This window comes from Nonomuraea sp. NPDC005692, from assembly GCF_040631115.1.
Lineage (GTDB): Bacteria > Actinomycetota > Actinomycetes > Streptosporangiales > Streptosporangiaceae > Nonomuraea.
The window spans coordinates 57,048-114,718 of record NZ_JBEXYU010000033.1; the positions used below are offsets into that span (position 1 = coordinate 57,048).

Here is a 57,671-nt window from a genome sequence, read left to right on the forward strand (position 1 = left end):
CAGGAACGTCGCCCCGGACGGGTAGTCGGGGCACCAGCCGTAGGTGAACAGGTCGGGCGTCTTGGCGGTGTCGCCGACGGTGTCGTAGTAGACCGAGGGATCGACGGGCGTGAGCACGACCTCGACGCCCGCCCGCTTCAGCGACGCCTGCACGGCCTCGCCGAGCGCCTTGTCACCGGTCGAGATCGTCATCCGGACGTTCAGCGTCCTGCCGCCCAGCAGGGCCTTGGCCTTCTCGACGTCCCCGGCCGGCGGAAGGTGGAACACGTCCTGCGGCGTGCCGCCCGACAGGGCCGGCGGCAGGTAGGAGGTGGCGATCGAGGTCATGGCCGGACCGCCGGCGGCGGTCTGGAGTGCCTGCTTGTCCAGGGCGAAGTGCACCGCCTGCCGGGCCTTCAGGTCGTCGAAGGGCGGCTTGGAGGTGTTGAAGCCGATCATGTCGGTGCATCCCGACATGGCGTTGACCAGCCGGGACTTCACGTCCGGCCGAGGCAGGATCTTGGCCAGGCTGGCGGCGCTGACGTCGGTGTAGGCGATCGAGGTGGCGTCCTCGCCCCTGCTCTCGATGAGCCGGTCGTCGATCACGCCCTGCCGCAGGCCCTGCTTGACCACGATGCGGTCGGGCGCGGCCTTGCGCACCGGGTCGGTGGCCGCCGACCAGTGCGGGTTGCGCACCAGGACCATCTCCTTGCCCCGGTCGTAGCGCTCGATCTTGTACGGCCCGGAGGAGAAGGGCCGGTTGTCGTACTGCGCGCCGGTCTCCTTCGCGGCCGGCACCGGCGCGAACGTCGGCAGCGTCACCGTGGAGGAGAACTCGGCGACCGGCCGCTTGAGGCGGAAGACGATGGTCCGGTCGTCGGGGGTCTCGATCGAGTCCAGGTGCCGGCCCTTCAGCGGGCCCTTGTAGCCGTCGGCGCCGGCCAGGTAGAGCTGGGCGTAGTTGGGGCCGCCGGGCAGCTCGGGGGCGAAGGAACGCTCCACGTTGTACTTGATGTCCTTCGCGGTGACGGGGGTGCCGTCCTCGTACTTCACGCCGTCCTTGAGGGTGAAGGTCCACACCTTGCCGCCTTCGGAGGCGGTCCCCAGGTCGGTGGCCAGATCCGGGACGATCTCGTGGCTGCCCGCCTTGAAGGTGGTGAGGGTGCGGTAGAGCAGCCGGATGCCGAAGTCCATCTGGGGCATCGTCCAGTTGCGGGCCGGGTCCAGGTGGGAGAAGTCCTGGTTGGACAGGATCGTCAGGGTCCCGCCCCCGGCCGCCGCGGGCACGGCGGCCTTGCCGCCGCCGCAGGCCGCCACGCCGAGCAGGAGCCCCGCGGTCAGCACGTTACGGAGAGTCACGGATCACTCCAGTGAGGTGAGAGGGCCCGGGCCGGGACCGGCGGGAGAGGGTTCGCCGGCCCCGGCGCCCGGGCGGTCTAGTACTCGGTCTTGACGCTCGCGCCCGAGAAGGTCTGCGCGGCGTGGAGGCTGATGTAGTTGTAACCGGCGGGCGGGTTGTTGATCACCAGGGTCTCGGCGTTGCCCGACGCGGTGGAGCGCTGGGTGTAGGCCGAGGTGGTGGCCCAGGTGGCGGCGTTGTAGTAGAGGTCGGCGTTCCCGGTGCCGCCGGAGGCGGTGATGGTCAGCCTGGCCGTGCCCGCGGGCAGGTAGATGTAGAGGTAGGCGTAGTTGCCCTGGGTGGCCGACAGGTTGCTGCGCTTGCAGTTCTTGTCGAGCTTGCGGGTGTCGGAGGCGGTGCACTCCGGCGTCGAGCCGCCGCCGGTCGACACCGTGACCTGCTTCGACGTCGTCGCGGTGGCGCCGCCGTTGTCGGTGACGGTCAGCGTGACGGTGTACGTGCCCTGCGCCGCGTAGGCGTGCGACGGGTTGGCCGCGGTGGAGGTGGCGCCGTCGCCGAAGTCCCAGCGGCGGGCGGCGATGGTGCCGTCGGAGTCGGTGGAGGTGTCGGTGAAGGCGGCCGTCAGCCCGCTGGCCGTGGAGGTGAAGTTGGCGGTGGGCGCCTGGTTGCCGGTGCCGCCCCCGGAGCACGCCCCGGCCGCGCAGGCGGCGAGCCAGGTGTTCCAGTCGGAGTCGTAGCGGCTGCCGATCGTGCTGGTCAGGAACGACCTGGCGGTGCTCCACGCGCCGGTCCGGTACGAGCCGAGCAGCGTCGCGACGTCGGCCGGGTGCTTCTCGAACATGTAGCGGACGGCCAGGTACCCCCACCGGTAGATGCGGGTGGTGTCATGGTCGTAGGTGGTGTTCCACAGCGTGCTCAGCGCGTACGTCCGCTTGCCCGCCTCGGTGATCGCCGCGTCGTAGACGACCTTGCGGTAGGAGTAGGAGACGTACTCGGCGAAGCCCTCGATCCACCAGATGGTCGGCGTGCTCACCCCGGCGTTGAAGTCGCCGTACATGTCGAACCGGCCGTCGAGGTAGTGGGTGTACTCGTGGTTGAGGTTCCAGATCTGGAAGTCGGGGCGCAGCCACTCGGCCTCGTAGGCGATGAACCTGGGCTGGTTGCCCGCGGCGGCGGGGTTGCCCTCCAGGTACATGCCCCCGTTGTTGGTGTCGATGCCGAACATCGCGCCGGCGTAGGTCTGGTAGTCGGTGCTGGAGTCGAAGACCACCACCTCCAGCGTGGTGTTGTTGTCGCCGGCGACCGGGCCGTTGTCCTTGACCAGGTTGTGGAAGAAGGCGTCCTGGTTGGCCAGGCTGGCGCAGGTGGCGGCGAGCTGGCTCGAGGTGACCTCCTGGGCCCGGATCCTGATGCTGGCGCTGCAGGTGTGGGTGACCGGCAGCACGCTGGCCGCCAGGCGGGCCGCCAGGTCGCAGGTGCCGTAGTAGGAGCAGTTGGCCTGGTCGTAGGAGTCGGTCATCTCGGCCACGCCCACCCACAGCGGCGCGGTGGCGCCGGTCATGGAGCTGCGGCCGAGCAGGTTCTTGGCCAGCGGCCGGACGGTGGCCTGCAACGTCGTGTGCTGCAGGAAGCGGCCCAGCTCGCGCCCGGCGTTGGAGACGAGGTAGGAGCGGTCGGTGCCGAGCATGTTGAGGTGGTTCGTGGCGAAGGAGTTCAGGGAGTCCAGGACGCTGCGGTCGGCCTGCACGGCGCTGACGAACGCGGGCACCTGGTGGCCGCGGAACAGCACGGTGTAGACGTTGTTGACCGCGTTGAGCATCCACCACGACGCGTCGTAGGAGCTGTTGTAGCCGTCGAGCAGGCGCTTGACCACGTACAGGTAGCGGTCGTTCTGCTCGGCGCTGTCGATGAGGGTGACGGCCTCGCCCAGCACCTCGCCGTTGGCGTCGCTGACGGTCGAGGACCGGGAGCTGCCGAAGAAGGCGTCCAGGCCGGACCGGATCGCGGTGGTGAGCGCCTGGCCGTACGAGCCGACGTCGCCGGAGTTGTACCAGTGGACGTAGTAGCCGGCCCGCAGGTAGAGGACGAGCTGGGCGGTGCCGGTGGTGTTGTCGCCCGGGTAGTTCGCCGAGTTGTCGCGCAGGGCGTAGGCGACGGTCGTCATCTGCGCCTCGCGGAAGGCGTTGTAGGCGTCCGTGCCGGTCAGGTTGAACAGGGTGTTGACGCAGTCGGTGGCGCTGGCCTTGATCTGCTGGACCAGGGCGCTGCCGGTGCGGCTGGTGAAGTCGGAGACGTTGCAGGCGGCGGCCGCGGCGACGCTCTTGCGCGCCGACGGTCTGGCGTGCTCCGGCCGGGTGGCGGGTTCGTCGTAGTCGCGGCGCAGGGCGTCCTTGGCCGCTGGCTGGGGGGCCCGGTCACGGGTGTCGAGCCGGGACTTGCCGACGTGCGGGGCGTCGTCGGCCGGGACCGCGAGGCGGGCGGCCGGGGGCGGTTCGGCCGCGGCGCTGGCCGGTGTCGCGGCGAACGGCGGGAGTAGGGCTAATGCGGCCAGGGGGACGATCAGCCGCCAGCCGTGCAGGACCTTGCGCACAAGAACCTCCGGGGGGTATCCGCATGGATGCGAGGTCGGGTACGAGTGTGCGGTCCGTCCGGAGGGCGTGGTCATACGACGCCGCATAAGTGTTGCCTATGGGCGTTCCCAATCCGTCGCCAAGAGCCATCACATGTCACATAATCCTGAGCTATGGACCTGGATCTCCGGCATCTCCGAATGGTCTGTACGATCGCCGAGGCCGGCAGCGTCACCAAAGCGGCCGCCCGCCTCGGGCTCTCCCAACCGGCGATCACCACCCAGCTCCGCAGGATCGAGGAGATGGTGGGCGGTGAGCTGTTCACCCGCAGCCGCAACGGCGTCGAACCCACCCAGCTCGGACGTCAGGTCGTCGCGCGCGCCCGGATCGTCCTGTCGGAGATCGACTCGCTCTTCGGTGACCTGCACGACGCGAACCCGGCCGTCACCGGGCTCCGGCTCGGGTGCAGCCACCTGGCGTGCGTGGCCAGCGTGGTGGACCGGGTCGGCGAGGCGTTACCCGGCCGGTCGATCTCCCTGCGCATCGAGCCGTCCAGCGTGCAGCTCGCCGACGCGCTCACCCACGGCCAGCTCGACGCCGCGCTCATGGGCATGATCGAGGGGTTCGACGTCACCCTCACGCCGCCGGTCGTCACCCGCACGCTGGTGCCCAGGTATCCCATCTTCGTGGCCATGGCCGCCGGGCACCCGCTGGCCGAGCAGCCCGAGGTGCACCTGTCCGACCTCAGGAACGAGCGCTGGATCAGCCCGCCCGGCGCCGACGACGGCTCGCTCGCCGCCCTGCGCGCCTCCTGCCGGGCCGCCGGCTTCGAGCCGGACGTGCGCTACGACGCCCCGAGCGGCGCCGGCCGCCCGCTGGTCGCCGCCGGGCTGGGCGTGCGCCTGGTGGACCCGACCTGGCCGGTGCCCGAGGGCACCGCCGTACGGCCACTGGTGGGCGAGCCGCAGGTCGGGCACCTGGTCATGGCCTGGCGCAGGGACCTGATCGGCGCGGACGCGGCGGCGGCCATCTACCGCGGGCTCGCCGCCGCCTTCGAGGACCACATCGACGACAACCCCACCTTCCGCCAGTGGTGGGACGAGCACCCGGGCGCCCACCCCCTCCGCTGACGGCCGCGACCTGCGAGGTTGGCGCCTCAATCCGCCGTGCGCAGCGGGAAGTGGCAAGCCACCTGGTGCTCGCCGCCCGCCAGCGGCGGCTCGGTCTCGCAGATCTCCTGGGCGAGCGGGCAGCGCGTCCTGAACCGGCATCCCGAGGGCGGGTTCTGCGCGCTGGGCAGCTCGCCCTTGATGGCGACGCTCGTGCGCGGCGCCACGCCCGGCTCGGCGGAGGGCACGGCCTCGATCAGCGCCTGCGTGTACGGGTGCCGGGCGGCCCTGACGACGTCGCGGGCGGGCCCGACCTCGACCAGCTTGCCCAGGTACATGACGCCGATCCGGTCCGACATGTAGTCCACGACGGACAGGTCGTGGCTGATGAACACGTACGACAGGCCCAGCTCACGCTGGAGGTCGCGCATGAGGTTGAGCACCTGGGCCTGGATGGAGACGTCGAGCGCGCTCACCGGCTCGTCGCACACGATCAGCCGCGGCTCCAGGGCCAGCGACCTGGCCAGCCCGATGCGCTGGAGCTGGCCGCCGGAGAACTCGTGCGGGTAGCGGTCGAGCACCCGTCGCGGCAGGCCCACCTGGTCCAGCAGGGTGCCGATGCGGGAGCGGCGGCCGGCCCGGTCGCCGGCCTGCTGGATCTCCAGGGGTTCGGCCAGGATGGAGTCGATGCGCATGCGCGGGTTCATCGCCGCGTAGCTGTCCTGGAACATGAGCTGCACCCGCCGGTGCATGGCGCGGCGGGCGCGCCGGTCGAGCGTGGCGATGTCGGCGCCGTCCACCACGATCTGCCCGGAGGTGGGCTCCTCCAGGCCGACGATCAGCCGGCCCACGGTCGACTTGCCGCAGCCCGACTCGCCCACGAGCCCGAACGTCTCGCCGGGGCGCACGTCGAAGCCGACCCCCGCGACCGCGCTGACCTGCGGCGCCTTGCGGCCCATCGAGCCCGTGCCGTCGTAGTTCTTGACCAGGTCGCGCACGGACAGGATCGGCGTGGCCTCGGCCTGCGGCCCGGTCCGGTCGGGCCGCGGCGCGGCGGCCTCGGCGCGCACCCGCGGCTGGAGCACCGGGTGCAGGCAGGCGTGCTGGTGCTCGCCGTCCGACAGGGTCACGTCGGTGGTCCGGCACTCCTCGGTCGCGAAGCGGCAGCGGGGCGCGAACCGGCAGCCGGTCATCGGCCGGGACAGGTCCGGCGGCAGGCCGGGGATGCTGTAGAGCGCGCCGTTGTCGTGCTCGGCCGCGCCGGGCAGCGACTCCATGAGGGCCTCGGTGTAGCGGTGGCGCGGCTGCCGGAACAGCTCGGCGGTGGTCGTGGCCTCCACCACGCGGCCGGCGTACATGACGGCGACCCGGTCGGCGCGGCTGGCGATCACGCCCAGGTCGTGGGTGACCAGGATGACCGCCATCTGGAACTCCTCGCGCAGGTCGTCGATGAGTTCCAGGATCTGGCGCTGGGTGGTGACGTCGAGGGCGGTGGTCGGCTCGTCGGCGATGAGCAGCCGGGGCGAGCAGACCAGGGCCATGGCGATGACCACGCGCTGGCGCATGCCGCCGGAGAGCTGGTGGGGGTAGGCGTCGGCGATCTTGTCGGGACGCGGCATGCCGACCCGGCGCAGGATCTCCACGGCCCGCTCGCGCGCCTCGGCCTTGCCGACGCCCTGGTGGACCCGGAGCGGCTCGGCGACCTGGGCGCCGATGCGCATGGTGGGGTTGAGCGAGGTGAGCGGGTCCTGGAACACCATGCCCATCTCGACGCCGCGGATCCTGCGCATCTCGGCGGGCGGCAGGGACAGCAGGTCGCGGCCCTCGAACAGGATCTCGCCGCCGACGACGCGGCCGCCGGACGGCAGCAGGCCCATGACCGACAGGGCGGTCATGGTCTTGCCGCTGCCCGACTCGCCGACGATGCCGAGCGTCTCGCCCTGCCGCACCTCCAGGTTGACGTGGTCGAGGGCGTGCACGACGCCCTGACGCAGCGGGATGTCGGTGCTGACGTCGCGCAGGCGCAGCAAAGGGCTCATGTTCCGTTCCTCCTAGCGCCGCCGGAGGCGGACCTCGAAGACGTCCCTCAGCCCGTCGCCGATGAAGTTGAAGGCGAGGACGATGAGGATGATGGCGATCCCGGGCGGGTACAGCAGCCACCAGTAGCCGCTGTAGGTGTTGGCGAGGCCGTCGGAGAGCATCCCGCCCCAGTTCGCCGCGGGTGGCGGCACGCCGAGGCCGAGGAAGGACAGGTAGGCCACGTACAGGATGGCGTCGGCGACCTGGAAGGTGGCGTTGACGATCACGGTGCCGATGGCGTTGGGGATGATGTGCCGCCGTACGGCCCGGCCGCCGGTGCCGCCCATCGACCGCATGGCCTGGACGTACTCGCGCGAGCGCAGGGTCAGCGCCTCGCCGCGGACCAGCCGGGCCGGGCCCAGCCAGGCGAAGGCGCCGATGATCAGGATGAGCATCGGCACGGTCGGCGTGACGATGGTCGCCATCAGCATGAACAGGAACAGTGAGGGGATCGACATCATCGCGTCGACCACCCGCATCATGGCCGCGTCCACCCAGCCGCTGGTGAAGCCGGCGATGGCGCCCCAGATCGTGCCCACGACCGTGGCCAGGACGCCGGCGGCCAGCCCGACCACGATGGACGTCTGCCCGCCGAGCAGCAGGCGGCCGAGCTGGTCGTAGCCGACGCCGTCGGTGCCCAGCGGATGGCCAGGGGTGCCGGGGGCCAGGTAGACCGAGGCGAGGTCGGTGTGCACCTGGTCGGTCCGGTAGAACAGCGGGCCGAGGAAGCACAGGCCGCCCAGCACGATGAAGATGACCAGGCCCAGCAGGGCGAGCCGGTTCTCGGCGAAGACGGTCAGCGCCTGGCGCCACTGGCCGCGTACGGGCGCCTCGTCGGCGGGGACCGGCGTGCCGGTCGCCTCGGCGGGCGCGGTCATGAGCGGGCCGCCGTCCTGAGCCGTACGCGCGGATCCACGGCGGCGTACAGCAGGTCGGCGAGCAGGGCGCCGAGCACGGTCGCGATCGCGATGATCAGGGTGACGCCGAACAGGATCGGGAAGTCCCGCTTCAGCGCCGCCTGCCAGAAGAGCTGGCCCATGCCGGGGTAGTTGAACAGGGCCTCGACGACCAGGGCGCCGCTGAACAGCGCGGGCAGGTACATCCCGAGCAGGGTGATGACCGGGAACAGCCCGTTGCGCAGCGTGTGCCGGGCGACGACGCGCGCCTCCGACAGGCCCTTGCTGCGGGCGGTGCGCACGTAGTTCTCGTTGAGGTTGTCGACCATCGAGGAACGCACGTACCGCGAGTAGACGGCGACGGTCACGATGGCGAGCGTGACGGTGGGCAGCACGAGCCCGGCCGGGTCGGCCAGCACCTCGCCCAGGGTGAACCCCTGCGAGGCCTCCGGCGGCAGGATCGGCCAGACCTGCGAGAAGAGAATGATCATCATGAGACCCATGAAGAAGATCGGCGTGGCGTAGGCCAGCAGCGACAGGGTGGTGATCGTGTAGTCGGGCCACCGGTTGCGCCGCATCGCCTGGACGACGCCGAGCGGGATGGCGACGACGACGGCCAGCATCGTCGAGAACAACGACAACACCATGGTCTTGGGCAGCCGCTGGCCGATGGCCTCGGCCACCGACTGGTTGAGCTGGAAGGAGTAGCCGAGGTCGCCGCGCAGGAGGCGGCCGATGAACATGACGTACTGCTGGATCCAGGGGCGGTCGTAGCCCATCTCGTGGTCGAACGCCGCCAGCTGGGCCAGCGTCGCGTCCTTGCCCAGGGTGGCCCGCGCCGCGCCGCCCGGCAGCAGATGCAGGATGACGAACGTGATCATCGTGACCAGCACGACGATGATCAGGGCCTGGCCCAAGCGGGTGATCAGATACCGGGCCACGCGGGGCCCCTCCTTGTTCCAGGGACCCCGGCGACCCCCGCACGGGCCGCCGGAGTCGGGGACGGTCTCAGCTCTTCCAGGACCAGTCCTGGAAGAACATGTTGTTCATCGGGTCCTGCGTGACGCCCTGGAGCCCGGCGCGGTACGCCGAGATCTGGTAGACGGGGTTCGGCATCCACAACACCGGCAGGTCCTGGGCCAGCCGGTCGTTGTACGCCTTGAGCGTCGCCTCGTCGTCGGCGAACTGGGTGGCCTCGATGAGCTTGTCGGCCTCGGGGTCGCTGTAGCTGCCCAGGTTGACCGGGGCGTCGGTGGCGAACAGCCGCTCGCCGCTGGGGAAGGCCGGGTAGTACCAGCTGCCCTGCGAGCCGAAGAACGACATGTCCCACGAGCAGTTGGAGTCCGCCGGCTTGCACGCCGGGGTGACCGCGACCGAGTCCGGCACTTCCTTGATGGTGAGCTGGATGCCCAGCTTGGCCATCTGCGACTTGATCTCGGCGAACATCTTGGTCGTCGCGGCGAAGCCGGTCTGGCTGGTGACGGTGAAGGCCAGCTCCGCGCCGGACTTGATGCCCTCGCCGCACTGGTCGGCGCCGGTGCCCGGCTTCTGGCAGGTCGTCTGGCCGTCAGGGGTCACCTGCCAGCCGTGGCTCTCCAGGAGCTGCTTGGCCTTGGCCGGGTCGAAGGGGTAGGCGCAGCCTTCGCTGGAGCCGTTCGTGCCGGGCTTGGCCGGGACGGGGCCACAGGTCGGGGCCGCCATGCCGGACCAGATGGCCTTGCTGATGGTCGGCTGGTCGATGAGCGACTGCAGGGCCTGGCGCAGGTAGACCTGCTTGAACAGGGGGCCCGAGTCGGGGTTGTTGAAGTTGAGCTGGAGGTAGGTGATGGACCAGCCGTACCAGGGGGCGATCTGGTAGCCCTTCGACTCCAGGTACTTCTGCTGCGACAGGTTGGCCGGCGGCACGTAGCCGTAGTCGATCTGGCCGGCGCGCAGCACGTTGAACTCGGCGTCGTCGCTGGTGAAGGGGCGCAGCGTGACCGACTTGAGCTTCGGCTTGTCGCTGCCGGAGTAGTTCGCGCGGGCGGTGAGGACGACCTCGCCGTTCGGCACGTACTTCTCCAGCTTCCACGGGCCGCTGTTGACCTGCCACAGCTCGTTGGTCGCGTACGTCTTGGGGTCCTTCGACGCGGCGGTGAGGAAGTCGAAGACCTTCTTGGCGCCCTCGGGGGTCTTGTCGAGGTCGCCCACCTTGCCGGTGGCCGAGTCCTTGTCCCAGACGTGCTGGGGCAGCGGCACGATGCGGTTGAGCTGGTTGCCGACGAACCACCCGGTGTTGTACGTCTTCGTGGTCGTCACGGAGAAGGTCTTGTCGTCCTTCACCTTGAACTCGGCGATGTTGTCCGGGAAGCCGCCCTCCCGGTAGGACGCCCACTTGTCCTTGTTCGCGGTGACGAGGTTCCACCAGAACTGGATGTCACGGGTGGTGACGGGCTTGCCGTCGGACCACGTGTTGTCCTTCAGCGTGATCGTCAGCGTCTTGCCGCCGTCGCTCACCTCGGGCGGTTCGGCCATCGAGCGCCCGGGGTCGATGTTGTACTTCGCCGAGCCGTCCAGCAGGTACTCGTACAGGTGACGGTACTGGGCGGAGCCAAAGATGACGTTCTCGCCCTGGGTGAAGCCGGGTGCCGAAATAGGCAGGATCCAGTTCGGGGTCCTGAGGGCGACGGTCACGCCGTCCTTGCTCTGGCCCCCGCTCTGGGCGCCCTTCTGCGCGCCGCCGGCGGACCCGCTGCACGCGGTCAGCGCCAGCCCGAGGGCCAGCACGCCCGCCAGGGCGCCGGTGCCGCGGAGCCCGCGCCGGTGGAATCTGCTCCCCATGGGATCTCCTCGGTTGACGTCGCACGGCGCCCTGCGCTTACCGGGGGCCTGGTGCGTTCAATGCGGAGAATGTATAGATGGTCCCGCATGAAGTCAACGGAACTAATGCGCTTTGTTCGCCGACTTGTTTCGGTTTAGAGTCGAAGTCGCCGGTGCCTCATGATGGGGCTCTGTTGCGACGACGGGCCTGCCGGGGAACCGGCCTGAAAGAGGAGCGGCATGCCGGAGCCATCGAGTCCCGCCAACCTGCGTGAGCAGGCGCTCAGCCTCTTGGCCAGCGGTGCGGCGACGTCGCGCGCCGATCTTGTGGAGACCCTCCAGGTGGCTCCGTCCACGGTCTCCAGCGTGGTCCGGCGGTTGCTGGAGGAGGGCGCCATCCTGGAGGAGGGCGTGGGCCGCTCCACCGGCGGGCGGCGGCCGCGGATCCTGCGCCTGCGCGACGTCCCCGGCGCCTTCGCGGTGTCCGAGCTGGGCGCCCAGCACGCGCGCGTGGGGCTGTGCGCGCCCGACGGCCGGCTGCTGGCCGTACGGGAGATCGCCACCGACATAGCGGAAGGGCCCGGCCAGGTCTTCGACGCCATCTGGCGGGCGTACGAGCAGCTCAGCACGGCCAAGGCCCCCGGCCAGGCGTTGCTCGGCATCGGCGTCGCGCTGCCCGGCCCGGTCGAGTACCCGCACGGCCGGCTGATCGGCCCGGCCCGGATGCCCGGCTGGAGCGGCTTCGACGCCCAGACCCACCTGAGGGAGCGCTTCGGCGTGCCCGCGGTCGTCGACAACGACGCCAAGGCCGCCGCCATCGGCGAGTACGTCAGCCGGGGCCGCGACCCCGGCGACATGATCTACGTCAAGGCCGGCACCGGCATCGGCGGCTGCCTGGTCAGCGGCGGCCAGATCTACCGCGGCGGCCGCGGCCTCAGCGGCGACGTCACCCACGTGCGGGTGGCCGACAGCGGCGAGCGCGAGTGCTCCTGCGGCAGCCGCGGCTGCCTGGAGACGGTGGCCAGCGGCGCCGCCCTGGTCCGCCAGCTCAAGGACCGCGGCCTGCGGGTCAGCACGCCGCGCGACGTCGTCGCCGCCACCGTCGACGCCGAGCCGTCCGTCGTGACCCTGGTACGCCACGCCGGCGAGCTGCTCGGGGTCGCCCTGTCCGGCCTGGTCAACTTCCTCAACCCCGACGCCGTCGTCATCGGCGGCGCGCTGTCCAGCCTCGACGTCTACGTGGCCGCCGCCCGGAGCATGCTCTACAAGCGCTGCCTGCCGTCCATGACCCAGTCACTTTCCATCGAGGCCAGCGCCGCCGGCCCGGACGCCGCCCTGATCGGCCTCGGGCATCTCGTGCGCGCCTCGGCCGACGTCCGTCCCTCCTAGGCAAGGAGTCCCCCGCCCGTGTCCCGTCCCCTCCGCGTCGCCGTCGGCGGCGTGCACATCGAGTCCAGCACCTTCTCCCCGCACCTGAGCACCGCCGCCGACTTCGAGGTCACCCGCGGTGACGCCCTGCTGGCGCGGTACGGCTGGCTCGCCGAGCCGTGGGCGGCCGACGTCGAGTGGATCCCGCTCGTGCACGCCCGCGCCCTGCCCGGCGGGGCCGTGGCCAGGGAGACCTACGACGCCTGGGCGGCCGAGATCGCCGCCGGGCTGGCCTCCGCGGGCCCGGTGGACGGCGTCCTGCTCGACATCCACGGCGCGATGAGCGTGGTCGGGCTGGAGGACGCCGAAGGCGACCTGGTCACCGTGGTCCGCTCGGTGACCGGCGGCCAGCCGTTCGTCTCGGCGGCCATGGACCTGCACGGCAACGTCTCCCACCGCTTCTTCGACGGCTGCGACCTGCTCACCTGCTACCGCACCGCCCCGCACGTCGACGTCTGGGAGACCCGCGAGCGCGCCGCGCGCAACCTGGTGGCGGCCCTGCGCCGCGGGCAGCGTCCGCACAAGGCCCTCGTGCACGTGCCGATCCTGCTGCCCGGCGAGATGACCAGCACGCGCGTCGAGCCGGCCAAGGGCCTCTACGCCCGCGTCCCCGAGATCGAGGCCAGGGACGGCGTCATCGACGCGGCCATCTGGATCGGCTTCGCCTGGGCCGACGAGCCCCGCTGCCGCGGCGCGGTCGTCGCCACCGGCACCGACGCCGCCGCCACCGCCGCGGCCGCCCGCGAGCTGGGCGAGCAGTTCTGGGCGGCGCGCGACGCGTTCACCTTCGTCGCGCCCACCGGTTCCATGGACGAATGCCTCGACCAGGCGCTGACCGCGGTCAAGGACCCGGCCCGGCGCCCGTTCTTCATCAGCGACTCGGGCGACAACCCGGGCGCGGGCGGCGCCGACGACGTCACCTTCGCCCTCGAACGCATGCTGGCCCGTCCAGAGATCGCCGGCGGCTCGGTCCGCGCGGTGTACGCCTCGCTGGTCGACCCCGAGGCCGTGGCCCAGATCGCCGGTCTCGCGCCCGGCTCGCCGGTCAGTCTGCGCGTCGGCGGCCGGATCGACGCCCGCGAGCCGGGGCCGCTGCCGATCGAGGGCGTACTGGAGGCGGTCGCGGACGACCCCGACGGCGGGTTGTGCGTCAGCGTGCGGGTGGGCGGTCTGAGCGTGTTCGTCACCTCCCGGCGCATGCAGTACCGCGAGCTGGCCTCCTACGCCCGGCTGGGCGTCCAGGTGGACGACGTCGACCTGGTGACGGTCAAGATCGGCTATCTGGAGCCCGAGTTGTTCGACGCGGCGGGCGACTGGCTGCTGGCGCTCACGCCGGGCGGGGTCGACCAGGACCTGCAGCGCCTGCCGTACGAGCGCCTGGCCCGGCCGGTCTTCCCTCTCGACCGCGACTTCGACGCCGACCTCACCGTGATCACCGCCTCCTAGACGCCCCGGCCCCTCCGACGCCGAAGCGCGCCGGAGGGGCTACGCCGGGGCGGTGCGGGAGCTTGGGGCCCGGTTCTGGCAGGGCTTGGAAGGGGCCTCCGGCCCCGGGTCTGGCAGGGCTTGGAGGGGGCTCCCAGTCGGCTCCAAGCCAGGAACAAGAGGGCTAACTCATCATTTCCGCCTGTGAGCGGATATTTCAGGAAAAGGCTGATGAGGGTCGCCGCGGGTGCGGCGGTCGTCGCGGCGGTCATGCTGCCGGCGCTGCCGGCGGCCGCCGACGACTCCCCCGACGAGCGGCCCGACGTCCCGGTCGGCACCTGGCTGGCGGCCCGTACGCAGCCCGCGGTGCAGCTGACCAGCTTCACCTACACGGCGACGGTGTCCGTCCCGTCCAACACGATCAACGAGGTGGCCTACCAGCAGATCGTCCGGGAAGCCGTCGCCGCCGTCCAGTCCGGCAAGATCTCCTCGGACGAGCGCAGCATCGGCAAGTGGGTCTTCCAGCAGATCGCGGCCAACGTGGACACCTACGTGTCCTCGACCACGCCGATGCGTACGGTCGAGGCCGAGGTCGGCGGCATGTGCACCGGCTGGTGGGTCACCCCCGACGGCTACATGGTCACCGGGGCGCACTGCGTCCAGGTCGGCGAGACCGAGCTCAGCCAGCTCTTCGCCCAGCAGGCGCTGGCCAAGTTCAACAAGCAGGACGCCAAGGAGATCATCAGCGGCCTGGGCGACCTCAAGAACGACGAGGAGATCCTCAAGCTCGCCCAGCAGATCTACGTCACGTTCAACTCGACCCACATGCAGCTCAGCAACCTCAAGCAGAGCCTGTCGGTCATGCAGAGCCTGCCCGGCGGCGGCGTGGACAAGACGGCCAAGGCGGTCCCGGCCGAGCTGGTGTCGGTGGGCGAGAGCTACCCCGGCAAGGACTTCGCGCTGCTCAAGGTGAACGGCCAGCAGAACCTGCCGACCGTGCCGCTCGGCGACGACGCCGACGTGCGCACCGGTGACACGCTCTACATCAGCGGCTTCCCCGGCCTGGTCACCAACACGCCGTTCTTCAGCCTGGAGTCGAAGCTGGAGCCGGCCCTGACCGAGGGCCCGTACAACGCCAAGCGCACCACGCAGACCGGCGTGCCGTACATCCAGACGCAGGCGCCGTCCTACCACGGCAACTCCGGCGGGCCGGTGTTCAGCAAGGACGGCAAGGTCGTCGGCATGCTGATCGCGGGCACGGTGAGCGAGGGCGGCGAGGCCTCGGAGAGCGAGAGCTTCGTCCTGCCGGTCGGCATCATCAAGGAGAAGCTCGGCGAGAAGAACGTCAAGCCCGCCCAGGCCATCACGACGACCCGGTACAACGAGGCGCTCAACGACTTCTTCCGGCGCTACTACTCCGACGCGCTGCCGAAGTTCCGCGAGGTCCAGGCGCTGTTCCCGAACCACCCGTACGTGGCCAAGTACATCAGCGACTCCCAGCAGGCCATCTCCGCCGGCAAGGACGAGACGCCCAAGCCGATCCTCATGTGGGTGCTGATCGCCGGCGGCGTGCTGCTGCTCCTGGTGCTGGTCGCGGTCGTGGTCAAGGTCCTGCGCGGACGCCGGCGGCCCCAGCCGGCCATCATCTCGCCCCAGCCCGGGTACGGCGCGGTGCCGCCGCCCCCGTGGCAGCAGCTCCCCGCGGCGCAGGCCCAGCTCTCACCGCCGATGCAGCCGATGCAGCAGGCCCAGAGCCCGTACGGCCACGGCGGCGACGGCTACGGCGGCGACGGCCACGGCCCCGGCGGGTACGGCGCGAACGGCCACGCCGCGAGCCCGTACGGATCGGCTCCGGACGCCCACTTCCACCAGCCCTCTCACCAGCAGCCCCCTCACCAGCAGCCCGGCGGCGACCAGACCAGGTCGGTGCGCTACGGCCAGTTCAGCCCGCCCGCGGACCCCAGGTCCGGGCAGGTCGCGGACCTGGAACGGCAGATCGCCGACCTCCAGCGCAGGCTCGGCGACCAGCCCCCGAACGCCTGACGGGCCCGCGTGAGCCGAGTCCCGCCAGACACGTCAGGATGCGTGGCCCCGGAACCCCATGACGGGTTCCGGGGCCACGACGTGCGCCCGGCGGATCCGGGCCGCCGCGCCCGCCGCGGCCTACGATGACCTCGTGGACGTGCTGAGCAGCCGCGTGCTCCTGCGGCCGACCGACCCTGCCCGAACCCGCCGCTTCTACGCCGACACCCTCGGCCTGGCGGTCTACCGCGAGTTCGGCCCCGACGACGATCCCGGCGTGGTGTTCTTCCTCGGCCAGGGTTTCCTTGAGGTCGCCGGGCGTTCCGACGGCCCCGCGACCGGCGGCACGCTGTCGATCTGGTTGCAGGTGCGCGACGTCGGGCGCGAGGAGGAGCGTCTGCGTCAGGCGGGCGTCACGGTGCTGCGCGAGCCGCGGCTCGAGCCGTGGGGCCTGGTCGAGATGTGGATCGCCGACCCCGACGGCCATCGCATCGTCCTGGTGGAGGTGCCGCCCGGCCATCCGCTGCGCCGCGATCCGCGGTGAACCGCCCCGCGTTTGCCTCCGGAGCAGATCGTGTGCTAGCTTTAATCCCGTTGCAGTTGTGGTACCCATAAAAGACTTTGTGCGCACCTGACCTAGCTGGACTTTCAGGTGCGTTTTTGTTTTCCGGTCATCTCCGGGATGGGCTCATCGCGGCGACACGGGGATCCGCACGGTGCGGATCCCGTCTCTGCACGTCATCTGAAGGAGATCGTTATGGCTACCGGTACCGTGAAGTGGTTCAACTCGGAAAAGGGCTTCGGCTTCATCGCGCAGGACGGCGGCGGCGCCGACGTCTTCGCCCACTACTCCAACATCGTCTCCAACGGTGGCTACCGTGAGCTGACCGAGGGCCAGAAGGTGGCCTTCGACGTCGTGCAGGGCCAGAAGGGCCCGCAGGCCGAGAACATCGTTCCCGCCTGACCTCACGCAGCCCGCGTCTGGGCCCGCACCTCTTCGGGGGTGCGGGCCCAGACCGCTTTTGGGGGCATTTGATCGGGTATGGACCGATCAGCTCCGCGCGGTTATGTTGCGAGGGCGTCAGGCAAGTTGTCAGACCGACGCCGGGGAGCACCACCAGGACTGCGTCTGAGAGGACCCTCGCATGTGCGGCATCGCCGGATGGGTGGACTTCGACCGCGACCTGACCAGCGAACGGGCCACCGCCCTCGCCATGACCGCGACCATGAGCTGCCGGGGCCCCGACGACCAGGGCCTGCACCTCGAACCGCACGCCGCGCTCGGCAACCGCAGGCTCGCCGTCATCGACGTCGAGGGCGGCCACATGCCGATCGAGGCCGAGGGCCTGGCCGTCATCACCTACAGCGGCGAGGTCTACAACTTCCGCGAGCTGCGCGAGGAGCTGGCCGCCAAGGGCCACCGCTTCCGCACCAGGAGCGACACCGAGGTCGTGCTGCGCGGCTACCTGGAATGGGGAGAGGGCGTCGCCGACCGGATCAACGGCATGTACGCCTTCGCCGTCTGGGACGAGCGCGCGCAGGAGCTCGTGCTGATCCGCGACCGCATGGGCATCAAGCCCCTGTTCTACTACCCCCTGCCGGGCGGCGTGCTGTTCGGCTCCGAGCCCAAGGCGATCCTGGCCAACCCGCTGGCCCCGCCCGTGGTCGACCTCGACGGCCTGCGGCAGCTCCTCAGCATGGCCACCGTCCGGGAGCGGTCGGTCTACAAGGGCCTGTGCGAGCTGCCGCCCGGTCATCTGCTGCGCGTGGGCCGGCAGGGCACGCGGCTGCGCCGCTACTGGTCGCTGGAGGGCCGCGAGCACACCGACGACCTCGACACGACCGTACGCACGGTGCGCGAGCTGCTCGACGACATCGTCGGCCGGCAGCTGGTCTCCGACGTGCCGCTCTGCACGCTGCTCTCCGGCGGCCTCGACTCCAGCGTCGTCACCGCGCTGGCCAGGACGCACGGCCCGATCCGCTCGTTCGCCGTGGACTACGCCGGTTACGCCGAGCAGTTCCGGGCCGACGAGTACCGCGGCGACCCGGACCGGCCGTTCGTGCGGATGCTGGCCGAGCACGTCGGCTCCGAGCACACCGACATCATCCTCGGACCGGCGGAGCTGGCCGATCCCGAGCTGCGGGCCTCGGTGGTCCGGGCCTGGGACGCGCCGAGCTTCCTGGGCGACATGAACTCCTCCCTCTACATGCTCTTCCGCGCCATCCGCGAGCATTCGACCGTGGCGCTGTCCGGCGAGTCCGCCGACGAGATCTTCGGCGGGTACGCCTGGTTCCACCTGCCGCAGACGGTCCAAGCCGACACCTTCCCGTGGCTGGCGATGGTGATGCGCGAGCAGCAGCCGACCGACATCCTCGACAAGTCGCTGATCCGCCAGCTCGACCTGGACGCCTTCACCGCCGACGGCTACCGTACGGCGCTGGCCGAGGTGCCCCACGTGGCCGGGCAGGACGCCCGCGAGCGGCGCATGCGCGAGATCTGCTACCTGCACCTCACCCGCTTCCTGCCCTTCCTGCTCGACCGCAAGGACCGGATGAGCATGGCCGTCGGGCTGGAGGTGCGCGTGCCGTTCTGCGACCACCGGCTGGTCGACTACGTGTTCAACACGCCCTGGTCGATGAAGACGTTCGACGGCAGGGAGAAGAGCCTGCTGCGGGCGGCCGGGGCCGACCTGCTGCCCGAGCCGATCGTGCGCCGGGTCAAGGCCCCGTACCCGGTGACCCAGGACGTGGGCTACGAGCAGGCGCTCCGGGACGCGCTGCGCGAGCTGGCCGCCGACAAGGACGCCCCGGTGCTGCAGCTGCTCGACGCCGACGCCGTCCGCGAGGCCGCCTTCGCGCCGGCCGGGAAGGTGACGACCACGATGAGCAGGTACGGCCTGGAGCTGGCGCTGGATCTGAACGTCTGGCTGACCTCCTACGGCGTACGCCTGGAGTTGTAGCGGGCAGACTGGGCGGATGACGTCCAGTGATCATCTGCCGGCCACGCCGTTCGAGGAACGGTTGTGGGCGGCCCACCAGGACGGGCAGATCGCCCTGTGCCTGGGCCTGCTCCGCGACGCCGACCTGGCGTTGCCGATCACCGCCGCCGCGGCGGCCGGGACCGAGCCGCCCGCCTGGGCGACGGCCACGGGCTCCGGCCGTACGTGGCTGCTGGCCTTCACGTCGGTCGAGGCGATGGTGACCGCGACCGGCGGCCTCGCCACGCACTGCCGGATCGTCTCGCCCGCCGAGCTGGCGGCCGGCTGGCCGGACCCGCGATGGGGCCTGGCGGTCAACCCGGGCCTGGGAGCCGAGTTCCTGCTGGAGTCGGGGACGCTGGCCAGGCTGGCGGTGCCCACGCTCGTCCAGGACCTGCGGCTCGCGCCCGGGTCGGGGGTGCCGGTGGTGCAGAAGCTGCTGTCCCCGTCCGACATCGGCGACCTGCTGGCGACGGCCGAGCCGCGCGTCTCCGGCTACTGCCACCACGCCCTCGACGTCTCGCACATCGCCACGCCCACAGTGCTGGCCGACGCGCTGGGGCAGCCCGACATGCTGACCGAGGACGGCTCGCTGAACATCCTGCGCTGGCATCCCGTCGGCCTCGACCTCTACCGCACCCCGTACGGAGGGCTCGACGAGCAGGGCCGGGACGCGGTGGCCGGCTGGGTGGTCGAGGAGCCGCCGTTCGTGGGCATGGGCCTGGTGCCCAACGTCGACCAGGTCATCCGCGAGTACAAGGTGTACGGGGTCGGCCTGCCGCACGGCGCGGAGATCTGGGAGCTCACCCACCAGGGCACCGAGCACCGGCGCGCGCTCTACCACGGTGACCTGCGGCGATGGCTGCTGATCGGCCGGAGGGCGGCGGCATGACCTGGCACTTCTACCGCGCCCACTGGCAGGGCGCCGACTACGTGGCCAGCCCCGAGCCGCACCCCCTGGAGCTGTGGGTACGCCTGCGCACCACCGGCCCGGCCGACGGCTTCGAGGAGGTCGAGCCCGGCTGCCACGTCCGCACGGTGCCGGTCACCGAGTGCGCGTCCCTGCAGTTCGTGACCACGGAGTGCACCTGGCGGGGCGAGCGGTTCCAGGTGCACGACGAGCGGGACGGCCTGCTCCTGCTCGAATACCTGGGCGGCTCCGCGCCCGCGGCGCTCGCGCTGGGGCTGGAGCGCGTCGAGCGGGGGGTGTACCGGGCGTGGGCCCCACGGACGGAGATCACCGAGCTCCGCGAGGAAGTTGTGGCGATAAGTCCGCAGAATGGGCCTTTTTGAGGATTGGCTCTTGTCTCCTGTTGTTCATGTGACAGAAACTGACCTGAAAGGTGGATGTGACGTAAGAAACACGCAGCATTGGGGCGGGGGTGTCATGGATTCTCCTGACGTGGCGGGGATGCGGGCATACGGCGACGAGCTGCGCGACATGTTCCGCCAGATCCAGGACGTGGGCATGGAGCTGCACCAGCAGGCCAAGGCCGTCCAGGTGACCGAGACCTCGCGGGACGGCCTGGTGTCGGTGACCGTCGGCTCGCGCGGCGAGCTGATCCGGCTCGACCTCGACCCGCGCATCTACCGCCGCCCCGACGCCCGTCAGCTCGCCGACACCATCGCCGAGACCACCCGGCTGGCCGCCGAGCGCGCCCTGGAGCGCGTCACCGAGATCTTCGAGCCGGTGATCCCGCGCGAGGACTTCGAGGCGCATCTGAGCGGCGACCTCGAAACCGTCATGGCCCGGCTCGCCGACCGCATGGGAGGCAGCCGATGAGGCCCTGGGACGGCACCCAGATCATCAAGCCCGTCGTGGACTCGGGCATCTCCCAGTGGACCACCATGGCCGAGGACTGGGAGAAGGAGTCCGAGCGGCTGGTCGCCGCGGTCGTCGAGGCGCTGGCCGCCGCCCCCTGGGGCAACGGCATGGAGGGCCGGTCGTTCAAGGACTCCCATTTCCGCGACGACGGCCCCAACCGCATGCTCAACCAGTGCGTCGACCTCTCCAAGCAGCTGATGGACGCGTGCGGCAGGCTCCGCGCCAGCATCGACAACACCCTCAGCGTGGACGCCGCCATCGAGCAAGACCTCAAAGCGCGAGAGGTCTGACGCGTGTCGCACAGCGCCACCGGCCCCCAGGGGCCGACTTCTCAGAATTCGTCGAGTGCGCCCACCGTCCAGCCCCCGGTCCGCATCGACCGGGACGTGGAGCCGGTCTGGGAGACCGAAGTGCTGCCCGACTGGGTGGTCAACTGGCTGCTCCCGATGTTGTCGGCCGGTCAGAAGTGGCCGGATGCGAGCGAGAGCGGGATGTCCAAGCTCGCCCATGCCTACCACGCGCTCGCCGCCGGGGCGATCGGCACCGCGCCGCGCGCCGGCTCGGCCGTGCGCACCGTGGCGGCCGGCTGGTCCTCGCCCGCCAGCGCGGACTTCGTCTACCGCGCCAAGTACCTGTTCGGCCACGGGGCCGGCATGGCGGGCACGGCCGGGAAGTCGCAGGACTACCTGGGCCAGTCGGAAAATTTCGCAGTCGAGACCCAGTACTCCAAGTTGTCCGTCAACGTGGCCTTCTGGGTCACGATCGTGGCCATCGCCATCGCGCTCTTCGTCGCCTTCTTCACGGCCGGCTCCTCTACGGCGATCATCGGGCCGTACGCGGCCGCGGCACGCGCGGCGATCAGCCGGATCCTGGTCCGGCTCGCCATGATCGGCGCCAGGGAGGTGGGCGCCGGGAAGCTGGCCCGGGTGACCGCGCTCAACGGCGCCACCGGGCGCGGCCTCATCACCCGGCTGCTCGGCTCCGCGATCGGCAAGGAGCTGATCGAGGAGATCGGCGAGGAGTTCACCATCGACGCCGGCGCCCAGTACCAGCAGATCCAGATGGGCACCAGGAAGGAATGGGACTGGAAGAAGTCCCGGGCGGCGATCATCGGCGCCGGCGGCGGCGCGCTCGTCGGCACCGGGCTGTCCGGGCCCATCTCCAAAGTCACCCGGCACATGCCGGGCTACCCCGGTCGCGCGATGACCACCGGCCTGACCAACACGATCGCCTCCCCGGTCGGCAGCTTCTTCGCCAACGGCCTGGTGTACGGCCAGTGGGACAACCCGTTCACGGCGGACGCCATCATGGGCGGCTTCCTGGGCGGCGCGGGGCGTACCAACACGCAAGGCATCCACAGCACCGACACGTGGACATGGCTGGGCGACCCGGTCACTGCCCTGCAGTCGGCCTACGACACCGCGGCCCGTACCGACGCCGCCCGCGCGGGTGGCGGCGGGGACCCCGCCACAGGGGGCGGGAACCCGCCGGCCGGCGGCCAGGACCCCTCAGGCGGCGGGCCCGTCGCCCCTGGCGGGGCGGCGCCCGCCGGTGCGCCCTCCTCCAGCCAGAACGACGACGTCAGGCGCGGTACCACCTCCTCGACGTCCGCCCCCGACTCGGACGCCGGCCCGCGCCGCGGCTCCACCTCGCAGGACGACCGGCAGAACACCGACCGCGAGCCCCGGGCCGAGACCGACGACGACTCCACCGACGACTCCGCGGCGGACTCCGACACGACGCCGCAGGCCCCGGACCCGAGGGCGAAGGGCAGCTCCGCACCGGCCCCGCAGACCGCCGCCGCCCCGGCCACCCCCCAGACCCAGGACGACTCCCAGGACACCCGGCAGGACGACCACCAGCAACCGGCCCCCCAGCAGGAGGACCGGCCCGCCCCGGCGGCCCAGCAGGACACCCGGCCGGACAACCAGCAGAACGCCCAACAGGACAACCAGCAGAGCACTCAACAGGACACGCAGCAGAACGCACAGCAGGACAACCAGCAGAGCGCTCAGCAGAACACGCAGCAGAACGCACAGCAGGACAACCGGCAGGGGCCGACCGCGCAGCAGGGCGACCAGCAGGCATCGGCCACCCCGCAGAACGACGGCACCCCCGCCACCACCTCGGCCGCCGCCCCCGACAACGCGCCGCCCACGCCCGTCCTGGCGACCGTCCGGGCCCGTAACGCGCTGCACGACTCGCTCACCGTGGACTTCCCCGGCGCGGTCGTCGGCCCGAACGACGACCTCCTCATCCCCGGCCCCGACGGCAGCGTACGGGTGATCCGCGCCGCCACCATGAGACGCGTGCGCGCCGCCCTGGACACCCGCGCCGAGGAGGTCACCGACGCCGACGAGCTGCAGGCCGAGGCCACCGCGCTGGTGCTGCTGGCCCAGGAGTCGGGCGAGACCCGGCAGCCCGCCACGAGCAAGCCGGGCACGGTCACGTCGAGGCCGGTGCCGGGCACCCGGCACGTCCCCGACGCCCGATCGGGCACCTCGTTGCAGCCCGATGAGGTCAAGGCGGGCGCCGACGCCCTGCGGCCGTCCCACTTCCTCAACCAGGACGTGGAGGACATCACCTGGTCGGCCGACGGCACGCTCGTCGTCCGCACCAGGAACAACGGCACCCACCACTTCCGCCCGGTCGTCGGCGAGATGACCGAGGGGCTCATGGGCGAGACCGAGCTCTCGACCGGCGAGGACGCCCAGCACGCACACGTCGTGCACCTCGCCCCCGGTATGGACCCGAGCCAGCTGTCCCGGGTCTGGCTGCACGAGATCACCGACACCCTGCAGAAGCTCCAGGAGGACACCGCCCCCAAGCGGCGGGGCTTCCTGCGCCGCAAGCCGGCGACCAGCGAGCCCACCCAGGACATGTGCGCCCAGGCCCAGCTCAACGAGCTGGCGTTCCTGGCCGAGCAGTGGCACGCGGCGCAGACGCCGCAGGAGCAGCGGCTCCTCGCCCTCGACATCGACGGCGTGTCCCGCCAGCTCAGCGAGCGCGGCCACACCCCGCCGCTGCCGCCCTGGGCCCCCAAGCCGGGGTCCAGGCCCACGCACGCGCCGCCGGTGCCGCAGGGCCGCCCCGCGCGCGAGGAGCTGCCGGCCGTCATCGACGCGCTCAAGCGGGCCGAGGCGGCGCTCCAGGAGCAGATCGACGCCAAGCGGAAGACCGCCCAGGAGGCCCAGGAAGCGGCCCGCAAGTCCACCAAGGAGATGCGGAACGCCAAGCGGAAGCGCGACCAGGGCCGCCATGAGCGGGCGGCCGCGGCGCGCAAGGAGGCCCGCAACCAGCAGGCCACGCGTAACCGGCACACCAGGATCGCCGACGCGTACGAGGCCGCGCTGCGCCAGGCGACGCGCACCCGGCAGACGTACGAGCAGCTGCTCACGGCGATGAACGAGATCGAGAACCCCAGCGCGCCCAGCGGGCCGGTCGGCATGCGGCACGTCGCCGAGCGGCTGGCCAACCAGGTGCTCCAGCAGCACGCCGCCTACCTGAACGCACTGGCGAACGCGTTACCGCAGGAGATCAGCCTGGCCGGGGCCCAGCCGACGGGCCGGCTGGCCCACCTGTCCACCCTCACCGACGCCGTCAACAACCTGCTGGCGGACAACGACATCGGCCACCGGTACAGCGCCGACCAGCTGGAACGGGCGATCCGGGCCGACTTCCACAAGGCCGTCTCCCCCGACGGCCTCGTGCTGACCGTGGGGCACCACGGCAAGGCGGCCGAGGTGCGGATCAAGCTGACCCTCTCCGACCTGATCGAGGTGCTGGACCCGGCCATCAAGGGGTCGGAGATGATGGTGGGCCTGTTCTACCAGGCCAGCCGTACGGCCTCGATCACCCAGTCGGGCAGCGGCGGGGTGTCGGCGGGCTTCGACACCAGCGTCCTCGCGCAGTTCCTGCCCGAGGACCACGTGGCGCGGACGGTGGCCGAGCTGCTGGGCGTCGGCCTCGGCGCCTCGCTCGGGCGCAACTGGTCGACGAGCGGCGGGGCCGGCATGTACGCGCAGGGCGGCTCGGTCACCGACAACCGGAGCGAGTCGCTGCTGTTCGACGCCGCCGCCACCTGGACGGCCGAGATCCGCACCGGCCAGGACGAGAACTGGCGGGGCACCGTCACGGTCGACTCCGGCGCTCCCGGCGACTCCTCGAGCCAGCGGCTGTGGTTCTCCCACTCCGCCACCGACCAGCCGCCGCGCAAACTGGAGTGGATCGACCGGGCCAAGCGCGGCCAGAAGATGCCCAACGTCGTCGTCCAGAGCATGAGCGACCTGGAGGGCGCCGTCGACGCGCTCGCCGAGACCCTCGGCGGCGACTACGCCGCGGTCGGCACCGTGTCCCGCGACGAGCTGCGCTCTTTCGTCACCCAGGAGCTGCCCCACCGGCTACGGGACGCGGTGAACGGCGGGCTGGAGCGCGTCATCACCAGGAACGGCGAGCCGCACGTCCGGATCCGTGCCGAGAGCCGCGTCGTGGTGGAGACCGCCGAGCCGGTCGGCGGCGCGACCGCCGCGGAGTGGGAGGAGGAGGTGCTCGTCGACTTCGTCCAGACGCCGGGGGGCGCCTCGTCGGGCTCCTCGCTGGAAGGCAGCGCCTCGGCCGGGTTCAAGGCCCCCGGGCTGGCGGCCGTGGACCTCGGCGGGTACCAGCCCGCGATCGGCCCCAAGGCCAACGGGGCGAGAGGCGCGTCACGGTCGTACTCGGCCACGGCCAACAGGCAGGCGATCCACCCGAGCGTGCACCGCAAGACCCACCACAAGCAGAGCTACCGGCTCACGGTGGTGACCACGTTCACGGTGGAGGAGGTCGGCAAGCGGCCGGTCACCCTGCGGCCGATGTTCAGCGAGGCGCTGGTGGACATGCGGGAGTCGGCCGCCTACCGGTACGGCCTGCCCGTGGACAGCGCGGCGCTGGCCCGTAAGAACGGTGTGCCGGTCACCGACGCCAACGGCGAGCAGATCATGCGCGGCGACCCGCACCCAGGCCCGCCGCCCGGCCGCAAGGAGGAGCTGCCCGTATGGCTCGGCGACGGGCCCGGGAAGATGCGCGGCGCCGGCCCCGGGCTGGTGCAGGACATCGAGGGGCTGGAGGAGTTCCGGCAGAAGGTGCTGGACGGGCTCGCCGAGCGCGGCGTCATCCCCAAGACCGTGAACGGCGTGCCGGAGTACTCCTCCAACAGGCTCACCCGCGCCAGCCAGATCCTCAACCTCCAGGAGGTCATGGAGCAGCTCTCGGAGCACCGGATCCGCTCCGCCTACGACTCCCTGGCCCAGGACGGCATCATGCTCGACCTGACGCTGCACGGGCTCAACTCCGCCCCCGAGCACTACATGCTGCGCCTGTCGCTGAAGCAGGACTTCAACCAGGCGACCTACGTCGGTCACACCGACTCCCAGACGGTCGTCAACCTCGACATCGGCTCCGACACCTCCGCCAGAGGCATCGGCAGGTCCAGGACGTACAGCGGCGGGGCGGGGGTCAGCGAGAGCGACGGCCCGAACGAGGGGCAGGACGGCCTCTCGCACGAGGCCGGCGTCAAGGGCGGCGGCAACCGCACCCGTTCGGCCGGCTCCAGCGCCGGCGGCACGACCAACGTCGTGACCCTCCAGGAGAGCAAGGGCGGGGTCGCGATCTTCACGCTGGGCCACCAGATGACCGCCGAGCTGCTGCACAACGGCACGACGACGATGAGGGTGAACAGCGAGGGCTCGGCCCAGCTCGTCTTCGCCGCCGACCTGCTGCCCTCGACCAAGCCCACGCCGCCCGCGCCGCTCGGGCGGATGTCCCCGAAGCTGCGGTCCAAGGCGCGGCTGCTGCACGTGGACGTCGGCCGGCCGATGAGCGCGGCCAGCCGGGTGCTGCCGCGGGCCACGATCCGCGACTCCGTGGCCTTCCAGCACCTGATGGCGTTCCTGAACGTGCGCAACCTGGTCGCCCACCCCAAGCTGCTGAACCGGCCGCTCACCACGGACGTCATGATCCGGCCGAACGGCCCGACGCGCTCGTCGCTGTCGGTGTCCGGCGAGGTCGGCGAGACCGAGGTGCTGGGCGTCGTCGACCAGGTCACGGGCAACATCCTGTTCGGGCTCGGCAGCGCCGGCATCTCGTGGGGCGGCTCGTCCGGGCTGTCCGCCGGCATGACGACGAACGCGGGCGACCTCGACGACGGCGGCACGACCAGCGACAGCGGCACGCTCTCGCTGCCCTCCCGGTCCGGCGGCACGTCCGAGTCCACCTCGATCCTCGACATCTGGGGCAGCGAGGAGCTGACGATCGAGTTCGGCCGCCAGTACATCCTGCGCAGCTCGGTCGAGCTCACCCTCACCGGCTCCGAGAGCGCCGAGCACGGCGTGCCGAACGGCGAGCGGATCCCCCTCAGCGAGTCGAGGACGACGAGCACGTCCGGCACCGCGCTGTTCACGGTCTCGGAGTACGACGCGCTGCTGATGCACGCGGAAGGCGACCTCGACCTGCCGCCCCACCTGGTCGGCGACGCGGTCGAGCGGTTCCTCAACGGCAGCCTGACCCTCGACCGGAGCCTCGCGGTCCCGCTCGTCCAGCGCTACGTCAAGGACATGGTCGAGTCGGGGGTCACCAACGAGTACAGCGACCGCCACACCCCGCAGGCCCTGCTGAGCAAGCTCAAGGAGGTGACCGGGCTCGACACCCCCGACAGCGGAAGCCCGCAGGAGAAGCTCGACCAGGCCCTGGACACGGCCGCCGACCAGCTCGAACGCTCCAGGGACGTGGTGCTCGCGCCGCCGTACGACCGGTCGGTGGGCGCGAGCTCGACCGAGTCGCTGACCCTGACGGACGAGAACGGCGACCCGGTCGACGTGATCGACGCCGTCCGGAGCGCCGTGCAGGACGCCGTGCCCGGGGCGCTGGACGAGAGCCCCACCCTCGGCGAGGAGTTGAACGTCGACTTCTCCGAGGACGCGGCGCTGATCCACGTCACCGACATGTGGTCCGCCCGCGGCTTCGAGCGCAGCTACCACGTCCAGCAGGGCGCGCAGGTGACGCAGGCCGAGGAGGTGACGGTCCGGGTACGCATGGTGCCCGTCGGCGACCCGCGCACGGCGAGGATGCTCAGCCAGACGTCGCAGTCCGGCCTGATCGTCCAGCACTACCGGTACACCGACCTGTCGCATTCCGAGTCGTACAACGGGTCCTGGTCCGCGGGCCTCGACCAGGGCGCCGGCGATCCGAACGGCGGCCAGGGCGGCGGCCTGTCCACCGACAGGAACCGCGGGTACTCGGGCTCCACCAACCACCAGAACACCAGGCTGCAGCGGATCGGCCTGTTCAACGGGCTGACCCGGGTACAGCAGGAGATGCAGCTCGTCATCGAGGTCGAGCGCAGGCCCGTACGGGGCGGCAAGGTGTCGGCCGCCACCAAGCAGGCGGCCGACAGGCTGCAGCACAAGCCGCGCGCCACGCCGCCGGTCACCTACAAGGCCACGCTGGTGCGACGCCTCCCGACCGGCATGACCAGGCCCGTCGGGGAGGACCCGGGGCCGGTCGTCATGACCAGCGACCCCCGGCAGGCCGAGCTGCATCCCGGCTTCTTCCCGGCGGCGCTGTGGGAGAGCCCGGCCAAGCCCAGCCTGTACGAGGTCGTCACCGCCCAGCTCACCAAGATGCTGGGCGCGGCGGCGGTCCAGGAACGCCGTCCCGAGCTGGTCAGGCGGCTGGCGCCGTCGGCGCTGCTGACGGCCTTCGAGCGGATGACGGGCCCCTCGGGCGAGCCGGTCGTCCGGGTGTCCAGGCAGAAGTTCAAGGACCAGGGCGTGACGGTCACCGTCCACGCCCGCACGTCCGACCTGACGATCGTGGCCGGGCCGTACGACGGGGAGAAGGGCCAGGTCGACCGGCAGGCCGACGCCCAGAACGTGACCGTCTCCCGCGGGCACACGACCCCGGTGGGCTGGGGCGTCAACGGGTCGGACTCCTCGACCGGCGTCAACGGCGGCGCCCGGGGCGGCGAGCAGACGTCCGAGAGCGTCAGCGACCACCACGGGGCGCGCCGCGAGCGCAGCATGTTCGAGAAGGGCAAGCTCTACACCGTACGTCTACGGGTGGACTACGACGTCGACTTCCAGTACACGGCGCGCCTGCGCGACGGCAACGAGCGGCCGGTCGGCGAGCCCGTGCACCTGCCGGGCGCGTCAACCGGCGAGGTGGACGTGATCATGTTCGGGGAGGAGATCGAGGAGCTGCGCGCCCGCATGGCCGCGGGCGTACGGATCGCGCCGCCGCGTCCGGGCGGCCCGCCGCCCGCGACGTTCACCCACGTGCCCGCCTCCGAGAACCAGAACCCGATCCAGACCCTCCAGGAGGCCCGCCTGGCCGCCCGCAACCGCGGCGAGGTGGCCAGGGTGGCGGTCTGGGAGGCGGACGGCGTGCACCGCTACCGCGTCATGCCGGACGGCTCGCTGTACAGCGAGACGGCCGACGGCGGTTTCGCCGACGCGTTCGCGGGCCTGGCCCCCGACCTGCTGGACGCGGCCGTCGGCGCCGGGCTCGACCTGCGCGACGTCTACATGAACCCGAGCACGGCCGGCACCTTCACCGAACAGGTCCAGGCCGCGCTCGCGGCCGTCGACGCCCTTCCGGCGCCCGCCCCGCCGCCCGCCTGGCCGGCCCCCAAGCCCGTCAACGCCGAGCAGCCGGACCCGGTAGGCGGCAGCGTGGCGCAGGGCGTGACGCCGGCCGCCGGGATGCCGTCCCCCGCGATCGAGAACACGCCGTTCAGCAGGTCGTCGCGCCCGCAAGGGGTTCCCGACCTGAGCCTGGACGAGCTGCGCGGCCAGCCCGTGTCCGCCGTCGACCTCGGCGGCGCCGCCGCCCACGTGGGCTGGACCGGGGACGACGTCCTCACCGTCCAGGTGCCGGGCGCGCCCGACCAGCACGTCCGGGTGGAGGTCGGGGAGCCGGGCGACGGCCTGAACGCGATCACCGTGCCGCGCGCGGGCACGGCCGAGGAGCCGCACCTGCTGCGGATCTGGGGACGCGTGCATCCGGACCTGGTCTCGTCGGTCCTGGTCCACGACCTCTCGCACGTCGTCCAGGCGGCGACCGCGGCGGCCGCCGGCCTGCCGCAGGGCGTGCTCAGGACGTCGCCGCAGGGCGAGCAGACCGAGGGCACCGACCTGTGCCTGCTCCCCCGCATGGACGAGCACGCCCACCTGTCCGACAAGTGGCACGCCACCACCGACCCGGCCCGGCGGGAGCGCCTGGCGGCGGCCATCGACGCCGTCGCCGAGGACATCCGCCGGCGCGGCCACACCCCGCCGGCCCCGCCGTGGGGCACCGGGCCACGCGCGCCGGCGGCCCCCGAGCCGCAGAGCCGGATCGCCCGCCTGCTCAACGGCGGCTCGGCCACCGGCCTGGACACCTCGCCGCCCGGCCTGGGCAAGCTGGCCGAGATCGCCGGCGTGCCCGCCATCACCCCGGGAGCCGGTGCCGTCAACGGCGCCGCCCCGCACGTGGGGCCGGCGGACACGTTCACGGTGACCGCCCCGGGCGGCGAGTTCACGCTGACCCTGGCCGAGGCCGCGCCCGGCGCGGCCGGGGTGACCGTCGAGTCGAGCGCTCCCGGCCACCTGATGCTGCGGGTGCCCGCCGACGCCGGCTCCCGGGCCACGACGGCCGTCGCCGAGCACGTCGCGGCCCACGCCGCCACGCTCGCGGGCGACCCCGCCGGCGGCCGGTCGACGCAGGACCGTCCCGCAGACAGCGGGCGGCCCGGACCGGCCGAGGCGGCGGCGCTGGCCCGGCTGCGCGGGCTGGCGCGGGCGGCCGCCGAGGCGGGCCCGGTCCGTTCGCGCACCGAACGGGCGGCGCTCCAGGAGGAGGCCCGGCGGCTGGGGCTGGCCGGCGACCAGCAGGAGGCGCCGTCCAGGCTGGCGGAGCTGTCCCGCGCGGGCCATCTCACCCCCGCCCACGTCACGGCGATCCGCGGCCACGCAACGCTCCCCGAGACGGCCGCCGCCGGAGCCGTCGTACGGGCCGCCGCCCTCATGGGCGCGCGTGTCGTGATCCACGGTCCCGGCCTTCTCGACATCGTGCTGCCCGGCCGGGCGCCCATCACCGTCGAGGTCCGGCGGCCCGGGTCCGGCGAGCCCGACCCGGGCGTGCTGACCTACGACGTGGACCCGGCCCGCACGGTCGGCGCGAACGAGCGGGCCGCCGCCGGGACGGCCGCCGCCGCCATCGCCCGCGCGCTGGACCTGTCGCCCGCCGACAGCCAGGAGCTGGCCGAGCTGCACGAAGCCGTGCGCCAGGTCCGGGTGGCCAACACCAGGCAGCGCCTGGGCCGCCTCGGCGTGCTGTTCGACCTGGTCACCGAGGCCCGCCCGGAGATCCTGCGGCTGCTTCCGCCGCAGGTGGCCAACGAGCTGGCCACCCTGGCGGACGGCCGCCGCCCCCGCGACTGGTCCGCGATCCTGGACGAGGTCCGCGCGCTGGCGAACACGACCGGCTGGAACCCGCCCGAGGGCGAGTGCGTGTGCCCGGACGACGAGCCATGCGTGTGCGGCCTCCGCCTGAACGACACCCAGCTGGTGACGCCGGACGCCGAGGCGGTGGCGGTGTGACAGGCGGGACGTCGGGCATCATGGGAACCCCGAGGAGAGGACGGCTATGGCTTTCGCGGTGGCGCGGACGAGGGACGAGGCACATCTCTACCTCGACCTCAACCCCTGCGCCTGCGGGTCCACCGACACGACCTGGCGCAACGGGCTGGTCGACGTCGAGGGCGAGCTGGTCAACCGCTACTTCGGCCCGTGCGAGGAGTGCGGCACGCCGCGCGAGTTCGTGTTCGGGCTGCCGGAGCGTCCGGTGCTGCCCGCCGGGTTCCCGACGTTCGGTGGCCCCGAGCCGTCGGAGCTGCTCGACGCGGGCGAGTGGTTGTGGGTGGCCGACCTGACGGCCAGCGACGTGCCGGTGGCCAACCGGGCCGAGGCTCTGCGCACGCTGAGGATCGCCGCCGCGGCGGTGGAGGAGGTCGTCAAGTTCGTGCCGGCGGGCGCGGACACGGTGCCCGCCGACGGGTTCTGGTCCGAACGCGGGCAGGGGGTGCGCGCGGCCGAGCCCGGCAGGTTCCAGCTCGACCGGCTGCTGGTCGTCCGCGACACCTACCAGGCGCTGGCAGGTGAGTATGCCTGAGCAGGGTCTGGGCCGCTCGCTCGTCGAGGCGTACGTCTACATCGACCTGGTGGCCCACTCCGGCACGCCGGGCGCCTCGCGCGGCGCCACCGTCGCCCAGGACGCCGAGAGCCTGTGGGTGCGGCTCGACGACGTGGAGGTCGAGGTCCCCGTCGAGGCCGAGCGCGCGGCCAGGGAGACCGGCGCGACGTTCGGCACCGGCCTGTCGGAGCTGCTCGACCCCGGCCAGTGGGTGCTGATCGCCACCACGTACGCGAGCCGGGCCCTGGAGGAGGGCCTGTTCTACGCCGTCGGCCCGGCCGTCCCCGAGCGGTACGACGCCGTGGCGACCGGCTGGCGCTTCGCCGCCGACGCGGTGGCCGAGGCGCTGAAGTTCTTCCCGCCGGAGGCCGCCGAGCTGCCGCCCGACGCCTTCTGGAGCGACCTGGGCAGGACCGTGCGCGAGACCGAGCCGCAGCGCCTGACCCGGGCGAAGCTGGAGGACGACCTGGCCTTCTACCGCAAGAGCCTCGACGACTTCGAAAGCCTGCACACAAGGCCCTGACCGGCAGAGTGCGCCCGCCGGAGGGTAAGGCTCTCATTACCGATTGGCTACTCTACTTTTAGTAGCTGAATAACTACTTTCGGTAATGTCCTGCTCCTCCTCAGGGAAGAGGCGCGCCATGCCCCAGTACGCCGCGGTCCCGCGGCTCCCGACCGGCCCCACCGGCCTCGGAACCTCCGCGCTCCACCTTCCGATCCCCGCTCCGCCCCCCGCGCCGCGGCAGCTCCCGGCTCCCATCCCCTATGTCGAGCGGGAGTGGGGCGACGGCTCCTACCCGCCGCTCTACTGCCCCGAGACGGTCCGCGACGACCCGGCGCTCGGCGCGGAGGTCGACCGGCGGCTCGTGGCGTGGGCCGAGAAGGTGGGCCTGCACGCCGGGCGGATGGACGAGTTCGCCGCCACCGGGTTCGGCCGGCTGGCGATGCTCGCCCACCCCGACAGCGACGACCCCGACCTGCTGCTGATCGCGGCGCAGATGAACACCGCCTGGTGGGCGGCCGACGACTACTACGCCGACGAGACCGACCTCGGCGCGAGCCCCACCGAGCTGCCGCCGCGCCTCGCGCTCGTCATGTCGGCCATGGACCCGCCCCCGCCCGCGGGCGGGTACACCGAGCAGCTCGAAGAGGCGATCGAGGCGGACCCCGTGCTGGTCTCCCTGCGCTCGGCCACCGGCCACCTGTCCCGCCACGGCACGCCGTCGCAGGTCATGCGGGCCTGCAACACCACCTTCCAGATGTACGTGAGCTGGACCGCCTACGCCGCCTGGCGCTACCTGGAGACCCCGCCGCCCGTCTGGCGCTACCTCGCGGCCCGGCAGCACGACAGCTTCTACACCTCCATGACCCTCATCGACGTCGTCGCCGCCTACGAGCTGCCCGCCAACCTGTTCTACGACCGGCGGTTCCACACCGCGCTCATGCAGGCGGGCACGGCCAGCGTCATCGTCAACGACCTCCACTCCGTCGCACGGGAGGCGGCCGACGAGCTGCCCGACTCCAACGTCGTCCTGCTCATCGCGGGCGAGGAGAAGTGCTCCACGCGCGAGGCCACCGAACGCGCCGTCGCGCTGCACAACGACTTCGTCAAAGGCTTCGAGACCAGCCAGCGCGAGCTCGCCGCCGTTCCGTCCGTGGAACTGCAGCGATTCCTGCGCGGCGCCCAGGGCTGGATGGCCGGTTGCCTCGAATGGCACGGCAGCAGCAGCCGCTACCACTGATGACGACCGGCCGCCCCCGGCCGGAAAGGAGCTCTTCCCAGGTGACCGTCAACACCCAGTCCCCCGTCCTCACGAGCCACTACCAGCACTCCGTCGCCAGCTACTGGAACGCCGAGAAGAACCCGGTCAACCTGCGCCTGGGCGACGTCGACGGCCTGTACCACCACCACTACGGCATCGGCGAGGTGAACTGGACGGTACTCGACGGCCCCGAGGACACCCGCGAGGACCGCATCGTCAAGGAGCTCCACCGCCTGGAGACCGCCCAGGCCGACCTGCTGCTCAGCCATCTCGGCCCGCTCGAACCCCACCACCGGGTGCTCGACGCCGGCTCCGGCCGCGGCGGCAGCAGCCTCCTGGTCAACATGCGGTACGGCTGCGAGGTCGACGGCGTGTCCATCTCCGAGTCGCAGGTCGCCTTCGCCAACGACCAGGCCAAGAAGCGCGGCGTCGACGGCAAGGTGCGTTTCCACTTCCGCAACATGCTGGAGACCGGCTTCGAGACTGGATCGTTCCAGGCCAGCTGGAACAACGAGAGCACCATGTACGTCGAGCTGTCCCTGCTGTTCGCCGAGCACTCCCGGCTGCTGCGCCGGGGCGGCCGGTACGTCTGCGTCACCGGCTGCTACAACGACGCCTACGGCCTGCCGTCCCGGGCGGTCAGCCAGATCAACGCCCACTACATCTGCGACATCCACCCCCGCAGCACGTACTTCGAGCAGATGGCGGCCAACCGGCTGGTCCCGGTCAGCGTCGTCGACCTGACGGCGGCCACGATCCCGTACTGGGAGCTGCGCGCCCGCACCCACCTGGCCACGGGCATCGAGCAGTCCTTCCTCGACGCCTACAAGAACGGCAGCTTCCAGTACCTGCTCATCGCGGCCGACCGCGTCTGATCAACCGGCCACCGCGGCGGCCAGTTCCCACGGGTCGTGGGCCGAGAAGACGCTCACCTGGTCGCCGTGGTCCCGTACCAGTTCCCGCAGCCGGGCCTGGGTGCCGAGCCGCAGGTCGTGATGGACCTCCGAGCGGGTCTGCACGACGTCCATCAGCGGGTGCGGATGCGGGTCCGGCTGCAGCTCGCGGTGGTAGTAGTAGGCGTCGCCGCAGTGCAGCAGCCAGCGGTCCCCCTCGCGGACGGCGACGCCGGTGTGCCCGGCGGTGTGCCCGCCGAGGGGGATCAGCCTGATGTCCTCGGGCAGGCCGTCGGGCCTGATCGAGGCGAAGCCGAACCAGTCGTCGTTCGCCTCCGGGGTGTAGGTGGCCCAGTCGGGGCCGTGCGCCCAGTGGGCCGGGCGGTAGCGGAAGCTCGGGGCCTCGGCCAGCGCCGCCTCCAGCTCGGCGGCCAGCAGGTGCACCCGCGCGCCGGGGAAGTCCGGCAGCCCGCCGCAGTGGTCGACGTCGAGGTGGGTGACGATGACGTGGCGCACGTCGTCCGGGCGGTAGCCGAGCCGGGCGACCTGGCGGACGGCGGTCTCCTCCTCCTTCAGCGCGGGCCCGGCCATGGCCACCCAGTCGGCGCCCAGCGTGCCGGCCGGGTCGCGCACATCGCCGAGCCCGAGCCCGGTCTCGACCAGCACGAGCCCGTCGGCCGGGGTCTCCACCAGCAGGCAGTGGTTCACGGCGGGGGTGGCGGGCGGGCCGTCGTAGGTGGCTTCGATCGTCCGTACGGATCCGCAGTTCAGGTGATGAATCCTCATGGGGACGATCGTCGTACTTGAACCGCGGTTCAAGTCAACTTCAGCCGCCCGCCATCATGTCGCCGAAGGCGCGGGCCGCCGGGCCCGAGGTGAACAGCCGGTCGAGCCGCGCCCTGGCCAGCCGGCGGCGGAACGGCCCGGCCAGCGTCTCGTCGCCGGCCTCGTGGGTCATCTCCGTCATCCAGCGGGAGAACTCCTGGTGGTGCCACACCCGTTCCAGGCAGGTGGCGGAGTAGGCGGCCAGCGGCTCCTCGTCGCCCTCGCGCAGGGCGGCGCGCAACGCGCGGGCCAGCACGTCGGCGTCGGCGACCGCCAGGTTCATGCCCTTGCCGCCCATGGGCGTGATGATGTGGGCCGCGTCGCCGACCAGGAAGAGCCGGCCGTAGCGCATCGGGTCGACGACGTGGCTGCGCATCTCGACGAACGCCCGCTCCCCGATCGGGCCGTCCGGCAGGCCCTCGTCGGCCAGGCGTAGCCGCAACTGGGCCCAGATCCGCTCGTCGGGCCAGTCGGCGGCGGTGGCGTCGGGGGCGCACTGGAGGTAGAAGCGGCTGGCCCGCGGGCCGCGCGGGAAGTGGGCGGCGAACCCGTGAGCCGTGATCGCCATGAGCGGGTAGCTCGGCGGCGGGACGTCGGCGAGCACCGTCAGCCAGCCGATGCCGTAGTCGTGGGAGTAGGTGGTGAGGGCGTGCGCGGGCACGCCGGCCCGGCTGACGCCGTGGTGGCCGTCGCAGCCGGCGACGTAGGAGCAGGCGATCTCGTGCGTGACGCCGCCGGCGTCGCGGTAGGTGACCGTGGGCGCGGCCCCGTCCACGCCGCGCGGGGTCACCTCGGCCGCCTCGAAGCGCAGGTCGCCGCCGGATTCGAGGAGGCGCGCCAGCAGCCTGCCGACGAGCACCTGCTGCGGCACGAGCCGGCCCGTCCGGCCCTCGGTGATCGCGGGCACGTCGAGGAACCGCCGCTCGCCGTCGACGCGGAACTCGAACCTGGTCTCCTGCGGCATGCCCGCCAGGACGGTGTCGGCCAGGCCCCACTCCTCGAAGACGCGGGCGCCGTGGTGGTCGAGGATGCCCGCGCGCTGCCGCTGCTCGACGTACGGGCGGCTCTGCCGTTCGAGCACCACGCACTCGACGCCGGCCTGGCGGAGCAGGCTCGCCAGGGTGAGCCCGGCCGGACCGGCTCCGATGACGACGACCTCGGTGTGCTCTGCCCTGCTGGTCTCCCCGGACATGGCGGTCCTTTCGCCTCGGTGACGCGCAGTGGTACCCGGCCAGGATGATCACGATGATAGTCCGTCGGTCACCACCGCACCGGGAGACTGAGCACCCCGTGGATGTCGGTGCCGACGCGTACCGGCACCTCCTCGGGCGCGACGGCCAGGCGCAGGCCGGGGAAGCGGGTGACGAGCGCGGGAAGGGCCGTGCGCAGCTCCACCCGGGCCAGCTGCTGGCCGAGACACTGGTGGATGCCGTGGCCGAAGGACAGGTGGCCGGTCGCGTCGCGGCGCAGGTCGAGGCGGTCGGGGTCGGCGTACCTGCGGGGGTCGCGGTTGGCGGCCGAGAGGGACACGACGACCGACTCGCCCGCCCTGATCAGCCGGCCGGCCAGCTCGACGTCCTCCAGCGCGGCCCGTACGACGGTGTGGGCGATGGTGAGGTGGCGCAGCAGCTCCTCCACGACCTGGGCCGCCCGCTCCGGCTCCGCCCGCAGGACGTCGAGCTGGCCGGGGTCGCTGAGCAGCGCGTACGTGCCGAGCGCGAGCATGTTGGCGGTGGTGTCGAGCCCGGCGGCGAGCAGGAAGGTGCCGACGCCGGCCAGCTCCTCGTCGGTGAGGTCGGTGGCGGTCAGGTCGCCGAGCAGGTCGTCGGCGGGTCGGTCGCGCTTGGCCTGGACCAGGCCGTCCATGTACCGCTGGAGCTCGGCGTAGGCGGCGAGCTGCTCCTGCTCGTCCGTGTCCACGCCGGTCAGCGCGGCGGCGTGGTGCTGGAAGGCGTCGCGGTCGGCGTACGGGACGCCCAGCAGCTCGCAGATCATCAGCGCGGGGATGGGCTGGGCGAAGACGCGTACCAGGTCGGCGGGCGGGCCGAGGCGTTCCATGGCGTCCAGGTGGTCGGCGGTGATCTGCCGCACGCGTTCGGTGAGCAGGTTCATCCTGCGGACGGTGAACCTGCCGGTGAGCAGCCTGCGGTAGCGGGTGTGCTCGGGCGCGTCGAGACCGGTGAGGTCGCCGGGCGGCGCGGCCGGCAGCGGGCCCAGCGCGGCCGTCGGGTGGTGCATGAACTCGTAGCGCGAGCTGAACCGCCGGTCCGCCAGCACCGCCCTGGCCTCGGCGTGGCCGGTCACCAGCCAGCCGCGGTGTCCGTCGGGGAAGGCCAGCGGGGTGACGGGCGCCTGCTCGCGCAGCTCCGCCAGGCCCGCGGGCGGGTCGAAGGGGCAGCCCGCGGGGCGGGTGACGGGCAGCGTGACGGGGACGTCGTTCATGGTGGCTTCCTTCTCAGTGGGTCGCGGTGAGGGACGGTTCCTGCGCCGGCTTGCGTTCGCCGCGCATCACGACCAGCGCCAGCACGGCGGCGGCGACCACCCCCGCCGCGCTGATCGCGAAGGCGGCCGACATGGCCGAGGTGAACGCCTCGCGGGCCACCTGGGCGAGACCGGTGTCGCCGAGGGCGAGCGCGTCGCCGATCGAACGCCGGGCCGCCTCGGGCGCGCCCGCCGGCATCCCCCTGGTGTAGGCCCCGGCCAGGACGCTGCCGAGGACGGCCACGCCGAGCGCCGCGCCCGCCTGCTGGATGGTGTCGTTGAGCGCCGAGCCGACGCCGGCGTGCTCGGGCGGGATGGTGCCCATCAGCGCGGCGATGGCCGCGGGCATCGCCAGGCCGCCGCCCGCGCCCATCACGAACAGGGCCGTGCCGGTGAGGAGGATGCCGCTGCCGGAGGAGACGGTGGCGAGCAGGCCGAACCCGGCGGCGCAGATGAGCAGCCCGGTGACGATCATGGGACGGTTGCCGAGCCGGGCGCCGAGGCTCGCGCCCAGGCCGTTGAAGATCAGCGAGGCGACCGCCATCGGCAGGAACGCCAGCCCGGCCGCGGTGGGCGTGTAGCCGAGCACGTACTGCAGGTACTGGGTGAGCACGAGCAGCAGCCCGCCGTTGCCGACCTGGACGAGGGTCAGGGAGAAGCTGCCGCCGCTGAACGTGCGGTCGCGGAACAGGGCGAGCGGGACCATCGGGTGCGGCGTGCGCAGCTCCCAGATCACGAAGCCGGCCAGGGAGAACACGGTGAGGGCCAGGGCCGGCCAGGACACGCCGTGCGGCAGCTCGATGATCGTCCACACCAGGGCGGACATGCCGGTCGCCGACAGGATCACGCCCAGCGGGTCGGGCTTGGTCCAGGGGCCCTTCGACTCGGGCATGAGCAGCAGGGAGGCGACGATGGCGAGCAGCGCCACCGGCACGTTGATCAGGAACACCGCGCCCCACCAGAACCAGGCGATCAGCGCGCCGCCCAGGACCGGCCCCCCGACCATGCCGATCATCGCCACCGCGCTCCAGGCGGCCATCGCCTTGCGGCGTTCGGCCTCGTCGAACACGGTGATCAGGATCGACAACGTGCTCGGCATGATCAGCGCGCCGCCGACGCCCATCGCGGCGCGGGCCGCGATGAGCTGCGCCGGATCGGCGGCGTAGGCGGCCAGCAGGGACGCGGCCCCGAAGAGCGCCAGGCCGATGACCATCACCCGGCGCCGGCCGAAGCGGTCGGACAGGCTGCCCGCGGTCAGCAGCAGGCCGGCGAAGACCAGGATGTAGGAGTCGAGGATCCATTGCAGGTCCTGGGCGTCGGCGCCCAGATCGGCCGCCAGGGGCGGGACCGCCACCGTCAGCACCATGTTGTCGACGACCAGCACCAATGTGCTGAGGCACAACACCACCAGGATCCACCAGCGGCGGTTCATGGGTTTCTCCCCTTCAACTTGCGTACGTCGCTCTCGGAATGCGCACACTGTACGCAGACGAAAGTGATGTACGCAAGCCAGTGTTCGCTGATGCGTACAGTGTGCGCTAGGCTCGGGTCATGCCAGCATCGCAGCCGCCCGTCCCCTCGGTCTGGGTCCGTCAGCGCCGGCAGCGGGAGCGGCCCGCGCTCACCCTCGACCGGATCGTGTCCGAGGCCGTCCAGCTGCTCGACGAAGAGGGGCTGGAGGCGCTGAGCATGCGCAGCCTCGGCACCCGGCTCGACGCGGGCGCGACCTCCCTCTACCGCCACGTCGCCAACAAGGACGAGCTGATCGAGCTGGTCGTCGACGAGGTCTACGGCGAGCTGCGCGTGCCGTCCGTCGAGAAGGCGGAGGGCTGGCGCGACGGGCTCGCCAGGTCCGCCCACAGCCTGCGGGCGGTGATCCTGCGCCATCCGTGGATGGGGGCCGTGCTCGGCCAGGTCGGGCTCACCAGCCTGGGGCCCAATGTGATGCGGCGCTCGGAGGACCTGCTGGCGCTGGCGCACTCTGCCGGGTTCGCCCCCGGCGAGGCCGACCGGGCGGTCAGCACCGTGCTGGCGTACGTGATCGGCGTGGCGATCGCCGAGGCGGCGTACCTGTCGACGCTGGCCCGCAGCGGCCGTACCGAGCAGGAGTGGATCGACGCCGTCCGGCCGACCGCCGAGCAGGCGTTCGAGGACCACCCACGGGTGCGGGCGGAGTACGCGGCCAAGGGGTTCACCGATCCGGCGCGCGTCCGGGAGGAGGACTTCGGCTACGGCCTCGACCGGGTGCTCGACGGCCTGCAGGCCCGGCTTGCCTCATCGACCGGCTGACCGCGCCGGGCGCCCCGGCGTGAGAACCTCGGCGTCATGGAAATCTGGATCAACCCCGACTGCTCCAAGTGCCGTTCGGCCCTGTCGATCCTCGACGCCGAGGCGGCCGACTACAAGGTCCGCCGCTACCTGGAGGACCCGCCGTCGCCGGACGAGCTGCGCGCCGTCCTGGCCCGGCTCGGGCTGGAGCCGTGGGACATCACCCGTACGGGCGAGCCGATCGCGACCGAGCTGGGCCTCGACGCCTGGCCGCGCGACCCGGACGCCCGCGAACGCTGGATCGCCGCGCTGTCCGCGCACCCGATCCTGATCCAGCGGCCGATCATCACCGCCGACGACGGGCACGCCGTGATCGGCCGCACCGAGGACGCCGTGCGCGGCACGCTGCCCGGGTGAGCGGTCAGTCGTTCATGCGGCCCTCCTGCTGGCCGAGGCGCTCGGGCCCGGACATGCTGGAGCCGCCGGCCGGCGCGTCGACGCTGCCCGGGGAGTAGTAGCGGCGCAGCCACTCGGCCAGCCCGTCGAGGCCGGGGAGCAGCACCCGCTCGGTGATCCCGGCCTGGTCGAGCCGCCGCCGGATCTCGACCTTGACCCCGGCCGGAATCGACCAGCCCCGCCACAGCCCGGGATGCTCGGCCAGCCAGTCGTCGAGCTGGTACGTCGCCCCCGACATCGCCGACAACACCGACGACTGGTTGACCATGCGCTCGTCCAGCGACGGCGGCTCGAAGAAGGCGACGAACGGGCGGTCGCGGCCGAGCGCGTCGAAGCGGGCCAGGCCGGTGGCGCGTTCGGCGAGCATCTCGGTGCTGAACAGCAGCGCGCCCTCGCCGTCGAGCACCTCGCGCAGCGGCTCGGGCAGCAGGCGGTGCGCGCCCGCGCAGTCGACGGCCAACAGGACGGCGTCGTCGCCGGGCCAGGACGCCGTGGCGAAGTGCAGCGCGACCAGCGGGGAGAACGTCCAGTCCAGGAGGCGGGTGGGCAGGCCGTGGTGCTGGCCGAGGGCCAGCCAGTCCCAGACGGAAGGGCCGGGGGCGGCTCTGTGCGCGTATTTCCTAAAATTTCGTATCAAGTGGGTTTCTAGGGTGGCGTAGTCGCCCGCCAGCCGCGCCAGGCTGTGCACGTGCGAGTACGTGCTCTTCGCCAGGCCGCGGAAGACCAGCGTCGAGTGCGCCTGGGCCGGGCCTTCGGTGTGGCCGGCCGCGCTGATCGCGTCGTCCAGCTCGCGCCAGGACGACACCGTCACCATCCCCATCCGCCTCCGGTGCCCCTGGGCGCCCCTGTCACACCTGCCGCCGAGCCCTTGAGGTGGAGTGGACTCCAGGTCCTAGAGTCGCGGACTATGACAATGCGCTACCGCGTACTCGGCGGCACCGGCATCGAGGTGAGCGTCCACTGCCTTGGGGCGATGATGTTCGGCGCCGTCGGCAACCCCGACCACGACGACTGCGCCCGCATCATCCACGCCGCGCTCGACCAGGGCGTCAACTTCGTGGACACGGCGGACATGTACTCCGCGGGCGAGTCCGAGGAGATCGTCGGCAAGGCGTTGAAGGGCCGCCGCGACGACGTCGTGCTGGCCACCAAGGTGCACTTCCGGATGGGCGAGGGGCCGAACAGGTCCGGGAACTCGCGCTTGTGGATCATGAAGGAGGTCGAGCAGAGCCTCCGGCGGCTCGGCACGGACTGGATCGACCTCTACCAGATCCACCGGCCCGACCACACGACCGACATCGAGGAGACGTTGTCGGCGCTGACCGACCTCGTGCGGCAGGGCAAGATCCGCGCGTTCGGCTGCTCGACGTTCCCGGCGGCGGAGATCGTCGAGGCTCACCAGGTCTCGGAGCGGCGGGCGCTGCACCGCTTCAGGACGGAGCAGCCGCCGTACTCGCTGTTCGCCCGCGGCATCGAGAAGGACCTGCTGCCCGTCTGCCGCCGGTACGGCATGGGCGTCCTGACCTGGAGCCCGCTCGCGTCCGGCTTCCTGAGCGGCCGCTACCGCAAGAACGGCGACATCGACCTGACCACCGGCCGGGCCGCGCTGACCCCCCACCGCTTCGACCCGTCGATCCCGGAGAACGCCGCCAAGCTCGACGCCGTCGAGCAGCTGGTCGAGGTGGCCGACGACCTCGGCTGCACGCTCCCCCAGCTCGCCGTGGCCTTCGCCGCCGCGCACCCGGCGGTCACCTCGGTGATCACCGGGCCGCGGACGATGGCGCAGCTCGACGACCTGCTGAAGGGCGCCTCGCTCACGCTCGACGACGCCGCGCTCGACCGGATCGACGAGATCGTCCCGCCGGGGCGTGACATGTACCAGCCGGACGGCGCGTGGCGTCCGGCGTCACTGACCGACCCGGCGCTGCGCCGCCGCCCGCTCGCCGAGCGCGCCGCGGCCGGCTAGACCCACAGGCTGTGGACGGCGGCGGCCACCCGCCGGCCCTGCTCGCGGCCGGCGTGGGCCGCCGGTGACCGTACGGCGGGGTCGAGCGGGTTGGCGCCCATGGCCGCGACGGCCCCCTCGTCCGGGCTGACGACCTCGACCGCGGAGCCCTCCTTGCGCAGCAGGGCCACCTCCTGTTCGAGCGACGTCCAGGGTGAGGCGGGGGCGCCGGGCGGCTGGGGCGAGACCACCAGCACCCGTTCGAAGCCGGCGGCCAGGTCGGCGTTGTCGCTGGACCGCACACCGCCGTCGACGTAGCGGCGGCCCTCGATGGTGACCGGCGGCCACACCCCGGGCACGGCGCAACTGGCCGCCACCGCGTCCACCAGGTCCACCCCGGACGCCCGGTCGAACAGGCGCGTCTCCCCGGTCGCCGCGTCGAGCGCGACCAGCACGAGCGGCCGCTCCGGCCAGTCGGCCTCGGGCAGGCGCGAGGCCACCGCCGCACGCCGTTCCGGCTCGCCGACCGTGGGGGCCTCCAGCGCCCAGGCGCCGATGCGCCGGTGCAGTTCGTCGCGGTCGTGGGCGCCGGTCAGGATGCCCTGGAGGGCGACCGCGAAGGAGGCCGCGTCGAACACCGCGGGGATCTCCCTGGCCTGCAGCGCGGGATCGACCTGCCGCTGGAACAGCTCCTCGACGGTCAGCCGGCTGCGGGCCTGGGCGCCGACCGCCGAGCCGGCCGAGGTGCCCACGATCAGGTCGGCGTCCCGTACGTCCACGCCCTCGTCGGCCAGCCCGGCCAGCACGCCGGTCGCCCAGGCGATGCCGGCCACGCCGCCGCCCCCGAGCACCAGGGCCCGCTGACGGTCAGAAGCTTCGATTCGGTCCATGAGCATCATCATTCATCAATAAGGAACAAAGCGCGCGTCTCGTTCGGGCCGTCCGTGTGTATGGTGAGCCTGTGGAACGTACTCATGATTTTGGGTACAACCCCGCCGTCGAGAGCCTGCGACTCATCGATCACGGGCTGCCGAGGTCCCTCCCCGGCAACCTGAGCGGACGCTTCCGCTTCACCCCTGCCTCCCTGTACGTCGGCGACCGGATCGCGGCGACCGCCTTCGCCCGCCTGGACGGCTTCGGCCTGTCCTGGGTGGACGTCTGGCTGCTGTCGTTCCACCGCGGACGCTGGGCACTGCGCGCCGGCGACAGCATGTCGGCCGCGCGCAGCGACGACCTGCTGGCCCACCGCCAGGGCGTCTCGGTGCTCAAGGAGCACGGGCTGACCGACGAGAACGGGCGCTTCGACACCAACGCGGGTCGCTGGCTGCCCCGGCCGAAGCGGTGGGTGGCCTACGGGCTGCTGCGGCTGTCGGCCGAGGTGGAGACCGTCAGGCTGGCCGGGCGGGAGGTGCCGGTGCCGGGACACGGCCTGCAGGCGCTCGCCTGGCGGCTGCAGGCCGGCCCGGTGGTCGCCGACCTGCTCGACGACATGGGCGAGACGGTCGCGGCGGTGAGCCTGACCGCGTAGGCGCGCCGCACCTGTCGGCACGCCGCATCCCTTGGCGCGCCGCCGAGTGCCAAGGTGGGCGCGGGCTCTAGGGCGTGCGGAAGTCGGCTGCGTGGTCGCGGGCCCACGAGCGGAACGTGCGGGCGGGCCGGCCCAGCAGCTCCCGCACCGTGCCGGTCACGCGTTCCGGGGTGTGCGTGAACGACTCCCACACCCTGAGCCGGGCCTCGACGAACGCCGGATTCCCCCAGGCGGCCGTCAGCTGCTCGCGGGCGATCTCCGGCGGCAGGTCCTCCCAGCGCACCTCGATGCTGATCTCCTCGCCGACGGTCCGTGCCAGCTCCTCCTGGGTGATCGACTCGGGGCCGGTGATCAGGTACTTGGCGCCGTCGTGGCCGGGGGTGGTGAGCACGTGGGTGACGACGTCGGCGATGTCCCGCTCGTGGATCAGCGATCTGGCGGCCTTGCCGTACGGGAGCCGGACCACTCCGCTCCGGATCTGGGCGGCCCAGGCCAGCGTGTTCGTGGCGAAGTCGATGGCCCGGACGAACGTCCACCGCGTCCCGGACGCCCTGATCAGCCGTTCGATCTCCTGGTGGTAGCTCGTGGCGGGCTCGCCGTCCGCCAGGTCGGGCACGTCCGTCGACAGGTACACGACCTGCTCGGCCCGTCCGGCCACCGTGGTCACCACCCGGGGGTCCACGGGGATGCCGGGCCACATCAGGTACACCCGGTCGACGCCGCGCAGGGCGGCCTCAAGGCTGCCGGGGTCGGCCAGATCGCCGCGTACGGGCTCGACGCCCGCCGGGAACACCGCCCCGGCCGGGTCGCGGACCAGCGCCCGCACCTCGTGTCCCGCCTCCGCCAGGGAGGAGACGACGCGCCTGCCCACGTGGCCGGTCGCGCCGGTCACCAGAATTCCGCCCATGAAAGGCAGCCTAGAACCTCAACCGCAGTGAAGGTCTAGTCAAAGAACTGACTCTGCCGGGTGATATGCCGCACATTCCGGGTAGCGGCAGGAACGGTGATCGCGCTTCAAGGGATGGGAAGGGCCCGGCTACGGCCGGGCCCTTCCGCTGTTCCCCGGGCCTCGTACGCGTCGCAGGCGCATCCTCATACGCCTCACAAGCGCATCCTCATCCGCGTCACAAGAGTCCTCATCCGCGTCACAAGCGCTCCTCAGACAAACCTCATGCACGACCGGCATCGTTCCCGGCATGCACCCGACCGGTTCGACCGTCACGCCCGGATCCGCGCGCGACTCGTACGCCGTCCTCGTCGTGGACGAGCGCCCGCTCGGCCAGTCCCTCTCCCGCGCGATGCGCAGCTGGGACGTGCGCAGCCTGGGCGGCGACGAGGCGGTCCGGGCCGCGCGCGGGCTCCGTCCCGGGGCGATCGTCCTGGACGTCAGGGGCGGCGGCCGCTGCCTGCCCCGGCTGCGGGCCGCGCTGCCCGGCGTGCCGGTCCTCTTCCTGACCGCGCCGGACGCCCTGCCCGACCCGACGCTCGGGATGCGCGCGGGCGCCGACGACTACGTGATGCGGCCGTTCGGCGTGGACGAGGTCGTGATCAGGCTGCACGGCCTGCTGCGCCGCTCGGCCGACGCCCTCTCCGTCGGCGACCTCACCCTCGACCAGGAGACCCGCGAGGTACGGAGGGCCGGCCGGCAGATCAGGCTCACCCCGACCGAGTTCGAGCTGCTGCGGCTGCTCATGCGCCATCCGGGACGCGCGCTCAGCAAGGCGCACATCCTCGACCGGGTGTGGGCCTACGACTTCGCCGGCCAGGGCAACATCGTCGAGCTGTACATCTCCTACCTGCGCCGCAAGATCGACGCGGACCGCCGTCCGATGATCCACACCCTGCGCGGCGTCGGCTACGTGCTCAGACCGGCCGCCTGACGGCCCGCTAGATCCCGTCTAGCGGACGTCTGGCGGCCGTCTCGCGCCTCCTTGGTGAGAGCCCGGAACGGGCCGAGGGAGGTGGACGATGACGGGCAGGGACGACACCGCCGGCGGGAGCGCCGCACCGCTCCGCCTCGCGGTGATCATCGCGAGCACCCGCGTCGGGCGGATGGGCGAGACGGTGGCGAAATGGTTCGCCGGCCGCGCCCGCGACCGTCCCGACCTGGCGGTCGACCTCCTCGACCTGGCCGACTACGCCTTCCCCGACCGCTACCCCGAGCGCAGCACCCCCTCGATGCGCCGCTTCACCGCGGCCGTCGGCGAGGCCGACGCCTTCGCCGTCGTCACCCCCGAGTACAACCGCAGCTTCCCGGCCTCGCTCAAGCAGGCCATCGACTACGCCTACGACGAATGGCAGGCCAAGCCGGCCGGCTTCGTCGCCTACGGCTCGGGATCTTCCGGTCTGTACGCGGTCGAGCAGCTCCGTACCGTCTTCTCCGCCCTGCACGTCGTGACGATGCGCGACTGGGTCGGCCTCGACCTGCTGGGGGACGACGTGGCCGGAAGCGGCGAACCGTACGACACCGACGACCGCGCGCGTGCGGTCGCGGCCATGCTCGACCAGCTCACCTGGTGGGGCCGGGCGTTGCGGGACGCCCGGCGCGCCCAGCCGTACTGCTCATGAGAGGAACACCCATGCGAGACCTGGCGATACAGACCTCCGGCCTGGTCAAGGTCTTCGGCGACAACCGCGCCGTGGACGGCCTCGACCTGGAGGTGCCGGCCGGCACCGTCTACGGCGTGCTCGGCCCCAACGGCGCGGGCAAGACCACCGCCGTCCGCATGCTGGCCACCCTGCTGCGGCCGGACGGCGGCGAGGCCACCGTGTTCGGGCACGACGTGGTGCGCGAGGCCGACGCCGTACGCGGCCGCGTCAGCCTGACCGGCCAGTACGCCTCCGTCGACGAGGACATGACCGGCGCCGAGAACCTGATCCTGCTCGGCCGCCTGCTCGGCCACCGCAAGCCGGCCGCCCGGGAGCGGGCGGCGCAGCTGCTGGAGGCGTTCGGGCTGACGGAGGCCGCGGGGCGGCAGGTCAAGACGTACTCGGGCGGCATGCGGCGGCGCATCGACATCGCCGCCAGCATCCTCAACACGCCTGACCTGCTCTTCCTCGACGAGCCGACGACCGGCCTCGACCCGCGCAGCCGCAACCAGGTCTGGGACATCGTCCGCATCGTCGTCGCCCACGGCACCACCGTGCTGCTCACCACCCAGTACCTGGAGGAGGCCGACCGTCTGGCCGGCCGCATCGCGGTCATCGACCACGGCAGGGTCATCGCCGAGGGCACGCCGGGCGAGCTCAAGTCGTCCGTCGGCGCCGGCTCGGTCCACGTACGGCTGCGCGACCCCGGCACCCGTCCCGAAGCCGAACGGCTGCTGTCCCAGACCCTCGACGCGCCCGTCTACCTGGACGCCGACCCCGTGTCGCTCACCGCCCGCATCACCGGCCACGGCCGCGAGGCCGCCGCCGCCGAGCAGGCCTCGCGCGCGCTGGGCCGCCTGGCCGAGGCCGGGATCGTCGTCGACGACTTCTCCCTCGGTCAGCCCAGCCTGGACGAGGTCTTCCTCGCCCTCACCGACCACCCCGCCACCGAGACCGCCGAGTCCGCGACCGCGCAGGAGGCCGCAGCATGACCGCCACCACCGAGACCGCCACGACCTACTCCCCCGCCGCCGACGTGCTCGGCACCGTCCTGGCCCCCGGGGTGAAGCCGCCCCGGCCGAGCGCGTGGTCGGCGTCGGTCACGTTCGGCTGGCGGGCCATCCTGAAGATCAAGCACGTGCCCGAGCAGCTGTTCGACGTGACCGCGTTCCCGCTCATGATGACGCTGATGTTCACGTACCTGTTCGGCGGCGCCCTGGCCGGCTCCCCGACCGACTACCTGCAGTTCCTGCTGCCCGGCATCATGGTCAGCAGCGTCGTGATGATCACCATGTACACCGGGGTGGAGGTCAACAAGGACATCGAGAAGGGGGTGTTCGACCGCTTCCGCACCCTGCCGATCTGGCGTCCCTCGACCATGGTGGGCTACCTGCTCGGCGACGTCCTGCGCTACACCCTGGCCTCGACGGTCATCCTGGCCGTCGGCCTGGTCCTGGGGTTCCGTCCGCAGGGGGGCGTCACGGGCGTACTGGCCGGGATCGTGCTGCTGCTCGGCTTCTCCTTCGCCTTCTCGTGGGTGTGGACGATGTTCGGCCTGCTCATGCGGAGCGAGAAGTCGGTGATGGGCGTGAGCATGCTCGTCCTGTTCCCGCTGACCTTCCTCAGCAACGTGTACGTCGATCCGGCCACGATGCCCGGCTGGCTGCAGATCTTCGTCAACGTCAACCCGATCACCCGGCTGGTGGCCGCCGTCCGCTCCCTGATGGCCGGCACCCCGGACATGGGCGAGCTGGCCTGGGTCCTGATCGCGTCCGTCCTGCTCATCGCGATCTTCGGCACCCTGACCATGCGCCTCTACAACCGCAAATAACCCATCAGGACACGGATGCCCACCCGTGGCAGGCCACGCACTCACCGCAGTGCGTGGCCTGCCGCTGTCTCGCGTGGTCCCGCCCGTCTTACGGGGCGATTGCGGGCCGGTGCCGCCAGCCGCCGACCTGCCGTCCGTTCACCCAGGCAGGGGGCACCCAGGCGCACGGTTCCTCCTCTTCTTCGTCCTCGTCCGCCTTCAGCCCGACCGGCTCGATGCCATCGGCCTCTTCCACCAGGACGTCGAAGTAGCCGTCGTAGAAGACGTCGTCGAAACCGCGTCCCAGCGAGTCGGCGAGCCAATCGGCGAAGGAGATGTCCTGGGGGAAGAGAGCGTGGTGGAAACAGCACCTGTTGGGGTCCCAGCCCCACATCGCGCCTGCGGGGTCGCGGCAGTCCAGCAGTGACGCGATCCCGCATCCCCAGTCCATCAGCTGCACCATGCCCGACCACCGTCCGGAGGGCTCTGTTCGTAGCTCCAGGGCCGACGCGGTGATGTCCGGGTAGATGTCACTGGCCCAGAAGTCATAGCCGCGAACACCGATCACGCCGCCTCGTGGGCCGAAGCCGCCGTTACCCACCTCCAGATACAGGCGCCGTAACAGGGATGGCAAGGGGTAGCCGACGGCCTCCTCCGCCTCGGCGACGGCCGTCTCCGTAGCGGGTGGCGGCAGGTCGGGGCCGACGCTCGCGCGTACGGCCGCAAAGATCTCGTCCTCGGTCATGCTGCGCTTCGTCGGCCTTCGTGATCGTCAGAGGTGCCAGGTGACGGGGGTGGTGGGCTGGTAGCGGCAGGTGGCGCCGGTGGAGATGGTGGCGCGGAGGTGGGTGGCGAGTTCGGGATGGGTCTGGGTGAGCTTGCGGAGGGTGTCGCGGATTCTGGCGGTCACCGTCTTGCGGGCCCGTTCGGCTTCGTCGCCCAGACGGCGGGAGCGGCCGCCCAGCCCGGCGGCCGTGCGGAGCTCTTCCAGCAGGGCCGCCCTTTCGCGGTCGTACTCGGCCGCCCGGTCGTCGTCGCCGCGGTCGGCGGCCCGGTCGATCTCGTCGTCGAGGACGGACAGGCGGCGGCGGTAGTCGGCCTTGGCCTCCTCGTCGAGCACGGCGTCGCCGCCCATCGCGCGGGCGGCCAGCACGAGGTCGCCGCCCTCCGGGGCGAGCAGGGCCACGGCGGGGATGTCGGCGCCGGGGTGGCCGAGCAGGTGGTGCAGGTCGCGCAGGCCCTTGGCGTCGGGCATGTGGGCCAGCCGCCCGGCGAACCTGAGGGCCCAGACCTCGCCGTCCTTGCGGAAGTCGCCCGTGGCCGGCTCGGGGCCGGGGCTCTCGTCGCGTTGGGGGGCCTGCGGGGGCGCGGGCTCGGCGGCGGCACTCCCCCGCGGCGGGAGGGTGTCGAGGACGTGGTGCATGCCGAGCTCGGCCGCCTCGCGCCGGACCTCCTCCAGCAGGGAACGGGCCCGGCCGGTGTCGCCGCCGCCCAGGAGGGCCTCGGCCAGGCGGGCACGGGCCAGGACCGACCACGGGCGGGCCCGCATCCGGTCGGCCGACCGGTACGCCCGCGTGAACCCCTCGGCCGCCTCCGCCCACCGCCCCTCGGCCAGGTCGAGCACGGCGATCCACAGGTCGTAGGGGCCGCTGATGTCCCAGCCGTAGTAGGACACCGCCCACCGCCCCCGGTGCGGCAGCAGCGCGGCCCGCGCCCCGGCGGCGAGCTCCCGGTCATGGGTGGCGGCGGCCAGCTCCGCCTGGAAACGCAGCCACAGCGGCTCGGCCATGCGCCCCACCCTCGCGCCGGCCGCGTGGTGGCGCAGCGCGGTGCCGACGTCGCCGGCCTGCAGGGCGGTCAGCGCCTCCAGCAGGCCGCGGTCGGGGTGGCGGCCGGACCTGAGCCTGTGCAGGACGTCTTCCTGCTCCTCCACCCTGCCCTGGAGCCAGCGGATCGCCCATCGGTGGTGGTCGAGCATGACGTCGAAGTCGTGGTCCTTGCCGTCGAGGGACAGCCCCGTCATCAGCGACTCGGCCTCGGCGAAGCGGCCGGCGAGCGCGGCGACGATGCTGGCGTCGACGGACGTGGTGAGGTTGAGGTGGGCGTCGTCGGTGCTGCGGCCCCTGGCCGCGTAGTCGTGGAACCGGTCGAGGTAGCGGGGGTCGCCCTCCTCGATCATGGCCACCCAGCGCAGGGCGCCGGCGAAGTGTTCGAGCTCGCGGTCGGAGGTGCGCCGGGCGACGTCGAGCAGCTCGCCGGTCAGGGCCACCCGCTCGCCCGCCGTGCCGGGGCCCCAGATGATGTCGTGGTGTGCCCACAGGCTGAAGGCCAGGACGTCGTCGTCGCCTCCCTGGCGGGCCTGGGCGGTGAGGTGGAAGACCAGGTCGAGGGCCAGGCGGTCGTCGGGGGCCGGCTCGCCGACGAGCGCGGCGTGGGCCCGGCGCAGCCGGTCGAGGGAGTCGTCGTGGCCGTAGTGGGAGCGGAAGACCAGCGCGACGCGGGCGGTCAGCTCGGGGTCGCCGAGATCGGCGGCGACGGCGCCGGCCTCCTCGAACAGACGGCGGCCCGCGTCGCGCTCGCCGCGGTGGTGCAGCTCCCGGCCGAGGTCGAGGCAGACCAGCACGCGCCGGCGGGGCGTGGCGGCGGCGCTCAGCTCGTGGGCGCGGCGCAGGTGGCCGAGCTCCTCCTCGCCGGCGAGCCGGCTGCGGGCGGCGCGGGCGGCGGCCTGGAGCAGGTCGATCGCGCGCTCGGGATCGACGCGGGCGCCGGCGAGGTAGGCGTGCCGGGCCAGGTCGCTCGGCAGCATGCGGCGGGCCAGGTCGGGGGCGCCGTCGAGGGCGCGCACCACGGCGGCGTGCAGGTCGCGCACGTCGGCGACGGCGTCGTAGAGGGTCTCGCGGACGAGGTCGTGGGCGAAGGCGAACCGGCCGCCGCCCTTGGTCACCACCAGCCTGGCGATCACGGCGAGATCGAGGAGACGGTCGACGTGCGCGACGGGGGCGGCCACGGTGGCGGCCAGCACCTGGCGGTGGAACTCGCGCCCGAGCACGGCCGCGGCGGGCAGCAGCTCCGACACCGGACGCGGCAGCAGGGACAGCCGGCGCAGCAGCGCGTCGCGGACGCCGGGCGCCACGGCCGTGGCCGAGCCGCCGCTGCGCCACAGCCGGGCCGTCTGCTCGACGAAGAACGGGTTTCCGCCCGTGCGCACGTGGACCTCGGCCACCAGGTCGGCGGGCGGGTCGAGACCGGCGGTGCGGGCCATGAGGGCGCCCACCCCGGCCTGGTCGAGGCCGGTGAGCGTGATGGTGGTGGCCTTGGCGACGAGCGGGGACAGCAGGTCGCGCAGCGGGTGGTCGACCGGCTCGACCTCGGCGTCGCGGTAGGTGCCGACGAGGAGCAGGCGCTCGAACCAGGTCTGGCGGGCCGCGAACTCGAGAAGCCGCAGCGAGGCGGGGTCGGCCGCGTGGAGGTCGTCGATGACGATCACGAGCGGGTGGTGTTGCGAGAGCGCCACCAGGGCGGTGGTGACCGCGTCGTAGATCTGGAACGCGGAGGCGGGGTCGGCGTCGGCGGTGATCTCCAGGTGGGGCTGGGCGAGCGCCGCCGCCTCGCCGAGCAGGGCGGCCAGGCTGCCCCCGGCCGACTGCTCGGCCTCGGCCCACTCGTGGGGGGCGGCCGCGCGGCGCAGGGCGCGGATGACCTGGACCCACGGCCAGTAGCCGGGGGCGCTGCCGGAGTCCCAGCAGGCGCCGCCGACCACGAGCGCGCCCCTGCGCCTGGCCTCGGCGGCGGCGCTGGTGACCAGCGTGGTCTTGCCGATGCCGGCCTCGCCGGTGACGAGGACCAGGCCGCCGTGGCTGTCGACCACCCGTGTGACCTCGGCACGCAGCAGCGCGGCGGGGTGGTCCCTGCCGATCAGCTCGTGTGGCCTGGCTTCGGTTGGCATGACACCCGCACGTTATCCGCCGCCACCGACAAATCCGCGTCCGCGCCGCTACCAGGCGACCTCCAGCTCGGTGAGGCCGTAGACGACGTTGTAGGAGCGGAACTCCGGCGTGGACCCGGTCAGGCGCAGGCCGGGGAAACGCTCGAAGAGCGCGGGGAAGGCGATCTTCATCTCCATGCGGGCGAGCGGCGCGCCCAGGCAGTGGTGGACGCCGTGGCCGAAGGCGACGTGGCCGGGGGCGCCGCGGGTGATGTCGAGGATGTCGGGGTCGGCGATGAAGCCGGGGTCGCGGTTGGCGGCGGGCAGCGAGCACAGGATCATCTCGCCCGCGCCGATGGTCCGGCCGCCCAGCTCGACCTCCCTGGACGTGATCTTGATCGTGCCGGAGTGGACGATGCTGAGCCAGCGCAGCAGCTCCTCGACCGTCGCGTCGATGCGCTCGGGCTCCTTGCGCAGGAGTTCGAGCTGCCCGGGGTTGCGCAGCAGGGCGAGCGTGCCGAGCGAGAGCATGTTGGAGGTGGTCTCGTGCCCGGCGAGCAGCAGCAGGTTGCCGATGCCGACGAGCTCGCCGGTGGTCAGGTCGTCGCCGTGCTCGCGGATGAGCATGCCGAGCAGGTCCTCGCCCGGGTCGGTGCGCATGTGGGTGACCAGGTCGCGCATGTACGCCCGCGACTCGAAGTTGGCCGCCACCCGCTCCTCGACCGGCAGCGACAGGTCCAGCATGCGCCCGGTACGCCGCTGGAAGTCGGCGCGGTCCTCGTAGGGCACGCCCAGCAGCTCGCAGATCACCAGCGACGGGATCGGCAGGGCGAACGCCGACACCAGGTCGGCCGGGGAGCCCGCGGCCTCCATGGCGTCGAGGTGCTCGCGCACGATGTCCCTGATGCGGGGCTCCAGCCGCTTCATCCGGCGGATCGTGAACTCGGGCGTCAGCAGCCTGCGCAGCCGGGTGTGCTCGGGCGGGTCCAGGGCCAGCAGGTTGCCCGCGCGCAGCTCGGCGAGCTGTTCCTCGGTCAGCTCGGGCGCTCCGGGCATGCGGGCGGCGCCCTGCCTGGCGAGCCTGAACCGGTCGGCGTCGCCCAGGACCTCGCGGACGTCGGCGTGCCGGGTCACCACCCACACCGCCAGGCCGAGGAGGGTGTCGATGCGCTTGATCCGCTCCTGGTCGCGCACCTCGCCCAGCTCGGGGGCCGGATCGAACTCCACCCGCCGCATGTGCAGCGGCACCGCCGAGGACTCAGTCATGCAACGACCGTAACAAGTCCGGCGGCCGTCCTCTAGATCGTTCCCGATCGGTGATCCGGGCGGCGGTTTCGGCCCGAGCTTGACGTGGGACGCGCGGCGCTTGGAGTATGCCGCTGATCACCATGACGAATGGGAGCAAGCGTGCGCCAGACCGACATACCGGTACTGATCGCCGGAGGCGGGCCCGTCGGGCTGGCGACGGCCGTGGAGCTGGCCCATCACGGGGTGCGCAGCATGGTCGTCGAGCCGCGCGAGAGCGTGTCGTGGCTGCGTCCGCGCGCCAAGACCACGTCGGCGCGGTCGATGGAGCTGCTGCGCAGGTGGGGGCTGGCCGAGACGTTGCGCGCCCGCGCGCCGCTCGCGGTCTCCTGGTCGGACGAGGCGGTGTTCACGACGGGCCTCCTCGGCCGCGAGATCACCAGGATCGGCGGCTGCTTCGGCCTCGACCTGACCGGCTCCGACCTGGCCGCCGAGCCGGGCCAGCAGGTGCCGCAGCCGATCGTCGAGGAGGTGCTGCGCGAGGCCGCCGGTGACGCGCTGCTCACCGGCTGGCGGGTGACCGGCCTGCGCGAGGACGCCGACGGCGTCACCGCCGACCTGGCCACCGCGGACGGCGACACCCGCCAGGTGCGCGCCGCGTACGTCGTCGGCTGCGACGGCGCCCGCAGCGTGACGCGCGCGGCCATCGGCGCCCGCTACGAGGGCCGCCAGGACGCCAGGCCCAACTTCAACGTCGTCTTCCGCGCGCCCGGCCTGGCCGAACGGGTGCCCCACGGCCCCGCCGTGCACTACTGGGTGCTGAACCCGGCCCAGCCCGGCATGCTCGGCCGGCTCGACCTGGAGGACCTGTGGTGGTGCATCGCCCAGGGCGTCCCGGCGGAGGGCACCGACCCGGTACGCCTGGTCCGCAACCTGGCCGGGGCCGACGTCGAGGTCGAGATCCTGGCCACCGACCCGTGGACCGCGCGCATGCTGCTGGCCGACCGGTACGCCGGCGAGCGGGTGTTCCTGGCGGGCGACGCCGCGCACCAGAACCCGCCCTACGGCGGCCACGGCTTCAACACCGGCCTCGGCGACGCGGTCAACCTCGGCTGGAAGCTGGCCGCCGTGCTGAACGGATGGGCTCCGGCGACCCTGCTGGCCAGCTACGAGGCCGAACGCCGGCCGATCGCGGCGGCCACGATCGGGGCCGCCGCCGCCAACATGGCCACGCTCGCGCCCGAACTGGCCGATCCCGCGCTGATGGGCTCGGACGCGGAGTTCGAGCGGGTGCGCCCGGCCGTCGCGGAGGCGGTGCGGCGGACCAAGGACAGCGAGTTCCACAGCCTGGACCTGGTGCTGGGGTACACGTACGCGGGGTCGCCGGTGGTGGCCGGCGGGTGCGGCGAGCGGCTGCCGCACCGGTGGCTCGCTCCGGGCGAGTCGCTCTACGACCGGCTCGGGCCCGGGTTCAGCCTGGTGGGCGACCTGTCGTCGCCGGAGGCCAAAGTGCTGGTGGAGCGGGCGGCCGAGCTGGGCGTGCCGCTGCGGGAGGTGGACCTGCCGGACGCGGCCGGCTCACTGGCCCTGGTACGCCCCGACCAGCACGTGGCCTGGCGCCCGTCGCCGGGCCAGGACGCGGCCCACGCCCTGGACCTGGCGATCGGCCGCTCCGCCTGATCGCCCCCGGACCTGGCGATCGGTCGTCCTGCCTGATCGCCCCCGGACCTGGTGATCGGCCGCTCCGCCCGATCGCCTCCGGGCCCGGCGATCGGGCCGCCTGCCCGTGCCGGTCTAGGGTGGGTGCATGCGCGTAGTGGTGATCGGGGCGAGTGGGCACATCGGCACCTATCTGGTCCCGCGCCTGGTGGACGCGGGACACGACGTGGTCGCGGTGAGCCGCGGCAAGCGGGAGCCGTACACGCCGCACGGCGCGTGGGAACGGGTCGCCACCGTGGTCGCCGACCGGGAGGCCGAGGAGGCCGCGGGCACGTTCGGGCAGCGGATCGCCGAGCTGGAGGCCGACGTCGTCGTCGACCTCATCTGCTTCACCGAGGCGAGCGCCCGCCACCTGGCCGGGGCGCTGGCCGGCCGGGTCCGGCAGTTCCTCCACTGCGGCACGATCTGGGTGCACGGCCCGAGCACCCGCGTCCCGACGACCGAAGACCGCCCGAAACGCCCCATCGGCGAGTACGGCCGGCAGAAGGCCGCGATCGAGGCGTACCTGCTCGACCTGGCCGCGCGGGAGGGGTTCCCGGCCACGGTCGTCCATCCCGGCCACATCACCGGGCCGGGCTGGATCCCGGTCAACCCGGCGGGCAACCTCGACCCGGCCGTGTTCCAGGCGCTGGCCGACGGCGCGGAGGTGCGGCTGCCCAACCTGGGCATGGAGACCGTGCAGCACGTCCACGCCGACGACGTCGCCCGGCTGTTCGTGGACGCCATGAACAACCCGGCCGCCGCCAGGGGCGAGAGCTTCCACTCGGTGGCCGTGACCGCGCTGACGCTGCGCGGCTACGCCGAGGCGGTGGCGGGCTGGTTCGGCCGGGAGGCGCGGCTGTCGTACCTGCCGTGGGAGCAGTGGCGGGAGACCGTGCCGGAGCACGACGCCCGCCTCACCTACGACCACATCGCGCACAGCCCCCACTGCAGCATGGAGAAGGCCGGGCGGCTGCTCGGCCACCGCCCCCGGCACACCTCGCTGGAGGCGGTCGCGGAGGCGGTCGACTGGCTGGTGCGGGCGGGCACCCTCACCCGCTGACCCCCACCTGACCAGCGAGCGCACCAGGGCCACGCACTAGAGTCACCCGCCATGACACCTTGGGAGATGGCTGCGGTCTTCGCGGCCGGCATCGGAGCGGGAGGCATCAACGCCGTCGTCGGTTCCGGGTCGCTGATCACGTTCCCGACGCTGCTGGCCGTCGGACTGCCGCCGATCACCGCCAACGTCTCGAACAACATCGGCCTGGTGCCCGGCGGCGTGACCGGCGTCCTCGGCTACCGCGAAGAGCTCAAGGGTCAGCGCGGCCGCCTCCTCCGGCTGGCCTCGGCCTCCGCGGTCGGCTCGCTGATCGGCGGGCTGCTGCTGCTCAACCTGCCGGAGCGCACGTTCACGGCGGTCGTGACGGTGCTGATCGGGTTGTCGTGCGTGCTGGTCCTGGCCCAGCCCAGGATCAGCCGGCTGCTGGCCAGCCGCCCGCGGCAGGCGCACGGCGGACCCTGGTTGTGGCTGGGCGTGCTGGCCGCCGGGGCGTACGGCGGCTACTTCGGCGCGGCGCAGGGCGTGCTGCTCATCGGCCTGCTCGGCATCTTCCTCGACGAGGAGCTGCAGCGCGTCAACGCCGCCAAGAACGTGTTGTCGCTCGTGGTCAACGCCACGGCCGCCGTCCTGTACACGCTGGTCGCCGACGTCGACTGGTGGGCCGTGCTGCTGGTGGCGCTGGGCTCGACGGTCGGCGGGTTCCTGGGGGCGCGGGTGGGACGCAGGCTGCCCGCGCCGGTGTTGCGCGGTGCGGTCGTCTGCATCGGGGTGGTGGCGATCGTCAAGCTGCTGACCGCCTAGCCGGTACGCCTAGGCGGTCACCGGCTCGTCCCAGTCGAGGTGGTGGCGCTGCTCGGGGCCGAGGGCGCGCTCGGGGGCGAGGAACGTCCGGGTGGCCACCGGCATCATGAGCCGCATCATCGTGACGGCGAAGGGCCCGAGGGTCTTGCTGCTGTTGGTCCGGGAGGCGCGGGCGGCGACCCGCTCGACGCGGTCGCGGCGCAGCCGTACGTAGGCGTCGAACGCGGCGGGCACGCCGGGCAGGTCGCGCAGGCAGCGGGCGAGCTGGACGGCGCTCTCGGCGGCCAGCGAGGCCCCCTGCCCCGAGCTGGGCGAGGGCGCGTGCACCGAGTCGCCCACCAGCACCATCCTGCCGCGGTGCCAGCGCGGGACGCTCGGCATGATCTCCACCGTGCCGAGCGCCACCAGGTTCTCGGGGGACGTGTGCCGCACCAGCTCCTGCCCCGGCTCCTCGCCCGTGAAGAGCTCGCCCAGGCGGCGCAGCCACTCCCCGGCCGGCACCCGGCGCGCCTGCGCGGACGTCGTCGGCTCGGCGTGCGGGACGTTGCAGAACCAGGCCGTGCGCCCGTCGGGCTGCACCCAGTAGCCGAGGAACGCCCGCCGCCCGAACACGAAGTAGGACGCCTGCTTCTCGGCCGGCACGGCGACGTCGGCCAGGCCGCCGAAGTTCAGCAGGGGCACGTGGCGCGGCCCCGGCGCGGCCGGG

43 protein-coding genes and 1 pseudogene (2 of these 44 cut by a window edge) are annotated in these 57,671 nt (G+C 72.4%); 27 read left to right on the plus strand and 17 right to left on the minus strand.

Annotated elements, in window-relative coordinates; all coding sequences use genetic code 11:
* Window positions 1-1,338 carry the 5' portion of an ABC transporter substrate-binding protein gene (locus tag ABZ459_RS42725; protein WP_357983658.1) on the minus strand. Its footprint begins 297 nt before the window's first position, so the window shows 1,338 of its 1,635 coding nt (coding positions 1-1,338); the start codon lies at window positions 1,336-1,338; the stop codon falls past the left edge of the window.
* 77 nt (window positions 1,339-1,415) lie between these two features.
* Window positions 1,416-3,929: a collagenase gene (locus ABZ459_RS42730; protein ID WP_357983661.1), complete on the minus strand. Its 2,514-nt coding sequence runs from the start codon at window positions 3,927-3,929 to the stop codon at window positions 1,416-1,418.
* Window positions 3,930-4,082: 153 nt separating this feature from the next.
* Here ABZ459_RS42730 and ABZ459_RS42735 point away from each other — a divergent pair, with 153 nt between their 5' ends.
* Window positions 4,083-5,039: a LysR family transcriptional regulator gene (locus tag ABZ459_RS42735; protein ID WP_357983664.1), complete on the plus strand. Its 957-nt coding sequence runs from the start codon at window positions 4,083-4,085 to the stop codon at window positions 5,037-5,039.
* Window positions 5,040-5,065: 26 nt separating this feature from the next.
* Here the strand turns inward: ABZ459_RS42735 and ABZ459_RS42740 are convergent, their stop codons facing one another.
* The 4 genes from ABZ459_RS42740 to ABZ459_RS42755 form a co-directional block, all read right to left on the minus strand.
* Complete coding sequence (locus ABZ459_RS42740) at window positions 5,066-7,057, minus strand: ABC transporter ATP-binding protein (RefSeq protein ID WP_357983667.1); 1,992 nt, start codon at window positions 7,055-7,057, stop codon at window positions 5,066-5,068.
* A gap of 12 nt (window positions 7,058-7,069) precedes the next feature.
* Window positions 7,070-7,975 carry an ABC transporter permease gene (locus tag ABZ459_RS42745; RefSeq protein WP_357983670.1) on the minus strand — a complete coding sequence of 302 codons (906 nt, stop codon included), beginning with the start codon at window positions 7,973-7,975 and terminating at the stop codon, window positions 7,070-7,072.
* The gene (locus ABZ459_RS42750) at window positions 7,972-8,934 is read right to left on the minus strand and encodes an ABC transporter permease (RefSeq protein WP_357983673.1); all 963 of its coding nucleotides are present in this window, start codon (window positions 8,932-8,934) and stop codon (window positions 7,972-7,974) included. The genes ABZ459_RS42745 and ABZ459_RS42750 overlap by 4 nt, the downstream gene beginning before the upstream one ends.
* Window positions 8,935-9,001: 67 nt before the next feature.
* Window positions 9,002-10,813, minus strand: coding sequence for a peptide ABC transporter substrate-binding protein (locus tag ABZ459_RS42755; RefSeq protein WP_357983676.1), 1,812 nt, complete (start codon window positions 10,811-10,813; stop codon window positions 9,002-9,004).
* 219 nt (window positions 10,814-11,032) lie between these two features.
* Here ABZ459_RS42755 and ABZ459_RS42760 point away from each other — a divergent pair, with 219 nt between their 5' ends.
* The 15 genes from ABZ459_RS42760 (at window position 11,033) to ABZ459_RS42830 (ending at window position 34,313) form a co-directional block, all read left to right on the plus strand.
* Window positions 11,033-12,181 carry an ROK family transcriptional regulator gene (locus ABZ459_RS42760; protein WP_357983679.1) on the plus strand — a complete coding sequence of 383 codons (1,149 nt, stop codon included), beginning with the start codon at window positions 11,033-11,035 and terminating at the stop codon, window positions 12,179-12,181.
* An 18-nt stretch (window positions 12,182-12,199) separates the two neighbouring features.
* A complete protein-coding gene (locus ABZ459_RS42765) occupies window positions 12,200-13,666 on the plus strand; it encodes a M81 family metallopeptidase (RefSeq protein WP_357983682.1) in 1,467 nt (488 codons plus the stop codon).
* 210 nt (window positions 13,667-13,876) lie between these two features.
* Window positions 13,877-15,688: a serine protease gene (locus ABZ459_RS42770; protein ID WP_357983685.1), complete on the plus strand. Its 1,812-nt coding sequence runs from the start codon at window positions 13,877-13,879 to the stop codon at window positions 15,686-15,688.
* Window positions 15,689-15,821: 133 nt separating this feature from the next.
* Window positions 15,822-16,211 carry a VOC family protein gene (locus ABZ459_RS42775; RefSeq protein ID WP_352320544.1) on the plus strand — a complete coding sequence of 130 codons (390 nt, stop codon included), beginning with the start codon at window positions 15,822-15,824 and terminating at the stop codon, window positions 16,209-16,211.
* 213 nt (window positions 16,212-16,424) lie between these two features.
* Entirely contained in the window at window positions 16,425-16,631 is a 207-nt protein-coding gene (locus tag ABZ459_RS42780; RefSeq protein ID WP_055509312.1) for a cold-shock protein, read from the plus strand.
* Between the two features lie 181 nt (window positions 16,632-16,812).
* Window positions 16,813-18,627, plus strand: coding sequence for an asparagine synthase (glutamine-hydrolyzing) (asnB, locus tag ABZ459_RS42785; RefSeq protein WP_357983688.1), 1,815 nt, complete (start codon window positions 16,813-16,815; stop codon window positions 18,625-18,627).
* Window positions 18,628-18,643: 16 nt separating this feature from the next.
* Entirely contained in the window at window positions 18,644-19,537 is an 894-nt protein-coding gene (locus ABZ459_RS42790) for an SseB family protein (RefSeq protein WP_357983691.1), read from the plus strand.
* The gene (locus ABZ459_RS42795; protein ID WP_357983693.1) at window positions 19,504-19,938 is read left to right on the plus strand and encodes a hypothetical protein; all 435 of its coding nucleotides are present in this window, start codon (window positions 19,504-19,506) and stop codon (window positions 19,936-19,938) included. The genes ABZ459_RS42790 and ABZ459_RS42795 overlap by 34 nt, the downstream gene beginning before the upstream one ends.
* Before the next feature lie 94 nt (window positions 19,939-20,032).
* Window positions 20,033-20,428, plus strand: coding sequence for a YbaB/EbfC family nucleoid-associated protein (locus ABZ459_RS42800; RefSeq protein WP_357983696.1), 396 nt, complete (start codon window positions 20,033-20,035; stop codon window positions 20,426-20,428).
* Complete coding sequence (locus ABZ459_RS42805) at window positions 20,425-20,760, plus strand: hypothetical protein (RefSeq protein WP_357983699.1); 336 nt, start codon at window positions 20,425-20,427, stop codon at window positions 20,758-20,760. Before ABZ459_RS42800 ends, ABZ459_RS42805 begins: the two co-directional genes overlap by 4 nt.
* 96 nt (window positions 20,761-20,856) lie before the next feature.
* Window positions 20,857-31,083: a hypothetical protein gene (locus ABZ459_RS42810; RefSeq protein WP_357983702.1), complete on the plus strand. Its 10,227-nt coding sequence runs from the start codon at window positions 20,857-20,859 to the stop codon at window positions 31,081-31,083.
* Between the two features lie 46 nt (window positions 31,084-31,129).
* Window positions 31,130-31,654 (plus strand): hypothetical protein, encoded by a 525-nt coding sequence (locus ABZ459_RS42815; RefSeq protein WP_357983705.1) that lies wholly within the window; start codon window positions 31,130-31,132, stop codon window positions 31,652-31,654.
* Complete coding sequence (locus ABZ459_RS42820; RefSeq protein WP_357983708.1) at window positions 31,647-32,198, plus strand: hypothetical protein; 552 nt, start codon at window positions 31,647-31,649, stop codon at window positions 32,196-32,198. The genes ABZ459_RS42815 and ABZ459_RS42820 overlap by 8 nt, the downstream gene beginning before the upstream one ends.
* A 118-nt stretch (window positions 32,199-32,316) precedes the next feature.
* Complete coding sequence (locus ABZ459_RS42825; protein ID WP_357983711.1) at window positions 32,317-33,417, plus strand: family 2 encapsulin nanocompartment cargo protein terpene cyclase; 1,101 nt, start codon at window positions 32,317-32,319, stop codon at window positions 33,415-33,417.
* 41 nt (window positions 33,418-33,458) lie between these two features.
* The gene (locus ABZ459_RS42830; RefSeq protein WP_357983714.1) at window positions 33,459-34,313 is read left to right on the plus strand and encodes a geranyl diphosphate 2-C-methyltransferase; all 855 of its coding nucleotides are present in this window, start codon (window positions 33,459-33,461) and stop codon (window positions 34,311-34,313) included.
* On the opposite strand, the gene ABZ459_RS42835 is transcribed toward ABZ459_RS42830, so the two are convergent.
* The 4 genes and pseudogenes from ABZ459_RS42835 to ABZ459_RS42850 all read right to left on the minus strand — a co-directional run bounded on the left by ABZ459_RS42835 (window position 34,314) and on the right by ABZ459_RS42850 (window position 39,069).
* Entirely contained in the window at window positions 34,314-35,117 is an 804-nt protein-coding gene (locus tag ABZ459_RS42835) for an MBL fold metallo-hydrolase (RefSeq protein WP_357983717.1), read from the minus strand. It lies immediately after the preceding gene.
* Window positions 35,118-35,157: 40 nt separating this feature from the next.
* Window positions 35,158-36,375, minus strand: a pseudogene (locus ABZ459_RS42840) (4-hydroxybenzoate 3-monooxygenase); the annotation flags it as partial.
* Between the two features lie 41 nt (window positions 36,376-36,416).
* Window positions 36,417-37,598, minus strand: coding sequence for a cytochrome P450 (locus ABZ459_RS42845; protein WP_357983720.1), 1,182 nt, complete (start codon window positions 37,596-37,598; stop codon window positions 36,417-36,419).
* Between the two features lie 13 nt (window positions 37,599-37,611).
* The gene (locus ABZ459_RS42850) at window positions 37,612-39,069 is read right to left on the minus strand and encodes an MFS transporter (protein ID WP_357983723.1); all 1,458 of its coding nucleotides are present in this window, start codon (window positions 39,067-39,069) and stop codon (window positions 37,612-37,614) included.
* Window positions 39,070-39,188: 119 nt separating this feature from the next.
* Between ABZ459_RS42850 and ABZ459_RS42855 the strand changes: the two genes are divergently transcribed.
* Together ABZ459_RS42855 and ABZ459_RS42860 are read left to right on the plus strand one after the other, a co-directional pair.
* Window positions 39,189-39,926 (plus strand): TetR/AcrR family transcriptional regulator, encoded by a 738-nt coding sequence (locus ABZ459_RS42855; RefSeq protein WP_357983726.1) that lies wholly within the window; start codon window positions 39,189-39,191, stop codon window positions 39,924-39,926.
* Between the two features lie 36 nt (window positions 39,927-39,962).
* Entirely contained in the window at window positions 39,963-40,322 is a 360-nt protein-coding gene (locus ABZ459_RS42860) for an arsenate reductase family protein (protein WP_357983729.1), read from the plus strand.
* 4 nt (window positions 40,323-40,326) lie between these two features.
* On the opposite strand, the gene ABZ459_RS42865 is transcribed toward ABZ459_RS42860, so the two are convergent.
* The gene (locus tag ABZ459_RS42865) at window positions 40,327-41,181 is read right to left on the minus strand and encodes an FRG domain-containing protein (protein ID WP_357983731.1); all 855 of its coding nucleotides are present in this window, start codon (window positions 41,179-41,181) and stop codon (window positions 40,327-40,329) included.
* An 87-nt stretch (window positions 41,182-41,268) separates the two neighbouring features.
* On the opposite strand from ABZ459_RS42865, the gene ABZ459_RS42870 reads away from it, so the two are divergent.
* Window positions 41,269-42,327, plus strand: a complete 1,059-nt coding sequence (locus ABZ459_RS42870) for an aldo/keto reductase (protein ID WP_357983734.1) — start codon at window positions 41,269-41,271, stop codon at window positions 42,325-42,327.
* On the opposite strand, the gene ABZ459_RS42875 is transcribed toward ABZ459_RS42870, so the two are convergent.
* Window positions 42,324-43,196 carry a patatin-like phospholipase family protein gene (locus tag ABZ459_RS42875; protein ID WP_357983737.1) on the minus strand — a complete coding sequence of 291 codons (873 nt, stop codon included), beginning with the start codon at window positions 43,194-43,196 and terminating at the stop codon, window positions 42,324-42,326. The genes ABZ459_RS42870 and ABZ459_RS42875 overlap by 4 nt on opposite strands.
* A gap of 71 nt (window positions 43,197-43,267) precedes the next feature.
* Here ABZ459_RS42875 and ABZ459_RS42880 point away from each other — a divergent pair, with 71 nt between their 5' ends.
* Window positions 43,268-43,834 carry a hypothetical protein gene (locus ABZ459_RS42880; protein ID WP_357983740.1) on the plus strand — a complete coding sequence of 189 codons (567 nt, stop codon included), beginning with the start codon at window positions 43,268-43,270 and terminating at the stop codon, window positions 43,832-43,834.
* Between the two features lie 67 nt (window positions 43,835-43,901).
* Here the strand turns inward: ABZ459_RS42880 and ABZ459_RS42885 are convergent, their stop codons facing one another.
* Window positions 43,902-44,741 carry an NmrA family NAD(P)-binding protein gene (locus tag ABZ459_RS42885; protein ID WP_357983743.1) on the minus strand — a complete coding sequence of 280 codons (840 nt, stop codon included), beginning with the start codon at window positions 44,739-44,741 and terminating at the stop codon, window positions 43,902-43,904.
* 289 nt (window positions 44,742-45,030) lie between these two features.
* Between ABZ459_RS42885 and ABZ459_RS42890 the strand changes: the two genes are divergently transcribed.
* The 4 genes from ABZ459_RS42890 to ABZ459_RS42905 all read left to right on the plus strand — a co-directional run bounded on the left by ABZ459_RS42890 (window position 45,031) and on the right by ABZ459_RS42905 (window position 48,254).
* A complete protein-coding gene (locus ABZ459_RS42890; protein WP_357983746.1) occupies window positions 45,031-45,714 on the plus strand; it encodes a response regulator transcription factor in 684 nt (227 codons plus the stop codon).
* 88 nt (window positions 45,715-45,802) lie between these two features.
* Window positions 45,803-46,402, plus strand: a complete 600-nt coding sequence (locus ABZ459_RS42895; protein ID WP_357983749.1) for an NAD(P)H-dependent oxidoreductase — start codon at window positions 45,803-45,805, stop codon at window positions 46,400-46,402.
* A gap of 11 nt (window positions 46,403-46,413) precedes the next feature.
* Complete coding sequence (locus ABZ459_RS42900; RefSeq protein WP_357983752.1) at window positions 46,414-47,415, plus strand: ATP-binding cassette domain-containing protein; 1,002 nt, start codon at window positions 46,414-46,416, stop codon at window positions 47,413-47,415.
* Window positions 47,412-48,254: an ABC transporter permease gene (locus tag ABZ459_RS42905; protein WP_357983755.1), complete on the plus strand. Its 843-nt coding sequence runs from the start codon at window positions 47,412-47,414 to the stop codon at window positions 48,252-48,254. The genes ABZ459_RS42900 and ABZ459_RS42905 overlap by 4 nt, the downstream gene beginning before the upstream one ends.
* 88 nt (window positions 48,255-48,342) lie before the next feature.
* Here ABZ459_RS42905 and ABZ459_RS42910 read toward each other — a convergent pair whose 3' ends face one another.
* From ABZ459_RS42910 to ABZ459_RS42920, 3 genes are read right to left on the minus strand one after another with little or no spacing between them, the layout of a single operon-like run.
* Window positions 48,343-48,978 (minus strand): SMI1/KNR4 family protein, encoded by a 636-nt coding sequence (locus ABZ459_RS42910; RefSeq protein ID WP_357983758.1) that lies wholly within the window; start codon window positions 48,976-48,978, stop codon window positions 48,343-48,345.
* 27 nt (window positions 48,979-49,005) lie between these two features.
* A complete protein-coding gene (locus ABZ459_RS42915; RefSeq protein WP_357983761.1) occupies window positions 49,006-52,179 on the minus strand; it encodes an AAA family ATPase in 3,174 nt (1,057 codons plus the stop codon).
* A gap of 48 nt (window positions 52,180-52,227) precedes the next feature.
* Window positions 52,228-53,424 (minus strand): cytochrome P450, encoded by a 1,197-nt coding sequence (locus ABZ459_RS42920; RefSeq protein ID WP_357983764.1) that lies wholly within the window; start codon window positions 53,422-53,424, stop codon window positions 52,228-52,230.
* A 141-nt stretch (window positions 53,425-53,565) separates the two neighbouring features.
* Between ABZ459_RS42920 and ABZ459_RS42925 the strand changes: the two genes are divergently transcribed.
* The 3 genes from ABZ459_RS42925 (at window position 53,566) to ABZ459_RS42935 (ending at window position 56,965) form a co-directional block, all read left to right on the plus strand.
* Complete coding sequence (locus ABZ459_RS42925) at window positions 53,566-55,083, plus strand: FAD-dependent monooxygenase (protein ID WP_357983768.1); 1,518 nt, start codon at window positions 53,566-53,568, stop codon at window positions 55,081-55,083.
* Window positions 55,084-55,210: 127 nt separating this feature from the next.
* Complete coding sequence (locus ABZ459_RS42930) at window positions 55,211-56,164, plus strand: NAD(P)-dependent oxidoreductase (RefSeq protein WP_357983772.1); 954 nt, start codon at window positions 55,211-55,213, stop codon at window positions 56,162-56,164.
* A 51-nt stretch (window positions 56,165-56,215) separates the two neighbouring features.
* Entirely contained in the window at window positions 56,216-56,965 is a 750-nt protein-coding gene (locus tag ABZ459_RS42935; RefSeq protein ID WP_357983775.1) for a sulfite exporter TauE/SafE family protein, read from the plus strand.
* 9 nt (window positions 56,966-56,974) lie between these two features.
* Here the strand turns inward: ABZ459_RS42935 and ABZ459_RS42940 are convergent, their stop codons facing one another.
* A protein-coding gene (locus ABZ459_RS42940; protein WP_357983778.1) for an FAD-dependent monooxygenase crosses the window boundary here: on the minus strand, window positions 56,975-57,671 show its 3' portion. Its footprint extends 500 nt past the window's final position; the window shows 697 of its 1,197 coding nt (coding positions 501-1,197); its start codon lies off the right edge, out of view; the stop codon is at window positions 56,975-56,977.

Coding starts and splice junctions, on each gene's coding strand:
- ABZ459_RS42735 (WP_357983664.1), top strand. CDS start 4,083: ATGGACCTGGATCTCCGGCATCTCCGAATGGTCTGTACGATCGCCGAG.
- ABZ459_RS42740 (WP_357983667.1), bottom strand. CDS start 7,057: ATGAGCCCTTTGCTGCGCCTGCGCGACGTCAGCACCGACATCCCGCTG.
- ABZ459_RS42745 (WP_357983670.1), bottom strand. CDS start 7,975: ATGACCGCGCCCGCCGAGGCGACCGGCACGCCGGTCCCCGCCGACGAG.
- ABZ459_RS42755 (WP_357983676.1), bottom strand. CDS start 10,813: ATGGGGAGCAGATTCCACCGGCGCGGGCTCCGCGGCACCGGCGCCCTG.
- ABZ459_RS42760 (WP_357983679.1), top strand. CDS start 11,033: ATGCCGGAGCCATCGAGTCCCGCCAACCTGCGTGAGCAGGCGCTCAGC.
- ABZ459_RS42770 (WP_357983685.1), top strand. CDS start 13,877: ATGAGGGTCGCCGCGGGTGCGGCGGTCGTCGCGGCGGTCATGCTGCCG.
- ABZ459_RS42780 (WP_055509312.1), top strand. CDS start 16,425: ATGGCTACCGGTACCGTGAAGTGGTTCAACTCGGAAAAGGGCTTCGGC.
- asnB (WP_357983688.1), top strand. CDS start 16,813: ATGTGCGGCATCGCCGGATGGGTGGACTTCGACCGCGACCTGACCAGC.
- ABZ459_RS42790 (WP_357983691.1), top strand. CDS start 18,644: ATGACGTCCAGTGATCATCTGCCGGCCACGCCGTTCGAGGAACGGTTG.
- ABZ459_RS42795 (WP_357983693.1), top strand. CDS start 19,504: ATGGCTGCTGATCGGCCGGAGGGCGGCGGCATGACCTGGCACTTCTAC.
- ABZ459_RS42800 (WP_357983696.1), top strand. CDS start 20,033: ATGGATTCTCCTGACGTGGCGGGGATGCGGGCATACGGCGACGAGCTG.
- ABZ459_RS42805 (WP_357983699.1), top strand. CDS start 20,425: ATGAGGCCCTGGGACGGCACCCAGATCATCAAGCCCGTCGTGGACTCG.
- ABZ459_RS42815 (WP_357983705.1), top strand. CDS start 31,130: ATGGCTTTCGCGGTGGCGCGGACGAGGGACGAGGCACATCTCTACCTC.
- ABZ459_RS42820 (WP_357983708.1), top strand. CDS start 31,647: ATGCCTGAGCAGGGTCTGGGCCGCTCGCTCGTCGAGGCGTACGTCTAC.
- ABZ459_RS42825 (WP_357983711.1), top strand. CDS start 32,317: ATGCCCCAGTACGCCGCGGTCCCGCGGCTCCCGACCGGCCCCACCGGC.
- ABZ459_RS42835 (WP_357983717.1), bottom strand. CDS start 35,117: ATGAGGATTCATCACCTGAACTGCGGATCCGTACGGACGATCGAAGCC.
- ABZ459_RS42845 (WP_357983720.1), bottom strand. CDS start 37,598: ATGAACGACGTCCCCGTCACGCTGCCCGTCACCCGCCCCGCGGGCTGC.
- ABZ459_RS42850 (WP_357983723.1), bottom strand. CDS start 39,069: ATGAACCGCCGCTGGTGGATCCTGGTGGTGTTGTGCCTCAGCACATTG.
- ABZ459_RS42855 (WP_357983726.1), top strand. CDS start 39,189: ATGCCAGCATCGCAGCCGCCCGTCCCCTCGGTCTGGGTCCGTCAGCGC.
- ABZ459_RS42860 (WP_357983729.1), top strand. CDS start 39,963: ATGGAAATCTGGATCAACCCCGACTGCTCCAAGTGCCGTTCGGCCCTG.
- ABZ459_RS42865 (WP_357983731.1), bottom strand. CDS start 41,181: ATGGGGATGGTGACGGTGTCGTCCTGGCGCGAGCTGGACGACGCGATC.
- ABZ459_RS42870 (WP_357983734.1), top strand. CDS start 41,269: ATGACAATGCGCTACCGCGTACTCGGCGGCACCGGCATCGAGGTGAGC.
- ABZ459_RS42875 (WP_357983737.1), bottom strand. CDS start 43,196: ATGGACCGAATCGAAGCTTCTGACCGTCAGCGGGCCCTGGTGCTCGGG.
- ABZ459_RS42885 (WP_357983743.1), bottom strand. CDS start 44,741: ATGGGCGGAATTCTGGTGACCGGCGCGACCGGCCACGTGGGCAGGCGC.
- ABZ459_RS42890 (WP_357983746.1), top strand. CDS start 45,031: ATGCACCCGACCGGTTCGACCGTCACGCCCGGATCCGCGCGCGACTCG.
- ABZ459_RS42895 (WP_357983749.1), top strand. CDS start 45,803: ATGACGGGCAGGGACGACACCGCCGGCGGGAGCGCCGCACCGCTCCGC.
- ABZ459_RS42900 (WP_357983752.1), top strand. CDS start 46,414: ATGCGAGACCTGGCGATACAGACCTCCGGCCTGGTCAAGGTCTTCGGC.
- ABZ459_RS42905 (WP_357983755.1), top strand. CDS start 47,412: ATGACCGCCACCACCGAGACCGCCACGACCTACTCCCCCGCCGCCGAC.
- ABZ459_RS42910 (WP_357983758.1), bottom strand. CDS start 48,978: ATGACCGAGGACGAGATCTTTGCGGCCGTACGCGCGAGCGTCGGCCCC.
- ABZ459_RS42915 (WP_357983761.1), bottom strand. CDS start 52,179: ATGCCAACCGAAGCCAGGCCACACGAGCTGATCGGCAGGGACCACCCC.
- ABZ459_RS42920 (WP_357983764.1), bottom strand. CDS start 53,424: ATGACTGAGTCCTCGGCGGTGCCGCTGCACATGCGGCGGGTGGAGTTC.
- ABZ459_RS42930 (WP_357983772.1), top strand. CDS start 55,211: ATGCGCGTAGTGGTGATCGGGGCGAGTGGGCACATCGGCACCTATCTG.
- ABZ459_RS42935 (WP_357983775.1), top strand. CDS start 56,216: ATGACACCTTGGGAGATGGCTGCGGTCTTCGCGGCCGGCATCGGAGCG.